Source organism: Pseudomonas sp. AFG_SD02_1510_Pfu_092, assembly GCF_003331055.1.
Lineage (GTDB): Bacteria > Pseudomonadota > Gammaproteobacteria > Pseudomonadales > Pseudomonadaceae > Aquipseudomonas.
Window position 1 is genome coordinate 1 of sequence record NZ_PUQD01000017.1, and the last position, 55,966, is coordinate 55,966.

Annotated in this window: 52 protein-coding genes (1 of these 52 cut by a window edge); 31 read left to right on the top strand and 21 right to left on the bottom strand. The window is 64.9% G+C overall.

Features of this window, described 5'->3' with window-relative positions; genetic code table 11:
* Window positions 1–238: 238 nt before the first annotated feature.
* The 4 genes from C6A77_RS10075 to C6A77_RS10090 all read right to left on the bottom strand — a co-directional run bounded on the left by C6A77_RS10075 (window position 239) and on the right by C6A77_RS10090 (window position 2,828).
* Window positions 239–598 carry a cupin domain-containing protein gene (locus C6A77_RS10075; RefSeq protein WP_114169331.1) on the bottom strand — a complete coding sequence of 120 codons (360 nt, stop codon included), beginning with the start codon at window positions 596–598 and terminating at the stop codon, window positions 239–241.
* A complete protein-coding gene (locus tag C6A77_RS10080) occupies window positions 595–1,188 on the bottom strand; it encodes a GNAT family N-acetyltransferase (RefSeq protein WP_241507405.1) in 594 nt (197 codons plus the stop codon). Before C6A77_RS10080 ends, C6A77_RS10075 begins: the two co-directional genes overlap by 4 nt.
* Window positions 1,189–1,516: 328 nt before the next feature.
* Complete coding sequence (locus C6A77_RS10085) at window positions 1,517–2,287, bottom strand: SDR family NAD(P)-dependent oxidoreductase (protein WP_114169333.1); 771 nt, start codon at window positions 2,285–2,287, stop codon at window positions 1,517–1,519.
* A 49-nt stretch (window positions 2,288–2,336) separates the two neighbouring features.
* Entirely contained in the window at window positions 2,337–2,828 is a 492-nt protein-coding gene (locus C6A77_RS10090; RefSeq protein ID WP_114169334.1) for a DUF1543 domain-containing protein, read from the bottom strand.
* Window positions 2,829–2,921: 93 nt separating this feature from the next.
* Here C6A77_RS10090 and C6A77_RS10095 point away from each other — a divergent pair, with 93 nt between their 5' ends.
* The 3 genes from C6A77_RS10095 to C6A77_RS10105 are packed head-to-tail and all read left to right on the top strand — an operon-like array spanning window position 2,922 to window position 5,283.
* Window positions 2,922–3,446, top strand: coding sequence for a chalcone isomerase family protein (locus C6A77_RS10095; RefSeq protein WP_114169398.1), 525 nt, complete (start codon window positions 2,922–2,924; stop codon window positions 3,444–3,446).
* Window positions 3,443–3,748 carry a DUF6482 family protein gene (locus C6A77_RS10100; RefSeq protein ID WP_114169335.1) on the top strand — a complete coding sequence of 102 codons (306 nt, stop codon included), beginning with the start codon at window positions 3,443–3,445 and terminating at the stop codon, window positions 3,746–3,748. Before C6A77_RS10095 ends, C6A77_RS10100 begins: the two co-directional genes overlap by 4 nt.
* A gap of 8 nt (window positions 3,749–3,756) precedes the next feature.
* Window positions 3,757–5,283, top strand: a complete 1,527-nt coding sequence (locus C6A77_RS10105) for a cryptochrome/photolyase family protein (RefSeq protein WP_114169336.1) — start codon at window positions 3,757–3,759, stop codon at window positions 5,281–5,283.
* A 308-nt stretch (window positions 5,284–5,591) separates the two neighbouring features.
* Here the strand turns inward: C6A77_RS10105 and C6A77_RS10110 are convergent, their stop codons facing one another.
* From C6A77_RS10110 to C6A77_RS10140, 7 genes are all read right to left on the bottom strand, one after another.
* Window positions 5,592–6,080, bottom strand: coding sequence for a DUF2878 domain-containing protein (locus C6A77_RS10110; protein WP_114169337.1), 489 nt, complete (start codon window positions 6,078–6,080; stop codon window positions 5,592–5,594).
* Window positions 6,080–7,342, bottom strand: coding sequence for a cyclopropane-fatty-acyl-phospholipid synthase family protein (locus tag C6A77_RS10115; protein WP_114169338.1), 1,263 nt, complete (start codon window positions 7,340–7,342; stop codon window positions 6,080–6,082). Before C6A77_RS10115 ends, C6A77_RS10110 begins: the two co-directional genes overlap by 1 nt.
* Window positions 7,317–8,126 carry a DUF1365 domain-containing protein gene (locus C6A77_RS10120; RefSeq protein ID WP_114169339.1) on the bottom strand — a complete coding sequence of 270 codons (810 nt, stop codon included), beginning with the start codon at window positions 8,124–8,126 and terminating at the stop codon, window positions 7,317–7,319. Before C6A77_RS10120 ends, C6A77_RS10115 begins: the two co-directional genes overlap by 26 nt.
* Window positions 8,123–9,370 (bottom strand): FAD-dependent oxidoreductase, encoded by a 1,248-nt coding sequence (locus C6A77_RS10125; RefSeq protein ID WP_114169340.1) that lies wholly within the window; start codon window positions 9,368–9,370, stop codon window positions 8,123–8,125. Before C6A77_RS10125 ends, C6A77_RS10120 begins: the two co-directional genes overlap by 4 nt.
* Window positions 9,371–9,376: 6 nt before the next feature.
* Window positions 9,377–10,129: an SDR family NAD(P)-dependent oxidoreductase gene (locus C6A77_RS10130; protein WP_114169341.1), complete on the bottom strand. Its 753-nt coding sequence runs from the start codon at window positions 10,127–10,129 to the stop codon at window positions 9,377–9,379.
* Window positions 10,126–10,548, bottom strand: a complete 423-nt coding sequence (locus C6A77_RS10135; RefSeq protein WP_114169342.1) for a nuclear transport factor 2 family protein — start codon at window positions 10,546–10,548, stop codon at window positions 10,126–10,128. The genes C6A77_RS10130 and C6A77_RS10135 overlap by 4 nt, the downstream gene beginning before the upstream one ends.
* A 101-nt stretch (window positions 10,549–10,649) precedes the next feature.
* On the bottom strand, window positions 10,650–11,096 hold the full coding sequence (locus C6A77_RS10140) for a PAS domain-containing protein (protein WP_114169343.1): 447 nt from the start codon (window positions 11,094–11,096) through the stop codon (window positions 10,650–10,652).
* Window positions 11,097–11,209: 113 nt separating this feature from the next.
* Between C6A77_RS10140 and C6A77_RS10145 the strand changes: the two genes are divergently transcribed.
* The 5 genes from C6A77_RS10145 (at window position 11,210) to C6A77_RS10165 (ending at window position 17,925) form a co-directional block, all read left to right on the top strand.
* The gene (locus tag C6A77_RS10145) at window positions 11,210–12,097 is read left to right on the top strand and encodes a MerR family transcriptional regulator (RefSeq protein WP_114169344.1); all 888 of its coding nucleotides are present in this window, start codon (window positions 11,210–11,212) and stop codon (window positions 12,095–12,097) included.
* 88 nt (window positions 12,098–12,185) lie between these two features.
* Window positions 12,186–12,803, top strand: a complete 618-nt coding sequence (gene lexA, locus C6A77_RS10150; RefSeq protein WP_114169345.1) for a transcriptional repressor LexA — start codon at window positions 12,186–12,188, stop codon at window positions 12,801–12,803.
* Window positions 12,803–13,423 carry a translesion DNA synthesis-associated protein ImuA gene (imuA, locus tag C6A77_RS10155; RefSeq protein ID WP_114169346.1) on the top strand — a complete coding sequence of 207 codons (621 nt, stop codon included), beginning with the start codon at window positions 12,803–12,805 and terminating at the stop codon, window positions 13,421–13,423. Before lexA ends, imuA begins: the two co-directional genes overlap by 1 nt.
* Before the next feature lie 6 nt (window positions 13,424–13,429).
* Window positions 13,430–14,848, top strand: coding sequence for a DNA polymerase Y family protein (locus tag C6A77_RS10160; RefSeq protein WP_114169347.1), 1,419 nt, complete (start codon window positions 13,430–13,432; stop codon window positions 14,846–14,848).
* Window positions 14,845–17,925: an error-prone DNA polymerase gene (locus C6A77_RS10165; protein WP_114169348.1), complete on the top strand. Its 3,081-nt coding sequence runs from the start codon at window positions 14,845–14,847 to the stop codon at window positions 17,923–17,925. Before C6A77_RS10160 ends, C6A77_RS10165 begins: the two co-directional genes overlap by 4 nt.
* A gap of 121 nt (window positions 17,926–18,046) precedes the next feature.
* On the opposite strand, the gene C6A77_RS10175 is transcribed toward C6A77_RS10165, so the two are convergent.
* Both C6A77_RS10175 and C6A77_RS10180 read right to left on the bottom strand, forming a co-directional pair.
* Window positions 18,047–18,868 carry an aldo/keto reductase gene (locus tag C6A77_RS10175; RefSeq protein WP_114169349.1) on the bottom strand — a complete coding sequence of 274 codons (822 nt, stop codon included), beginning with the start codon at window positions 18,866–18,868 and terminating at the stop codon, window positions 18,047–18,049.
* A complete protein-coding gene (locus C6A77_RS10180) occupies window positions 18,856–19,761 on the bottom strand; it encodes a LysR family transcriptional regulator (protein WP_114169350.1) in 906 nt (301 codons plus the stop codon). The genes C6A77_RS10175 and C6A77_RS10180 overlap by 13 nt, the downstream gene beginning before the upstream one ends.
* Before the next feature lie 141 nt (window positions 19,762–19,902).
* Between C6A77_RS10180 and C6A77_RS10185 the strand changes: the two genes are divergently transcribed.
* The 8 genes from C6A77_RS10185 to C6A77_RS10215 all read left to right on the top strand — a co-directional run bounded on the left by C6A77_RS10185 (window position 19,903) and on the right by C6A77_RS10215 (window position 27,667).
* Complete coding sequence (locus C6A77_RS10185; RefSeq protein ID WP_114169351.1) at window positions 19,903–20,601, top strand: CoA transferase subunit A; 699 nt, start codon at window positions 19,903–19,905, stop codon at window positions 20,599–20,601.
* Between the two features lie 35 nt (window positions 20,602–20,636).
* Window positions 20,637–21,293: a CoA transferase subunit B gene (locus tag C6A77_RS10190; RefSeq protein WP_114169352.1), complete on the top strand. Its 657-nt coding sequence runs from the start codon at window positions 20,637–20,639 to the stop codon at window positions 21,291–21,293.
* Window positions 21,294–21,446: 153 nt separating this feature from the next.
* Window positions 21,447–22,865, top strand: a complete 1,419-nt coding sequence (locus C6A77_RS10195) for a TIGR00366 family protein (RefSeq protein WP_114169353.1) — start codon at window positions 21,447–21,449, stop codon at window positions 22,863–22,865.
* Window positions 22,866–23,149: 284 nt separating this feature from the next.
* Complete coding sequence (locus C6A77_RS25705; protein ID WP_164497666.1) at window positions 23,150–23,326, top strand: hypothetical protein; 177 nt, start codon at window positions 23,150–23,152, stop codon at window positions 23,324–23,326.
* Between the two features lie 242 nt (window positions 23,327–23,568).
* On the top strand, window positions 23,569–24,126 hold the full coding sequence (locus C6A77_RS10200) for a polysaccharide biosynthesis/export family protein (RefSeq protein WP_114169354.1): 558 nt from the start codon (window positions 23,569–23,571) through the stop codon (window positions 24,124–24,126).
* A gap of 24 nt (window positions 24,127–24,150) precedes the next feature.
* Window positions 24,151–25,266, top strand: a complete 1,116-nt coding sequence (locus C6A77_RS10205) for a hypothetical protein (RefSeq protein ID WP_114169355.1) — start codon at window positions 24,151–24,153, stop codon at window positions 25,264–25,266.
* A gap of 19 nt (window positions 25,267–25,285) precedes the next feature.
* Window positions 25,286–26,848, top strand: coding sequence for a Wzz/FepE/Etk N-terminal domain-containing protein (locus C6A77_RS10210; RefSeq protein WP_114169356.1), 1,563 nt, complete (start codon window positions 25,286–25,288; stop codon window positions 26,846–26,848).
* A 12-nt stretch (window positions 26,849–26,860) separates the two neighbouring features.
* On the top strand, window positions 26,861–27,667 hold the full coding sequence (locus C6A77_RS10215; protein ID WP_114169357.1) for a CpsD/CapB family tyrosine-protein kinase: 807 nt from the start codon (window positions 26,861–26,863) through the stop codon (window positions 27,665–27,667).
* A gap of 395 nt (window positions 27,668–28,062) precedes the next feature.
* Here C6A77_RS10215 and galE read toward each other — a convergent pair whose 3' ends face one another.
* From galE to C6A77_RS10235, 3 genes are all read right to left on the bottom strand, one after another.
* Window positions 28,063–29,037, bottom strand: coding sequence for a UDP-glucose 4-epimerase GalE (gene galE / locus C6A77_RS10225; RefSeq protein WP_114169358.1), 975 nt, complete (start codon window positions 29,035–29,037; stop codon window positions 28,063–28,065).
* Window positions 29,038–29,116: 79 nt separating this feature from the next.
* Entirely contained in the window at window positions 29,117–31,717 is a 2,601-nt protein-coding gene (locus C6A77_RS10230) for a cellulase family glycosylhydrolase (RefSeq protein ID WP_114169359.1), read from the bottom strand.
* Window positions 31,717–33,243 carry an O-antigen ligase family protein gene (locus tag C6A77_RS10235; protein ID WP_114169360.1) on the bottom strand — a complete coding sequence of 509 codons (1,527 nt, stop codon included), beginning with the start codon at window positions 33,241–33,243 and terminating at the stop codon, window positions 31,717–31,719. The genes C6A77_RS10230 and C6A77_RS10235 overlap by 1 nt, the downstream gene beginning before the upstream one ends.
* A gap of 96 nt (window positions 33,244–33,339) precedes the next feature.
* Between C6A77_RS10235 and C6A77_RS10240 the strand changes: the two genes are divergently transcribed.
* From C6A77_RS10240 to C6A77_RS10290, 10 genes are all read left to right on the top strand, one after another.
* Window positions 33,340–34,716 (top strand): oligosaccharide flippase family protein, encoded by a 1,377-nt coding sequence (locus tag C6A77_RS10240; protein ID WP_114169361.1) that lies wholly within the window; start codon window positions 33,340–33,342, stop codon window positions 34,714–34,716.
* A gap of 236 nt (window positions 34,717–34,952) precedes the next feature.
* Window positions 34,953–36,419, top strand: coding sequence for a GMC family oxidoreductase (locus tag C6A77_RS10250; protein WP_114169363.1), 1,467 nt, complete (start codon window positions 34,953–34,955; stop codon window positions 36,417–36,419).
* Between the two features lie 196 nt (window positions 36,420–36,615).
* Entirely contained in the window at window positions 36,616–37,572 is a 957-nt protein-coding gene (locus C6A77_RS10255) for a glycosyltransferase family 2 protein (RefSeq protein ID WP_114169399.1), read from the top strand.
* Between the two features lie 8 nt (window positions 37,573–37,580).
* Entirely contained in the window at window positions 37,581–38,105 is a 525-nt protein-coding gene (locus C6A77_RS10260) for a serine acetyltransferase (RefSeq protein ID WP_114169364.1), read from the top strand.
* Window positions 38,106–38,110: 5 nt separating this feature from the next.
* The gene (locus tag C6A77_RS10265; protein ID WP_114169400.1) at window positions 38,111–39,088 is read left to right on the top strand and encodes a glycosyltransferase; all 978 of its coding nucleotides are present in this window, start codon (window positions 38,111–38,113) and stop codon (window positions 39,086–39,088) included.
* A gap of 9 nt (window positions 39,089–39,097) precedes the next feature.
* Complete coding sequence (locus C6A77_RS10270; RefSeq protein WP_114169365.1) at window positions 39,098–40,045, top strand: DUF535 family protein; 948 nt, start codon at window positions 39,098–39,100, stop codon at window positions 40,043–40,045.
* 11 nt (window positions 40,046–40,056) lie between these two features.
* Complete coding sequence (locus tag C6A77_RS10275; RefSeq protein ID WP_114169366.1) at window positions 40,057–41,259, top strand: glycosyltransferase family 4 protein; 1,203 nt, start codon at window positions 40,057–40,059, stop codon at window positions 41,257–41,259.
* Complete coding sequence (locus C6A77_RS10280; RefSeq protein WP_114169367.1) at window positions 41,256–42,443, top strand: glycosyltransferase family 2 protein; 1,188 nt, start codon at window positions 41,256–41,258, stop codon at window positions 42,441–42,443. Before C6A77_RS10275 ends, C6A77_RS10280 begins: the two co-directional genes overlap by 4 nt.
* Window positions 42,443–43,192 (top strand): WecB/TagA/CpsF family glycosyltransferase, encoded by a 750-nt coding sequence (locus C6A77_RS10285; protein WP_114169368.1) that lies wholly within the window; start codon window positions 42,443–42,445, stop codon window positions 43,190–43,192. The genes C6A77_RS10280 and C6A77_RS10285 overlap by 1 nt, the downstream gene beginning before the upstream one ends.
* Before the next feature lie 143 nt (window positions 43,193–43,335).
* On the top strand, window positions 43,336–44,757 hold the full coding sequence (locus tag C6A77_RS10290) for an undecaprenyl-phosphate glucose phosphotransferase (protein WP_114169369.1): 1,422 nt from the start codon (window positions 43,336–43,338) through the stop codon (window positions 44,755–44,757).
* 646 nt (window positions 44,758–45,403) lie between these two features.
* Here C6A77_RS10290 and C6A77_RS10300 read toward each other — a convergent pair.
* The gene (locus tag C6A77_RS10300; protein WP_114169371.1) at window positions 45,404–46,345 is read right to left on the bottom strand and encodes a LysR substrate-binding domain-containing protein; all 942 of its coding nucleotides are present in this window, start codon (window positions 46,343–46,345) and stop codon (window positions 45,404–45,406) included.
* Window positions 46,346–46,491: 146 nt separating this feature from the next.
* Between C6A77_RS10300 and C6A77_RS10305 the strand changes: the two genes are divergently transcribed.
* Window positions 46,492–47,868, top strand: coding sequence for an L-serine ammonia-lyase (locus C6A77_RS10305; RefSeq protein WP_114169372.1), 1,377 nt, complete (start codon window positions 46,492–46,494; stop codon window positions 47,866–47,868).
* A 72-nt stretch (window positions 47,869–47,940) separates the two neighbouring features.
* Here C6A77_RS10305 and C6A77_RS10310 read toward each other — a convergent pair whose 3' ends face one another.
* Window positions 47,941–48,621 carry a DUF3313 domain-containing protein gene (locus C6A77_RS10310; protein WP_114169373.1) on the bottom strand — a complete coding sequence of 227 codons (681 nt, stop codon included), beginning with the start codon at window positions 48,619–48,621 and terminating at the stop codon, window positions 47,941–47,943.
* Between the two features lie 257 nt (window positions 48,622–48,878).
* Here C6A77_RS10310 and C6A77_RS10315 point away from each other — a divergent pair, with 257 nt between their 5' ends.
* Entirely contained in the window at window positions 48,879–49,262 is a 384-nt protein-coding gene (locus C6A77_RS10315) for a type II toxin-antitoxin system RelE/ParE family toxin (RefSeq protein WP_114169374.1), read from the top strand.
* Window positions 49,243–49,548 carry a DNA-binding transcriptional regulator gene (locus tag C6A77_RS10320; protein ID WP_114169375.1) on the top strand — a complete coding sequence of 102 codons (306 nt, stop codon included), beginning with the start codon at window positions 49,243–49,245 and terminating at the stop codon, window positions 49,546–49,548. The genes C6A77_RS10315 and C6A77_RS10320 overlap by 20 nt, the downstream gene beginning before the upstream one ends.
* 37 nt (window positions 49,549–49,585) lie before the next feature.
* Here the strand turns inward: C6A77_RS10320 and C6A77_RS10325 are convergent, their stop codons facing one another.
* The 3 genes from C6A77_RS10325 to C6A77_RS10335 form a co-directional block, all read right to left on the bottom strand.
* The gene (locus tag C6A77_RS10325; protein WP_114169376.1) at window positions 49,586–50,881 is read right to left on the bottom strand and encodes an FAD-binding oxidoreductase; all 1,296 of its coding nucleotides are present in this window, start codon (window positions 50,879–50,881) and stop codon (window positions 49,586–49,588) included.
* Window positions 50,882–50,894: 13 nt separating this feature from the next.
* Window positions 50,895–51,983: a polyamine ABC transporter substrate-binding protein gene (locus C6A77_RS10330; protein WP_114169377.1), complete on the bottom strand. Its 1,089-nt coding sequence runs from the start codon at window positions 51,981–51,983 to the stop codon at window positions 50,895–50,897.
* A 66-nt stretch (window positions 51,984–52,049) separates the two neighbouring features.
* Entirely contained in the window at window positions 52,050–53,408 is a 1,359-nt protein-coding gene (locus tag C6A77_RS10335; protein WP_114169378.1) for a glutamine synthetase family protein, read from the bottom strand.
* Between the two features lie 183 nt (window positions 53,409–53,591).
* Here C6A77_RS10335 and C6A77_RS10340 point away from each other — a divergent pair, with 183 nt between their 5' ends.
* Window positions 53,592–54,491, top strand: coding sequence for a helix-turn-helix domain-containing protein (locus C6A77_RS10340; protein WP_114169379.1), 900 nt, complete (start codon window positions 53,592–53,594; stop codon window positions 54,489–54,491).
* A gap of 137 nt (window positions 54,492–54,628) precedes the next feature.
* A protein-coding gene (locus C6A77_RS10345; RefSeq protein WP_241507406.1) for an AAA family ATPase crosses the window boundary here: on the top strand, window positions 54,629–55,966 show its 5' portion. Its footprint extends 624 nt past the window's final position; the window shows 1,338 of its 1,962 coding nt (coding positions 1–1,338); it begins with the start codon at window positions 54,629–54,631; its stop codon lies beyond the right edge, outside the window.

A 55,966-nucleotide genomic window follows, 5' to 3' on the forward strand; every position in this document is an offset into this window, starting at 1 on the left:
GGCTCCGCGTTGAATTCTTCGCGGGCGCGCCCGCTCCCACAAAGATCGCTGTTCGGCTCACCGGCAGCAACGGGTCGGAAGCGGACGATCGCGACTGACCGCTAACGACCCATAGCTGCCCTTCGCGAACACCGGCATAGCAGGTGCCATGTGGCCTGCCAAAGAATATTCGAGCGCCGCCATCAGGCAAACCTGCAAACGGTCGTTGCGCTGCGCTCGATCAAACCCGACCCGGTGCCTAGTTCGCCGGCAAGAGAATCACAAAATTCTTTTTCATGTCTTCCAGCACGGTCCATTTGCCCTTGGCGCCCGGTTCGATAATGAACGTATCGCCAGCGGCCAGTGTGACCGGGGCGCAACCGTCAAGTTCGATGACGCAGCAGCCACTCAGCACATGGCAGAACTCCCAGACTTTGTAGTCGATGCGCCAGGCTCCGGTGCTGGCCTCCCATTCTCCGCAAATGCGACCTTGCTGTTCATCGTGATAGTACTTGGACGTCAGCGTATGCGGGGTGCCTTCCACGACTTCTTCAAAGAAGGGCAGGTCGCGCACCGGTTGAATATCCAGTTCGCGGAACACGGTCAGTGTGTTGTTCATGGTTTTTTCTCGAGCACGTTGTGGTTAGGGCGATACATCAAATAGGCTTCACCGGTTACGTCGAGCATCGGGTGCGGCACGATCTGGCAAGTTTTGACGATTTGAAAACCGTGCCGTTCGTAGAAGCGGCGTGCACCGTGGTTTTCTGCGTAATCGATCAGGCATAGCCCATCCAGGCCAGCGTCCTCGGCGCGTTGCTGGGCATGGCGAAGAAACTGGGCGCCCAGCCCCTGGCTGCGCCAGGCCTCATCCAGGGCCAGGCTGGAGATGTACAAGGTGTCGGGTATTTCCATGTCGGAATAAGGCGCGAGGACCGGGTCTGTCTCGACCTGCCTGTCAGGGGCCTCACGCAACGCATAGCTATGCATCATGCCGATGACGCGCCCTTCGAAAGTGGCCATCAGGCAGTTCTTATAGGAAAAGTCGCCCTGGTCTCTGGCATAGCGAGACGCACCGACACTCAGCAATGCTTCTCCAGGTGCGGCAAGCTTGCTCCAGATGTAATCGGCCATGCCCTCCGATGTCAGTTGAAAGAAGCGCGCAATATCCTGCGCGTCCGAGGCTTGAGCGGGCCTGAAGTCGATAGGCATGTACAGAGCTCCCATGGGATCGGGTAATTGGTTTTCAAGGAATTACGCCTTTGACGGGGAGGTAGAGTAGGCGGGTTGAACGATGCCCATCATGCTCTGGGCGAACACCGTCAGCACGGCGTGCGACGCTGCCCGTGCGCAAAGGCACGTTGCGGTCTTGTGGCCAAGGCCTGGGGAATCGATCGAGAATCAGGGGGGCGCTGCGCGCCCCATCGCCGGCAAGCGCGGCTCCCACAGGGATCGCGCCAATATTTAAAAGTTGAGCAAGATACAAGCCGGCTTGCCGGCGATGGGGCCTGCATTGACGCCCAGGCATTTTGCTCGAATCTCACCACGCGATCGGCGTGCCGTCCCAGGCCCAGAAAGTACCGCTCTGCGCCGGGCCGTGGCGGCTGACCAGGGCGAGCATGCAGCTCGCGGCAAACGCGGGCGAAAACAGCTTGTCCGGCGCCACATTGCCCTGAAAGGGGCGGGAAAGCTGGGTATCGGTGGTGCCCGGATGCAGCGAGAGTAGCGTCGAAGCGGGGTTCAGCCGCTTGAGTTCGATGCTCGCCGTGCGCAGCAGCTGGTTGAGCGCGGCCTTGCTGGCGCGGTAGCTGTACCAGCCACCCAATTGGTTGTCGCCGATCGAGCCGACCCGGGCCGACAAAGCGACAAAGGCCATCGGTTGCTTACGCAACAGCGGCAGCAAATGTTTAAGCAGCAGGATCGGGGCGAAACAGTTGGTGGTGAAACTGCTGAGCAGCCCGGCCATATCCAGCTGTGCCAGGGTTTTTTCGGCCCGTGCGGGCGCTTCTTGCAGTACGCCCAACGTGCTGAATACCAGGTTCAGTTGGTCGCAGCAGGTACTCACCTCGGTTGCCAGTGCTTGCAGTGCGTGTTCCTCACGCGCATCGCAGTCGATGCGAACCAAGCGTTGCGGGTGTTCTCTGTACAGGACTTCCAGCGCAGGGCTGCTGGTCGCGCGTCGCGATACGGCGAACAGCAGCCCGATGTCGTCCCGCGCCAGCAGCTGCGTGCACAGTGCAAGGCCAATGCCCTGGCTGGCGCCGCAGACCAGCACGTTGGCGGGGGTGTGAAGGTCGTTGATCAGGCTCACTGGATAATCCCCCTTGCTGGGCGATGAACGGGACGTCGGCCGCGGTAACTCAGAGCAGGATGTAGTCGCTGTATTGCCGTACGCCATCATGGGCGCCTTCGGTCAGGTGCACGTAACGGCCGCTCACCAGATCGATCGGCAGGCAGTCGTCGACGTCCAGTACGGCATCGGTATGCGCTTTGAGCCAGCCCGCCTGCAGGCGTTGCTTGCCCATTGCCTTGGCTTCGGCCTTGTCCCTGGCCACCACCAAGAGGTAGCGGTGGGCCTCGCCAAATACCCTTTGCTCGTAGCCGCCAAGGTTGATGAAGAACAGCCGGGGCTCATCCGGGCCAGGGGCCAGCTGGCTAAATTCGACACGGTAGCGGTCAATGCCGCTGACTTCCATCCACGAGTCGATGTGCAGGCCCGCGCGGCTGCCGAACCACGCCTGGCGCAGATGCGGGTATGCCTGTTGAAGTGAATCCGCCTGCGCGAACAGCACATCGTGAACCTCGATACTGGCCCGAGGATGGCGTCCGCCGAGCATGACCACGAACAGCATGAGCGATTCCTTCTTTTTAAATCTATACAGTGAATGCATAAAACTGTACATGATGCTAATATTGTACAGTATTTAGCGGCGCTCGAGGTCAGTATGGCGCATTCAGCTCGTTGGTCCGGCCTTTGCCTGCTGCTGATGACGGCCTTGTCCGCAGCGGCGGACTGGCGAGCGGAGCTGCCGGCGGCACAACGGCTGGGCGGCGGCGAGTTCAACTGGTTCGGCCTGCGCCTTTATACCGCACAGTTATGGGCAGCAGAGCCGGTCCAGGGCTGGAACCAGCCTTTTGCCCTGGAGCTGCTCTATCACCGGGTATTGTCCAGGGACAGGCTGGTCCAGGCCAGCCTCGAGGAAATGCAGCGCCTGGATGGCGACAGCATGACGCCGCAGCGGCGCGCAGCCTGGACCCAGGCCATGCAGCAGGCATTTGTCGATGTGCGCCCGGGCATGCGCATCACCGGCCTGTACCTGCCGGGGCAGGGCTGCCGCTTCTACGTCGACGGCAAACTCCGCCACGCCGTCGCCGACCCGGTGTTCGCCCGGGCGTTCTTTGCCATCTGGCTCGATCCGCGGGCCAGGGACCCACAACTGCGTCAGCGTCTGCTAGAGGGCATACCATGAACCTGATCGCGCTTAACCAGCTGGTCTCGACCGGTGCGGCAAAAGAGCTTGAACTGTTGTCGCTGGAGGGCGGTTTCTACCTCCTGCGCGCCTTGACCGACACCGGCCCCATGACCTTGAGCGATGACCATGGGCAACCCGTTCGGGTGCGCTCGACGACCGAGTTGCGGCAACTGCTGGCCGACCTGCCAGCGGTGCCCTGCATGCTGGTACAGCAGGTGGTGCACGATGAAATGTGCGGGCAACGTGACGGCCCCATCGCGCCGCTGCGGGTGCCGGTATCGCTGACCAGCCAGTGGTAGCCTGAACGGTGCGCCTGGGCCTGGTGCTGGGTGACCAGCTGTCGTTCGACCTGGCAAGCCTGGCCGCCCTCGACCCTGGCCGCGATGCCGTGCTGATGGCCGAAGTGCAGGAGGAGGCCCGGTACGTGCCGCATCACCCGCTGAAGATCGTGCTGATCTTCAGCGCCATGCGTCACTTTGCCCAGGCGCTGCGTGAGCGCGGTTGGCAAGTGCACTACGTGGCGCTCGACGCGGATGGCAACAGCGGTAGTATCGTTGGTGAGTTACGGCGCTGGCAGCAAGCCTTGGGCGCCACGCACATTCACCTCACCGAGTGTGGCGAGTGGCGCCTGGAGCAGGCGTTGCGCGAGGCTGCGCTGCCGCTTGTGTGGCATCGCGACACGCGTTTTCTGTGTTCCCGCGAAGCCTTCGCGCGCTGGGCCGAGGGGCGTCGCCAGTTGCGCATGGAGCATTTCTATCGAGGCATGCGCAAGCGCACCGGCCTGCTCATGACGCCTGACGGCAGCCCGGCGGGCGGGGCCTGGAATTTTGATGGCGATAATCGCAAGGCCTTGCCGCGCCAGCTGCGCGGGCCATTTGCCGCGCATTTCGCCCAGGACCAGATCACCGCAGCAGTGGTGGCCCTGGTACGTCAGCGCTTCAGCGACCACTACGGCGAGGTCGATGGCTTCGACTACCCGGTGACGCATGCCGAGGCGCAACAGCTCTGGCAGCACTTTCTGGATTTCGGCCTGGCGGCGTTCGGGGATTACCAGGATGCGATGGCCGAGGGCGAGCCGTACCTGTTTCATGCGCGTATCAGCGCAGCACTCAACATCGGCCTGCTGGATGTGCGTCGTCTATGCAGTGATGTCGACGAGGCCTGGCGCGCGGGGCGGGTGCCGCTGAATGCGGCGGAGGGCTTCATCCGCCAGTTGATCGGCTGGCGCGAGTACGTGCGCGGCATCTACTGGCTGCGCATGCCGGGCTACGCCGGGCTCAATCACCTGAACAACCAGCGGGCGTTGCCCGACTTCTACTGGACCGGGCGCACCCGTATGCGCTGCATGCAGCAAGCCATCGGGCAGACCCTGCGGCTGGGCTACGCGCACCATATCCAGCGGCTGATGGTGACCGGCAACTTCGCCTTGCTCGCCGGCATCGTGCCAACGGCAATCTGCGAGTGGTACCTGGCGGTGTACATGGATGCCTTCGACTGGGTCGAGTTGCCCAACACGCTGGGCATGGTGATGCACGCCGACGGCGGTTACCTGGGGTCCAAACCCTATTGCGCCAGTGGTCGTTACATCCAGCGCATGTCCGATCATTGCAAGGCGTGCAGTTACCGGGTCGATCAGGTGAGCGAGGAGAGTGCCTGCCCGTTCAATGCCTTGTACTGGCACTTCCTCATTCGCCATCGCCCGCTGCTGTCGGCCAACCCGCGCCTGGCGCTGATCTATCGAAGCCTCGATGGCATGCCGGCTGGCCGTCGCGATGCGGTATGGCAGCGTGGCCAGGCGCTTCTGGCACGGCTCGATGCGGCGCAGGAGGTTTGATGTTGGGGCCGCTTCGCGTCCCATCGCCGGCAAGCCAGGCTCCCACAGGTACCGTTTGAACCCGAAACCAGCGCAGTACCTGTGGGAGCGGGCAAGCCCGCGAAGCAGGCGACGCGGTGGATGGCACCGGCTACGCCGGTGTTCGCGGCCGCGGCCGCTCCCACAGGGATCGCGCCAGCTTTTAGAAGTTGGCCAAGACAGTTGCTCCCACCTCGACCGCGTCGTCCTCATGCCTCGCGCGGTACCTGTGGGAGCCTGGCTTGCGGCGATGGGCTGCGCAGCAGCCCCGGTTCGCTATCGGGCAGGCATCAGCCTTTTGCCGCGAGGCGCGCCAGCAGCGGCAGGGCGCAGGCCCATATCGGCATCAGCAGCAGGCCGGTTTCCAGCTCGCCCAAAGGCAGGGCGACATCCGCCAGCCTGGCGCCGCCCAGATAAGCCAGTGGCCCACCCAACGCGCCCAGCAACGCACCGCGCCGCCAATGCCTGCCAGCCCAGGCCAGGCTGTGCCGCATGCCGCTGGCCAGCACCCACCACAACAGCGCAAGCCACAGCGGCAGTGGCCAGCTGTCGAACCCGAACACGCCCAGCGCCCCCAGCACACCATCGAGCACGCAACCAGCCGATGTTACCCATAACAAGGTCCTGACCTCGGCGTTGAGGTCCGGGCACAGGCGCAGGTGCATGGCCAGGCCGGCAAGCACCAGCAGCAACAACCAGGGGCGTTCGGCGCCGAGCACGCAGGCCCACCAGCCAGCCTGTAGCCACAGGGCATTGGCGAGCAGCCAGCGGCCCGGCATCAGGCACTGCCAGGCAAGGGCGCGCGGCGCGCCTGCGGCGCTGCCCAGAGCAAGTGGGCAACGCCGATGGCACGCTCCTCGAAACCGCCTTGGCAATAACACAGGTAGAACTCCCACAAACGCTGGAAGCTGTCGTCGTAGCCAAGCTCCATCAGCTCCGCGCGGGCCTGGCGCAGGTTGTCCCGCCAGTGGCGCAGGGTGTGGGCATAGTCCAGACCGAAGTCGTCCATGTGTACCAGGTTGAGCGCGGTGTGCCGGCTGGCGGTGTCGAGCAACACGCTCAGCGAAGGCAGGGCGCCGCCGGGGAAGATGTAGCGCTGGATGAAATCGACCGAGCGCCGCGCCTGGGCATAGCGCTGGTCGCGGATGGTGATCGCCTGCAGCAGCATCAGGCCTTCGGGCTTGAGTAGCGCGGCGCACTGGCGGAAGTACACCGGCAGGTAACGATGGCCGACAGCTTCGATCATTTCGATCGAAACCAGCTTGTCGAAGCAGCCGCGAAGGTCGCGGTAGTCTTCGCGCAGTACGGTCACGCGCTGCTCCAGCCCCAGGGCCTGAACGCGCGCCAGGGTATGGCTGTACTGCGCTTCGGAGAGCGTGGTGGTGGTGACCTTGCAGCCGTAATGGGTGGCGGCGTGGATCGCCAGGCTGCCCCATCCGCAGCCAATCTCCAGCAGGTGGTCGTCAGGGCCCAGTTCAAGCTGCTGGCAAATGCGCTGCAGCTTGTGCAACTGGGCCTGTTCCAAGCTCTGCCCGGGGTGCTCGAATTGCGCTGCCGAATACATCATGGTCGGGTCCAGCAGCCGTTCGAACAAGGCATTGCCCAAGTCGTAATGCGCCAGGATGTTGCGCCGGGCGCCGCGCCTGCTGTTGCGGTTGAGGCGGTGCAGCAGGCGCAGGGCAGGGCGGCCGAAGCGGGCCAGGCCGCCCTCGAGCGCATCGAGCACGGCCAGGTTGGCGACGAACAGGCGCGTCACCAGCGCCAGCTCGGGGCTTCGCCAATAGCCATGGATGTAGGCTTCGCCAGCGCCGATCGAGCCGTTGCCGGCAATCAGGCCCCAGGCGGCGTCATCAAGGATTTCCACCTCGGCCTGCAACGGGCTGTCGGCATCGCCGAAACTCCATTGCTGCCCGTGGCTGAGCAGGCGCAGGTGGCCGTGGCGCAACTTGCCCAGTTGGGCGAGTACCGCGCTTCGCGCCAGCCCGCCAAACAAGGGCGCCAGGCCTGCGAACTTGCTAACGCTCAGGGTGGTGTTGGACATCATCAGGGTCCTCGCAGGTTTGGCCGAGCGTCAGGTTGCCCTGGCTGGCGCTGTGGTCATGGATGGGCGTGCGTTTGCACAACAGGCGTAGCGCCTGCCAGTAGATGGCCGAGAGGGTGCGCAGGCTCATCCAGGGGAAGGCCAGCACGTATCGGTGCAGCGCCGCTCGGTTCAGTGGCTGGCGGCGCAAGGCCAGGTCGGCCTCGAACAGCTTGCGCGCGCCTTGCCAGTTCTCCATGTGGATGCGTACACGGTCCGCGTCCAGGCAGAAGCGCAGGCGATAATCCATGTCGCGCGGCATGAACGGCGATACATGGAAGGCCTTGGCGACGCTGAAGGGCTTGGCCAGGTTGCCTTGTACCGGCAACACGTAGTGGTAGCGTTCCCGCCACGGCGTGTTGCGCACCTCCAGCAGAATCGCCGCCAGCTCGCCGTCGCGGTCATGGCAGAAATAGAAGCTCACCGGGTTGAACGACAGCCCCCAGCAACGCAGTTGCGTGAGCAGGTGCACCGGGCCTTCCGGCAGCTGTCCGGTGGCCTTGCGCACCAGCAAGCGTGCGGCCTGCGCCAGCGTCTCGCCGTGGCGGGTCTGTGCGGGCAGGTAGTCGCTCTGGCGCCAGCTCAGCGGTGCCAGGCGCCCGCGTTTCAGCCAGCGCGACAGGCCCAGCAGCCAGGCTTGCTCGTCCAGGTCCAGGTAGAACATGCCGATGCGGTAGCGGAACGCGTGGGGCCGCGGCGCCAGGCGCCGGTGGCTGACCCAGCCCAGGCAAAGGCTGCTGTTCACAGGCGCTCTCCGAAATGCGCGGCCACCTGCAGCGCACTGACCACGCCGTCCTCGTGAAAGCCGTTGCCCCAGTAGGCGCCACAGAAGTAACTGTGTTGACGGCCCTGCAGTTGCCCCTGGCGGGCCTGCGCGGCGGACGCGGCAACGCTGTACTGCGGGTGGTCGTAGCGGAAACGGGCGATGATCTGCGCCGGGTCCACCAGCGCGGTCTGGTTGAGGCTCACGCAGAAGGTGGTCGGCGAGTGGATACCTTGCAGGATGTTCATGTTATAGGTCAGCGCGGCAGGGGCCTGCTCGGGGCCGCCAAGGCGGTAGTTCCAGCTGGCCCAGGCGTTCCTGCGACGGGGGAGCAGACGGGTATCGGTGTGCAGCACCACATCGTTGCTGGCATAGCCGATGGCGCCGAGCACGGCCCGCTCTTGCGGGCTTGGCGTTTCCAGCAAGGCCAGGGCCTGGTCGCTGTGGCAGGCGAACACCACGTTGTCGAAGCGCTCGGTGCCGGCCGCACTCACCAGGGTGACGCCCCCTTCGTCGCGGCTGACCCGGTACACCTTGCAGTTGAGGCGGATGCGTTCGGCGAACGGTCGGCACAGCGGCGCGACATAGCTGCGCGAACCGCCTGCGATCACCCGCCATTGCGGGCGCTGGTTGACCGACAACAAGCCGTGGTTGCGACAGAAGCGCACGAAGAACGCGAGGGGGAAGCCGAGCATGTCGGCACGCGACATCGACCAGATCGCCGAGCCCATCGGCACGATGTAATGGTCGATGAAGCGCTGCCCATAGCGCTGTGCCTGCAGGTAGGCGCCGAGGGTGGCGTTGGCATCGATGCGCTGGTTATCCAGGTCGGCGAGCGCCTGGCGGTTGAACCGCAGAATATCCCGCAGCATCCCCCAGAACCCGGGGGACACCAGGTTGCGGCGTTGGGCGAACAGCGTGTTCAGGTCGTGGCCGTTGTATTCCAGGCCCGTGACCGGGTCATGCACGGAGAAACTCATCTCGGTCGGCCGCGAGGCGACGTTCAACTGGTCGAGCAAACGGATGAAGTGCGGGTAGGTCCAGTCGTTGAACACGATGAACCCGGTGTCTATCGCATGGCGTTCGCCCTGCCAGACCACATCGAAGGTATGCGTATGGCCGCCGATCCATTGTTCGGCCTCGAACACCGTGACTTCGTGCTTGCGGGACAGCAGGTGCGCGCAGGTCAGCCCTGCGATGCCGCTGCCGATGATGGCTATGCGCATGGATCATCATTCCTGTTCATGACGGGCAAGACGTTGCCCCAGCGCCAGGCGCAGGCGCGCGGGCAGTGCGCCGAGCAGGCGCAATACCAGGGTGAAAAACCAAGGGAAACTGATTTCCAGCGGGCGCCCAGGCAGGCGCCTGGCGATGTGCCGGGCGGCGCGTTGTGCCGACCACAGTTGCGGCATGGGGAAATCGTTACGGCGGGTCAGCGGCGTGTCGACGAAGCCTGGGTTGACCAGGGTGACAGCGATGCCCTCGCCGGCCAGGTCGATGCGCAATGACTCCACCAGGTAACGCAAGGCGGCCTTGGACGCGCCATAGGCACCGGCGCGCGGCAAGGCCAGCCAGGTCACCGCGCTGCCCATCACCAGCAAATGCGGGCGATGACCGGCACGAAGCAGGGGCAGGGCGGCGGCCAGGCAGTGGCTGACCGCCAGGACATTGGTGCGGATCACGCGCTCGACCAGGGCCGGGTCGAAATGGCCCGGTTCCAGGTACTCGCAGGTGCCGGCATTGAGAATCACCGTGTCCAGTGCGCCCCAGGCCTGCGCGATGCGGTTTGCGATCGCGGTTACCTGCGCAGGGTCGTCCAGGTCGCCCAGGGCCAGCAGTACCTGCCCGGGGAAGCGTTCAGCCAACGGCGCAAGGCGCTCCGCGCAGCGGCCGCCCAAGGCCACCTGGTGGCCCTGCTCCAGCAGCTGTTGCGCAAGTGCGGCACCGATACCGCTGCTTGCGCCAGTCAGCCAGCAGCGGCTCATGCGAGCCGCCCTTTGAGCCAGCGGATGGCGCCGCCCATGAGTGGCACGTGCTCGTAGAGCAGGGCAGCGGCGTCGAAATAGTCCTGGTGAAAATGGACCCGCTCATGCCATTGCAAGAAGCTGCACCCTTGCAGGCTGATCGGCTGACCGCGGCACAGGCGTGGGTGGCGGAACTGCAGGGTCCAGCGCAGGTAACCCTGGCCAGGCGTCACCTCGTCGAGGCTGGAGAAGGCATAGCGGATATCGTGGGCGTTGCCGTACAGCTGCGCGAAGTACCCGCGCAGAGCGGGCAACCCGTGTATCTGATGCAGCGGGTCGCGGAACGTGACGTTCTCGCTGTACAGCTTTTCAAGTGGCTCGAGGTTGCCCCCGTCGAGGCTGGCAAAGCGCTCGGCGAATTGCTGCAGGTACGCTGACATGCTGGGCTCCAGAGAATCCTGTACAAAAAAGATTTGTTGTACAGGTATAACTGAAGCCTAAGCGTAAATCTATACAAGTCAACGCTTTTGTACAGGTTTTTTCAGTGCTCGGCCTGGCCCAGTTGCCGGCGCAGTTCCGCCACTTCGGCCTCCAGTTCGCGGACCTTTTCTTCGGCAAACACCTGCGCTGTGACGTCGCGCTGGATGCCGATGTAGTAGGTCAGCTGGTCGGCCTCGTTGCGCACCGGGGTGATGGACAACTCGTTCCAGAACAGGCTGCCGTCCTTGCGGTAGTTGCGCAGCACCTGGCAGCAGGGGCGGCCTTCGCGGATCGCCTCGCGGATGTTTTCCAGCGCGGTCTGGTCATGGTCTACGCCCTGAAGAAAACGGCAGTCCTGATAAAGGATGTCGTCGACACGGTAGCCGGTCAGGCGCTCGAAGGCCGGATTGGCATAGATGAGGATGCTGTCATTGCCTTCCTGCTCGGCAACGACGATGCCATCGTTGGAATGCTCGACCATCAGTTGCAGGAGTTTCGCGTTGATCATGGGGTTCACCTACAGGCATTTGGTGTGCGATGTGCTGCATGATGAACCAAGGCGCCTCGCCGCAGAAGCGGCATATGGGTTTAGAATGTGCCACCCCCCGGAAAACTTTCGTTATGACTGACCCAACCCCAGCCGATTTGCTCCCCATGCGCGATGTGGTCAGCCTGACCGGCATCAATCCGGTGACCTTGCGTGCCTGGGAGCGCCGCCATGGGTTGATCAGCCCACAGCGCACCGAGGGTGGCCATCGCCTGTACACGGCCCAGGATGTCCAGCGCATACGCGACATCCTGCGCTGGACCGCCAATGGCATATCCATCAGCAAGGTCGGCGATATGCTCGCCAGCCAGCCAGAGCCGTCCGCGCAGCAGCACTCGGCCTTCGACGATTGGCGTGCCGCCGTGGTGCGCGCCACCAGGGCCTTCGATAGCCAGGCGCTGGAAGGTATTCACGGGCAGCTGTTCACCCTCCTGCCCAAGGCCAGCGTACTGCACGACGTGCTGATGCCGGCCTGGCATGAGCTGGCGGCAGGCACGGCGCCAGGCCAGCGCAGCCAATGGCTGTTTCTCGACATGTTCCTGCGCGCCCGCCTGCTGCTGCGCCTGCAGCTGAACCAGGCCGATGCACCACGGGTGCTGCTGGCAGGTACCGAGGGGCAAGCCGAACTGCAGCTGTTGTGCGCCGGGCTGCTGTTGAGCGGCGAGCAACAGCGTATCGAAGTGCTCGGTTGCGGGCAGCCGCTGGAAGAGCTGCCCATCCTGTGTGCGGCGATGCAGCCTGCGGCCCTGGTGATCAAGGTGAAGGCGCCGGTGAACCCGGCCTTGGCCAGGCGCCTGCGGACGTTGCAGATGCAGATCGCTTGCCCGCTGGCCTTGACGGGCGAAGGGCTGGCCGCTTCGCAGCTGGCCTGGCAGGGGGTCCCGCCGTGCCTGCTGGACGAGCAGCGCGCCGATGCCGCCGCCATGCTCGGCGCCTTGCTCAGGGGTCGCCTGGACCTTTGACCCTGGCCCCTGCGGGCGCCTAATCCCGGGCAGCTTGCCCAAACCGACGACGAAGGGGGCTGTTCAGTGTGCTCCGAAAGGAGTACAAATGTGCTCCATGGACAAACTAACCCCAAAACGCCGCGCGATCTTCGAGTTCATCCGTGAGCGTATCGCCGACCATGGCCAGCCGCCGAGCCTGGCCGATATCGCCACGCGCTTCGGTTTTGCCTCGCGCAGCGTGGCGCGCAAGCACATCACCGCCCTGTGCCAGGGCGGTTACATCGATGTCACGCCGAACCAGGCGCGCGGCATTCGCCTGGCCGAACCGCTGCGCCGCCCGGAAATCCTCGAAGTGCCAGTGCTGGGCCAGGTGGCGGCAGGTGCCCCCATCGGCCCGGACCTGGGCATCCACGAGCAGTTGCTGCTCGACCCCAGCCTGTTCCGCCGCACCCCCGACTACCTGCTGAAGGTGCGTGGCGACTCGATGATCGACGACGGCATTTTCGATGGCGACCTGGTCGGCATCCGCCAGCAGGCCGACGCCCGCGACGGCCAGATCGTGGTCGCGCGCCTGGATGGCGAGGTGACCATCAAGCGCCTGCAACGCCAGGGCAGTGGTTACCGGCTGCTGCCACGCAACCCCGCCTACGCGCCGATCGAGGTGCGGCCTGAACAGGCGTTCTTCATCGAAGGCGTGTTCTGCGGCTTGCTGAGGCGTGACTGATGGGCGCCGTGGTCGACCTCGACAGGCTGCTCGACCAGCGCCGGGTATGGCGCGGTCGCCAGGCCCAGGCGCGGCCACTCGGGCTGCAGCCAACGGGCCATGCCGCCCTCGACCAGCGCCTGCCGGAAGGCGGTTGGCCGGCAGCGGCCCTCAGCGAACTGTTGCTGGCCAGCCCCGGCGCTGGCGAATTGCAGTTGTTGTGGCCAACGCTGGCCCGCCTCAGTGCTGAAGGTGGCCGGGTGGTGCTGGTAGCGCCGCCGTTCATCCCTTACGCCCCGGCCTGGCAGGCCGCCGGGGTGGACCTGCGCTGGCTGGTGCAGGTGGCCGCCGACCCTGGCGATGCCCTGTGGGCCGCCGAGCAGTGCCTGCGTTCCGGCAGTTGCGCGGCGGTGCTGTGCTGGCCGGAGCGTGCCGATGATCGCGCCCTGCGGCGCTTGCAGGTGGCCGCCGAAACCGGCCAGGCCCTGGCATTCGCCTGCAGGCCGCAGCAGGCGGCGCACAACCCTTCACCGGCAGCGCTGCGCATCGCCGTCGACACCCGCCCGGCGCAATGGCGCGTGCTGAAAAGCCGTGGCGGCATGCCACCGGCGCTGCCCATCGCCTGCCCGGGGCGGGGCTGATGCAGCATGCTCTGGGCCTGCATCCTGCTACCGCAGCTGGCGCTGGACACGGTCCTGCGCGAGCGCGACGACCCTGATACCCCCCTGGTGCTGCTTGGCGGGCCGAGCCAGCGGCGCGTGCTGCAGGCGGTCAACCCGGCGGCCGCGGCGCTCGGCCTGCGCGCCGGGCAAAGCCTGACCGCTGCGCGCGCCCTGGCCGAAGGTTTCACCTGTGTCGAAGCCGACCCCAAGCGTATCGACCAGGTGCAGCAGCTGTTGGCCGCCTGGGCCTACCGCTTCAGTGCCCAGGTCAGCCTGCACTACCCACGGGCGCTGTTGCTGGAGGTGGGTTCCAGCCTGCAACTGTTCGGGCCCTGGCCGCAATTTCAGGCGCGCCTGCGCCAGGAACTGGCTGAACTGGGCCTGCGCCAACGCATCGTCCTGGCCAGCAACCCGGTGGCGGCACGCATGCTTGCCAACGCTCACGATGGCCTGGCCGTCTGCGATGCCGACGCCACCCGGGCGGCGCTGCTGGGCATGCCCATCGAGCGTGTCGGCTTACCGGCGCAGGCTGCCGAAGCCTTTGCCCGCATGGGGCTGCGCCAGTTGAGCCAGGTGCTGGCCTTGCCCCGTGACAGCCTGGCCAAGCGCTTTCCGGCGCAGGTACAGCTGCACCTCGACCAGTTGCTCGGCCTGCGCAACCTGGGGCTGGGCTTCTACCAGCCACCGGACCGCTTCGAAACCCGGCTGGAGCTGAATTTCGACGTCGAGTCGCACCAGGCCCTGCTGTTCCCGCTGCGGCGCATGCTCAACGACCTTGCCGCGTTTCTCGCCGGGCGTGACTGTGGCGTCCAGCGCTTCTGCCTGCACCTGGAGCACGTCGAAGGGCCGGATACCTTGCTCGAGGTAGGCCTGCTGGCCGCGGAACGCGATGCGGCGATGCTGTTCGAACTGGCGCGCGGGCGCCTGGAGCCACTGCGCATTCCCGCCCCGGTGCGCAACCTGCGCCTGGTTGCCGAGGACCTGCCTGCTTTCGTGCCGCAACACCAGGCCTTGTTCGACCCGCGCGCACAACAGGCGCAACCCTGGGAACAATTGCGCGAACGGTTGCGCGCGCGCCTGGGGGACGAGGCGGTCAAGGGCCTGAGCGCGGCAGCCGATCATCGCCCCGAATGTGCCTGGCACACGGTAGAGCAGGGGGCCCAGGGCAGCCTGCCGGTAGCGCCCGGCAGCCGCCCTGGCTGGCTGCTGCCGGCGCCCATGGCGCTGGACGAGGCCGGCTACCGGGTGCAGGGCCATGCCGAGCGCATCGAGTCGGGCTGGTGGGATGGCGGCGATGTGCGCCGCGATTACTACCGCATCGAAACCCGTGACGGCCTGCGCGGCTGGGCCTACCGTGACCTGAGCCAGGCCGGCCCGTTGTGGCTGCAAGGCTGGTTCGCATGAGCAGCGCGGGGTATGCCGAGCTGCATTGCCTGTCCAACTTCAGCTTCCAGCGCGGTGCGTCGAGCGCCGACGAGCTGTTTCGCCGTGCGCGCGAGCAGGGCTACCAGGCCCTGGCGATCACCGACGAGTGCACCCTGGCCGGCATCGTCCGGGCCTGGCAGGCGGCGAAGACGCACGGGCTCCGGCTGATCGTCGGCAGTGAAGTGCAGTTGCAGGACGGCCCCAAACTGGTGCTGCTGGTGCAGGACCTGCGCGGCTACCAGAGCCTGTGTGGGTTGATCACCTGCGCCCGGCGGCGGGCGCAGAAGGGCGAGTACCAGCTGTTTCGCGACGACCTGCAGCAGCACCATCAGGGCCTGCTGGCCTTGTGGGTGGCCGATGAAAGTGACGATATCGCCCCCGGGCAGTGGTTGCGCAGCGTGTTCGGCGAGCGCCTGTGGCTGGCGGTGCACCTGCACCGCGGCAGTGATGATGCCTTGCGCCTTGAGCGCAGGCGCGACCTGGCGGCCAGGCTCGGCATCCGCGCCGTGGCCTGTGGCGATGTGCACATGCACGTGCGCGGCCGCCGCGCCCTGCAGGACTGCATGACCGCCATCCGCCAGCATTGCCAGGTCGCCGAGGCCGGGCGCTTTCTGTTCGCCAATGGCGAGCGGCACCTGCGCAGCCAGGCGCAACTGGGCGAACTCTATCCCCCCGAGCTACTGGCCGAAACCCTGGCCATCGCCGCCCGCTGCCAGTTCGACCTGAGCGAATTGCAGTATCAGTACCCACGCGAACTGGTGCCGCAGGGCCACACCCCGGCGAGCTGGCTGCGCGAATTGTGCGAGCAGGGTTTGCCGCTGCGCTGGCCAGCTGGGCCGAGCGACAAGGTGCGGGAAGTGCTGGCCAAGGAGCTGGCGCTGATTGAGGAGCTGGGTTACGAAAGCTACTTCCTGACCGTGCACGACATCGTCGCCTTCGCCCGCAGCCAGCGCATTCTGTGCCAGGGGCGGGGTTCGGCGGCCAACTCGGTGGTGTGTTTCGTGCTGGGCATCACCGAACTCGACCCCATGCAGCATCACCTGCTGTTCGAGCGTTTCCTGTCGCGCGAGCGCAACGAGCCGCCGGATATCGATGTCGACTTCGAGCACGACCGGCGCGAAGAGGTTATCCAGTATGTGTTCCGGCGCTATGGCCGGCACCGCGCGGCGCTCACGGCAGTGGTCAATACCTACCATGCCGCCGGTGCGGTGCGCGATGTGGCCCGGGTGCTGGGGTTGCCCGCCGACCAGGTGGATGCCCTGGCCAAATGCTGCGGCCGCTGGAGCGACCGCATACCCGATGACCAGCGCCTGGCCGAGGCCGGTTTCGAAGCCAGCAGCCCTTCGCTGCGGCGGGTGCTGGTGCTGGCCGGTGAACTGATCGGCTTCCCCCGGCACCTGTCGCAGCACCCGGGCGGGTTCGTTATCTCGCAGCAACCGCTGGACGAGCTGGTGCCGGTGGAAAATGCCGCGATGGCCGAGCGCACGGTGATCCAGTGGGACAAGGACGACCTGGACATGGTCGGCCTGCTCAAGGTCGATGTGCTGGCGCTGGGCATGCTCAGTGCCTTGCGTCGTTGCTTCGATCTGCTGCAACGCCACCGTGGCCAGCAGTTGACCCTGGCGACCATCCCGGTTGAAGACCCGGCCACCTACGCGATGATCAGCCGTGCCGAGACCATGGGCGTGTTCCAGATCGAGTCGCGTGCGCAAATGGCCATGCTGCCTCGGCTGCGCCCGAAAACCTTCTACGACCTGGTCATCGAAGTGGCGATCGTGCGCCCCGGGCCGATCCAGGGCGACATGGTTCACCCATACCTGCGCCGGCGCCTGAAGCAGGAGCCGGTGACCTACCCCTCGCCGCAACTGAAGGCAGTGTTCGAACGCACCCTGGGCGTGCCGCTGTTCCAGGAACAAGTGATGGAACTGGCCATGGTCGCGGCCGATTACAGCCCGGGCGAGGCCGACCAGTTACGCCGCAGCATGGCGGCCTGGAAGCGTCACGGCGGCCTGGAACCGCACCGCGAGCGGCTGATACAGGGCATGTTGCGCAACGGTTACGCGCTGGCGTTCGCCGAGCGCATCTTCGAGCAGATCAAGGGTTTTGGCAGCTATGGTTTCCCCGAATCGCACGCGGCCAGCTTTGCCTTGCTGTGCTATGCCAGCAGCTGGCTGAAGTGCCACGAGCCGGCGATTTTCACCTGCGCGCTGGTCAACAGCTGGCCGATGGGCTTCTACAGCCCCGACCAGTTGTTGCAGGAGGCCCGCCGCCAAGGCATCGAGGTACGCCCGGTCGACGTTTGCCACAGCGAGTGGGATTGCACCCTCGAGGCGGATGCCCGCGGCATCTTGGCCATTCGTATGGGCTTGCGCCTGGTACGGGGCCTGGCCGAAGCTAGTGGCAGGCGCCTGGAGCAGGCGAGGGCGCAGCGCCCCTGGCGTGACGTTGATGATCTGTGCCTGCGTGCCGGCCTCGACCCGCGTGCCCGCGCCCGGCTGGCCGATGCCGGCGCGCTGCGTGCCTTGGCCCGCGACCGGCATCAGGCGCGCTGGCAGGTGGCGGCGGTGCAGCCACAACTGCCGTTGTTCGCCGATGTGGCCGCCGTGCCGGAAAGCACTGTCGAACTGCCTGTACCTACTGTGGGCGAAGACCTGAGGGCCGATTACCACACCTTGGGGACCACGCTCGGGCCGCATCCGTTGGCCTTGTTGCGTTCACGCCTGAGGGCGCTGGGTTGCCGCAGTTCGCACGAACTGCAAGACGTCGGGCATGGCGACAGTATTGCCGTGGCCGGGCTGGTGGTAGGCCGCCAGCGGCCACAGACGGCCAGCGGGGTGACCTTCGTCACCCTGGAGGACGAACACGGCATGCTCAACGTGGTGGTGTGGCGCGACCTGGCCGAACGGCAAAGGCGGGCGCTGGTGGGCTCGCAGTTGCTCAAGGTCAGCGGGCGGCTGGAGCAGGAGAATGGTGTCAGGCACCTGATTGCGCGCCGGCTGGAAGATATCAGCCCGCTGTTGCGGGGGCTGGATGTGCGCAGCCGGGACTTCCATTGACCAAGGTGCGGTGAGGTTCTGTGGGAGCGGGTTCACCCGCGAACACGGGCGAAGCCCGTGCCACCCATCGTGTTGCCTTCTTCGCGGGTAAACCCGCTCCCACAGGGTGCCGTGCCAGCAATCAGACCATCGCCAAGCGCTGCTTGCGCGTCGGCGCCGGGAACGCCAGGTCGATCGCGCGCAGGTCTTCGCGGGTCAAGGTCAGCGCCGCCGCCGCTGCATTCAAGCGCACGTGCTCGGGCGACACGGCCTTGGGAATGGCGATCACCCCGTCATGGCGGGTCACCCAGGCCAGGCTGACCTGCGCCGCCGTGGCCCCATGGCGCTCGGCGATCTGCCCCAGCACCGGGTGCTGCAACAGGCGCCCGGCCTGGGCCAGCGGGCAGTAGGCCATGATTGGCAGGGCGCGTTTTTCGCACCAGGGCAACAGGTCGAACTCGATGCCACGCTGGGCCGGGTTGTACAGCACCTGGTTGGTGGCGCAATCGGGGTTGTGCAGTTCGCGCAGGTCGTCAACATCGAAATTGGACACCCCCCAACGCCTGATCTTGCCTTGCTCGCGCAAGCGCTCGAACGTTTCGACGGTTTCCTCCAGCGGGTACTGGCCGCGCCAGTGCAACAGGTACAGGTCGATGCACTCGGTGCCCAGGCGGCTGAGGCTGCGCTCACAGGCATCCGCCATGCTGCGCCGACCGGCATTGTGCGGGTACACCTTGCTGACCAGAAACACCTGGTCGCGGCGCCCGGCAATGGCCTGGCCAACCACTTGCTCGGCACCCCCTTCGGCATACATTTCGGCGGTATCGATCAAGCTCAGGCCAAGCTCGATGCCCTGTTGCAAGGCCGCCACCTCGGCAGCCCTGCGGCCTGGGTCTTCACCCATGTACCAGGTGCCCTGGCCGATGGCCGGAACGTTGCAACCTGCCAGTTTCACGTAACGCATGTCACCTCCGGGATACGGGTATGCGTAAGCAGTACCTCGAGCAGCGCTTGCGCCGCAGTGGAAAGCTTGTGTTCGCTGAGGGCGATCACGCCGATGCGGCGCTCGACCGTGGGCTCGACCAGGGTCACGCAGCGGGCGCCGAGTTCCTGCATCTGGTTGATGCACAGCGCCGGCACGGCACTGACCCCCAGGCCGCTGGCAACCATGCGGCCGATGGTCGACAGCTGGTGGCTCTCGAATGCCACCGCCAGTTTGCCGTGGCGGGCGGCGATGTTCTGCTCCATCAGCAGACGCACCGCCGAAGGGCGTTGCAAGGCCACGAAGTCTTCGGCCAGCAGTTGTGCCCAGCTGACCTCGGGCAACTGCGCCAGGGGCGAGTCGGCGGGCACCACGGCGACGAAGCGGTCCATGTACAACGGGTGGAAGTCCAGGCCATCGATGTTGTCCGGTTCAAAGCCGATGCCCAGTTCGACGCGGCGATGGCGCACCAGTTCCTGCACCTGTTCGTTGATCACGTCGTGCACGGTGACGTTGACCTTGGGGTAGCGCTGGCGAAACACCTTGAGCGAGCGGGGCAGCAGGTTGCCGGCAAAGGCCGGCATGGCCGCCACCGAAACCCGGCCCAGCTGCAGGGTGAAACGCTGGCGCAGCATTTCTTCGGTATCGTCCCAGTCGGCCAACAGGCGCCGCGCCAGGGGCAGCAGCACCTCGCCCTCGGCGGTCAGGCTGACACTGCGCGTGGTGCGGCTGAGCAGGGCGCCGCCCAGGTTTTCTTCCAGCGCCTTGATGGTCAGGCTGAGGGCCGGTTGCGAGACATGCAGGTGTTCACCGGCCTGGGCAAAGCTCTGGTACTTGGCCACGGCGACAAAGGCACGCAGTTGCTTGACGTTCATGACGAGGCCTGTTGGTTGTTTTGCAAAAGTTATCAATCAATGAATAAAACAAAATTAACAAATCAGTCGCTTGCGGTGAAGATGTCCCCACACGCTCACCGACAGCCTCGTCGGTTCAACAACTACAAAAGGCGGATCAGCATGGCCGGACTGGACAAGCGCGTTGCAACCTATGAACAGGCCCTCGAAGGCCTGACCGACAACATGACGGTACTGGCGGGCGGTTTCGGCCTGTGCGGCATCCCGGAAAACCTCATCAATGAAATCAGGCGGCGTGGCGTCAAGGGCCTGACCGTGGTCTCCAACAACTGCGGCGTCGATGGCTTTGGCCTTGGCGTGCTGCTGGAAGACCGGCAGATCCGCAAGATGGTCGCCTCCTACGTGGGCGAGAACGCCGAGTTCGAACGCCAACTGCTGAGCGGCGAACTGGAGGTCGAACTGACCCCGCAGGGCACCCTCGCCGAGAAGATGCGCGCCGGCGGTGCCGGCATCCCTGCCTTCTATACCGCTACCGGCTACGGCACCCCGGTGGCCGAGGGCAAGGAAGTGCGCGAATTCAACGGCCGCAAGTACATCCTCGAAGCGTCCATCACCGGCGACTTCGCCATCGTCAAGGGCTGGAAGGCCGACCACTACGGTAACGTGGTGTACCGCAACACCGCGCAAAACTTCAACCCGCTGGCGGCCACCGCCGGCAAGATCACCGTGGTCGAAGTGGAAGAGATCGTCGAGCCCGGCGTGCTGCTGCCCAGCGAAATCCATACCCCGGGCATCTACGTGGACCGGGTCATCGTCGGCACCTTCGAAAAGCGCATCGAAAAGCGCACCGTCAAGGCCTGAGCGCCATCCACCAGAACAACAAAGAGACCCTGACCATGGCACTGACCCGCGAACAGATGGCGCAACGCGTCGCCCGTGAACTGAAGGACGGCTACTACGTCAACCTGGGCATCGGCATTCCGACCCTGGTGGCCAACTACGTACCCGCCGACATGGATGTGATGCTGCAATCGGAAAACGGCCTGCTCGGCATGGGTGAATTCCCCACCGAAAGCACGATCGACGCCGACATGATCAACGCTGGCAAACAGACCGTCACCGCCCGCCGCGGTGCCTCGATCTTCGATTCGGCGCAGTCGTTCGCGATGATCCGTGGCGGCCATGTCGACCTGACCGTGCTCGGCGCTTTCGAGGTGGATGTGCACGGCAACATCGCCTCGTGGATGATCCCCGGCAAGCTGGTCAAGGGCATGGGCGGCGCCATGGACCTGGTGGCCGGCGCCGACAACATCATCGTCACCATGACCCATGCCTCGAAGGACGGCGAGTCCAAGCTGCTGGCGCAGTGCAGCCTGCCGCTGACCGGTGCCGGCTGCATCCGCAAGGTGCTGACCGACCTGGCCTACCTGGAAATCGAAGACGGCGCCTTCATCCTGCGCGAGACCGCGCCGGGGGTGAGCGTCGAGGAAATCATCGAGAAGACCGCCGGCAAGCTGATCGTGCCGGATGATGTGAAGGAGATGACCTTCTAAGGCACTACACGATCCTGCCCTGTGGGAGCGGGCGTGCCCGCGAATGCGTCGGTCAATTCACCGCAGCATTCGCGGGCGCGCCCGCTCCCACAGGGTTTTGTGTTGTCTGGCAATGCTGTTTCACCCCATAAAACCAATAAAAGGAATTGAACCGTGGCCGCTGAACTCCAAGACAGCCGCTCCGCCCGCTTTGCCTTGCGCTGCTCCAACTGGGCCGAACGCTGGTTCCCCGACTCCTGGGTCTTCGCTGCCCTGGCCGTGTTGCTGGTGTGCATCGGCGCCCTGGCCATGGGCGCCAGGCCGGTCGACACCGCCAAGGCTTTTGGCGATGGTTTCTGGAGCCTGATCCCGTTCACCATGCAGATGGCTTTCGTGGTCATCGGCGGCTATGTGGTGGCCAGTTCGCCACCCGCCGCGCGGCTGATCGACCGCCTGGCGCGCATCCCGGGCAATGGCCGTTCGGCGGTGTGCTGGGTCGCGCTGATCTCGATGCTGGCGTCGCTGCTGAACTGGGGCCTGTCGCTGGTGTTCGGCGGCCTGCTGGTGCGCGCCCTGGCTCGCCGCACCGAGCTGAAAATGGACTACCGCGCCGCCGGTGCCGCCGCCTATCTGGGCCTGGGCGCCGTGTGGGCCCTGGGCCTGTCGTCGTCGGCGGCGCAGCTGCAGGCCAACCCGGCCAGCCTGCCACCGTCGATTTTGTCGATCACCGGGGTGATCCCGTTCACCGAAACCATCTTTCTCTGGCAGTCCGGGGTGATGCTGGCGGCGCTGGTGGTGGTCTCGCTGGTCATCGCCTACGCCACTGCACCAGGCCCGAACAGCGCGCGCAGCGCCCAGGACTGCGGGGTCGACCCCAGCTTCAGCGCGCCACCACCGCCGCAGCGCACGCGCCCGGGTGAGTGGCTGGAGCACAGCCCGATCCTGATCCTGCTGCTGGTGGCCCTGGCCGCCGGCTGGTTGTACCAGGAGTTCGCCACCAAGCCGGCGATTACCGCCATTTCCGGGCTGAACACCTACAACCTGCTGTTCATCATGCTCGGTGCCTTGCTGCACTGGCGCCCGCGCAGTTTCCTCGATGCCGTGGCGCGTGCGGTGCCGACCACCACCGGTGTGCTGATCCAGTTCCCGCTGTATGGCTCGATCGCGGCCATCCTCACCCAGGTCAAAGGTGTCGACGAGCAGACCCTGGCCCACCACATCTCGCTGTTCTTCACCCAGATCGCCACCCATGACACCTATGCGCTGCTTATGGGGGTGTATTCGGCGGTACTGGGCTTCTTCATTCCGTCGGGCGGTGGCAAGTGGATCATCGAGGCGCCGTACGTGATGCTGGTGGCCAACGACCTGCAGTACCACCTGGGCTGGGCGGTGCAGATCTACAACGCTGCCGAAGCCTTGCCGAACCTGATCAACCCGTTCTACATGCTGCCGCTGCTGGGCGTGCTGGGGCTCAAGGCGCGCGACCTGATCGGCTTCTCGTTCGTGCAATTGCTGGTGCACGTGCCGTTGGTGCTGGTGCTGCTATGGGCATTGGGCACGACGTTGCAGTATGTGCCGCCGGTGATGCCGTAACGTCAGGGGGCCGCTGCGCGGCCCATCGCCGGCAAGCCGGCTGCCACACCGACCGCATTGGCTTCAAGCCTTGTGCAGTCGCTGTGGGAACCGGCTTGCTGGCGATGGGCTGCTGCACTATTTGCCCGTCGGTATTTTGACTGAGCCATTCATTGCCGATTGAATTTTATTATTGTGGCGGATCATTGACGCAACGTCATTGTACTCATAAGCTCATTTCAACAGCGAAACAACTTCCGAACAGCGCCAACAACTCGTTGAATTTCCTCTTTAAAGGAGGGCGTATGCGCTCGGCTCTGATTATCAAATCGATATTTTTGCTGGTGCTGTTAAGTGGTGCGGCGCGTGCGGCGGATAGCTATATAAATCAGAACACTATCATCCCTGTTTCAACGGCAGGCTGGCTCTTTGCATTCGCCGTGGTTGGCTTTGTGGCAGTCGCCAACCGAAAGAAGATCTGATTCGCTCAGCCCGTTTTTTTGTGGGTGGCGCATGGTCAGGGGCGTGGCTTGTCAATTTCGCAACCGTTGCTATATTGCCAGTAGCCAGTGAAGGTCCACGGTTGCAGGCTGCACAACGTCAAGGCAAGGCCTTCAGGAAATCGAGGCCAGCGCGGCAGGCAATTGCCGCGAAGCGGAGCGAGAGTTGGTGTGCTGTTCTCATTCGGTGCTCTTAGTCGGGCCTTCGGGCCGGAGGGACCCTCATGGTGCGTTCAATGTTTGCCTCGTTGTGCCTGCTGATGGTGTGCTCCGCTGGCGCCAGCGCCGACCCGCACAGTTCTGCTTACCTGCTCAGCCCCGGGGATGTGGTGATGGTTTCGGTGTGGCAGGAAGATAGCCTGCGCCAGGAAGCCACGGTACTTCCCGATGGCAGTATCACTTTCCCCCTGGCCGGGCGTATCGATGTCGCCGGGCTGGATGTAACGGCAGTTGAAAAACAAGTGGCTGCCAAACTGGAAAAGTTCCTCCCCGACCCGAACGTCAGCGTCGTCGTCAAGAGCATCGCTGGCAACATGGTCTATGTACAAGGCAAAGTGATCAAACCCGGGCCGGTACAAATGGCGGGCCCTACGGCGGTGCTGCAAGCGCTGAGCATGTCGGGCGGCCTGGACAAGTTCGCCGATGAAAGCGAAATCAAAGTGGTCCGCGGTACCGGCGCTTCCCAAAAAATCCTGCCCGTGCGATATAAAGACCTGGTGTCTGGCCGGGACATGTCGACCAACATCCAACTTCAGGCTGGCGATACGCTGGTCGTTCCTTGATCTTGCCTTTAATAAGAACATTTAATGCCTCTTCTTAGAACAACCAGCATTGCAACGGCGGCCATACTGTTGCCGTTTACCGAGCCGTTACTGGCCGCCAATTGGCAGTCTACGGTGGTGGTACCGACAACCGTCGAACATGACAGCAACCCGTTGCTGCTGTCGTCGGGGGAAAAGGGCATAACACGCACGATCATCGCGCCCGATTACACCCTGATCGGCACCTTCGACCGTGATGAACTGAGGTTGGGGCTGGGCATGGATGTATTGCGCTCGTCCGATACGGCGGTAGTCGATGACCGTGAGGACCCGGACGTGAGCCTGGGCTGGCAGCGTCAGACCGAACGCGGGCGGTTCGGCCTGCTGGCGCGCTACAACGAAAGCTCGACCCTGTCGGGGACGGTACTGGATACCGGCGTGGTCACCACCGATGGCACGCAGAAGCTGTATACGCTGACCGGCAACTGGAGCCAGGCGGTGACCGACCGCAGCACCTTGAGCAACGAAACCACGTACAACCGGGCCCGTTACGACATCAGCACGCTGACCGGTTACAACGAGCTGGGCAACGTGTTCACCTGGACCTATGCCTGGAGCGAGCGGGCGGATGTGTATAGCCGCTTTGGCGCCCGGCGCTATGAACCCGAGCAGGACCAGACGGCCACCGCTTCCAACAGCTACAGCCCGGCGGTCGGGGTCAAGTACCAGCTCTCCGAACGCCTCAGTGCCGATGCGCACGTGGGGGTCACCAAGGTTTCCGGTGACGAAGGCGGGCAACGCGGCGAGGGCGGGGTGGCACTGCTGTACACCGGCGTGCGCAGCGACGCCAGCTTTACTGCCGAACGCAGCACGGTGGCCAGCGCCGAAGGCGGCTTCGCCGAGCTGGACCAGGTGCGCGGTGTGTGGAGTTATGCGCTCAGCGAACTGACCCGGGTGGGCGCCGATGCCGCCTGGCAGGACAGCAAAGGGCAGACCCCTAACACCCTGCAGACTTACAGCGTGTGGGCCAGCCGCCAGTTTTCGCCGTACTGGGACCTGCGCCTGTCGTTGATGTACAAGGAGCGGCAGCAGGATCACGAAGCCGATGCGACCGCTACGATCGTGGGTTTGACGTTGACGTACAGGTACCCCGACATCTGAACTTCAGGCAGGTGGCCCCATGAAGTCCGATTATGAGCTCTCCCTCAGAGATTACATCGCCATTATCAAGGACCGGGCCCTGTTACTGGGGGGAAGCATCGTAGTCATCCTCGCCGCGACCGTTGCGGTGGCCGTGATGGTGCCGCCGATCTACCAGTCGACCGGCACCATTCTGGTGGAGTCGCAGCAGATTTCGCCGGAACTGGTATCGACCAATACCACCAGCTTCGCCGATGAGCGCATCGAGGTGATTCGTCAGCGGGTCATGACCCGCGACAACCTGCTGCGCATCATCGACAAGTACAACCTGTTCGCCGACAAGCGTTTCAGCGAAAGCGACCGCATCGAGCACATGCGCAGTGCTGTCGTGGTCGAGACGCTCACCACCTACGTGCGCGGGCGCGGCGAGGCGACCGTGGCGTTCAATGTGTCCTTCGAGCACAAGCAGGCGGAAGTGGCCAAGGAAGTCGCCGACGAACTGGTGACGCTGTTCCTCAACGAGAACCTCAAGCAGCGCACCGAGCGGGCCAACGAAACCACCGAGTTCCTCACCCAGGAGGCGAACAAGCTGGGCGCCGAGCTGGCCAGCCTGGAAAACCAGCTGGCGGATTTCAAGCAGGCCCACGCCAATGCCTTGCCCGAGCACCAGACCCTGCGCATGAACATGCTGTCCCGCTCGGAGCTGGAGTTCCGCGAGGTGGACCGCGATTACAAGGCGGCCCAGGAAGAACTGCGTTACCTGGAGCTGGAACTGTCCGCAGCCAATGCCGGGCTGGCCACCAAGGTCGGCGAAGGCCCCAGGGCAGCGAATGCCGAGCAGCCCCAGGACCTGCCCAGCCTGAAGGCCGAGTACGCCCGGCTGTTGAGCCGATACAAGGAAGCCCACCCTGATGTGGTGGCGGTCAAGCGCAGGATCCAGGCGCTCGAAGCCAGTGGCAATCGCACGGCGGTGGCTTCAACGGCCGGCCTCGACGCTGCCCGCGTGCGCGCCAAGATGAGTGCCGCGCAGGTGCGCATCGCTTCGCTGGCCGAGCAGAAGCGCGAGTTGACCCGCAAGATGGAAGGCTACGAAGCCGAGATCCTCGAGGCGCCGCAGGTCGAGCGCGGCCTGGTGACCTTGATGCGCGATCACGACAATGCGCGCAAGAAGTACGAGGAAATCCGCGCCAAAGAAATGGGCGCGAAGATTACCGAGAGCCTGGAGCAGGAGAACAAGGCCGAGCGCTTCGTGTTGCTTGAGCCGCCGCTGCTGCCGGAAAAGCCGATCAAGCCCAACCGCAAGAAAATCGCTGCCCTGGGCCTGGTGCTGGCACCGGCCGGTGGCGGTGCGCTGGTGATGCTGCTGGAAATGCTCGACCAGCGTATTCGCGGCGTCGGCGCGCTGGAAAACCTGCTGGGCAAACGGGTGCTGGTGGCGCTGCCCTACATCGATACCAAGGCCGATGTAGCCAGGCGCAAGCGTTGGCGCAACGGGCTGTTGCTGGCAGCGCTGGCGCTGGTGGCCATGATGGTGGTGCTGGTGCACCTGTTCTACATGCCACTGGATGTGCTGTTGGTCAAAGTCATGTCTCGGTTTGCATAAAGGAAAGCAGTGATGGACAGGCCAAATCAGGCGGTTGGCAACAATCTTCACCCGGTTACGCCGGGCACGCCCCAGGTATTGTCACCTGCTCCGGGTACGGCGCTGGCGGAGGTGCCTGGCCAGTTCGACTATGTGAACACCAAGGTGGTGCCGCTGCGTGCGGAGCATCTGGAACGCCACCGCATCGTGGCGTACAACAAGAACTCCAGCATGAACGGGCCGATCGACCTGTTGCGCACGCAGGTGCTGCGGATCATGGACGAGAACGGCTGGCGTACCTTGGCCATTACTTCGCCCACCCCTGAAGCGGGCAAGACGGTGCTGTCGATCAATCTGGCGATGAGCATTGCCCACCACACCACCAAGACTGCGTTGCTGGTGGATTTCGACCTGCGTCGGCCGAAGGTCGGCAGCACCTTGGGCCTGCCGATGGAGCAGGCGTTGAACGAGTTCCTGACGGACCAGGCGGAATTGCAGGACTGCCTGGTCAACCCGACCTTGCCACGCTTCGTGGTGCTGCCGACCCGGGTGCCGGTGCCGCTGTCTACCGAGATGCTGTCCTCGCCCAAGGTGAACGACCTGATCAGCGAACTGCGCAACCGCTACGAGTCGCGCATCTGCATCTTCGACCTGCCGCCGCTGCTGAGTTCTGACGATGCAATCACCGTGATACCGAAGTTCGATTGTGTGCTGCTGGTGGTGGCCAACGGTATGAACAACAAGAAAGAGATCGAAGATTGCCTGCATCATCTGGCCAGGGTGAACCTGGTGGGGACCGTGTTGAACAAGGCCGATGAGCAGCCGCGCACCTATTACTAGGGGCTGTCGCAGCGTGAGCCCAAGGCCTGCGCCGTTCCCTGTGGGAGCGGGCAAGCCCGCGAAGCTGGCGACGCGGTAGATGGCACCGGCTGCGCCGGTGTTCGCGGCCACGGCCGCTCCCACAAGTACAGCGTGAGCCTCAGGCCTGCACCGCCCCCCATGTGGGAGCGGGCAAGCCCGCGAAGCTGGCGACGCGGTGGATGGCACCGGCTGCGCCGGTGTTCGCGGCCACGGCCGCTCCCACAAGTACAGCGTGAGCCTCAGGCCTGCGCCGTTCTCTGTGGGAGCGGGTTCACCCGCGAAGCAGGCAACGCGGTGGATGGCACCGGCTGCGCCGGTGTTCGCGGCTAAAGCCGCTCCCACAGGTACACAGCGTGAACCTCGGCCCCAGGCGCTCAGCTGTAGCGCGCCACCCACGGATACTGCAGCTCCCATTGCCAGGCATGCTGCACGATCTGCTCCAGCGCGGCGAACTCCGGTCGCCAACCCAGTACCCGCATGGCCTTGCCGGCATCGGCCACCAACCGCGGCGGGTCGCCGGGGCGGCGGGGGGCGTCGAGGGTGTGGATCGGCCGACCCGTCACCGCCCGGGCCGTATCCACCACCTGCTGCACCGAAAAGCCCAAGCCATTGCCCAGGTTGAACGCAGTTCGCTCACCACCGTCCAGCAGGTACGCCACCGCCAGCGCATGCGCCGCTGCCAGGTCGGCTACATGCACGTAGTCGCGTATGCAGGTGCCATCCGCAGTGTCGTAGTCGCGGCCAAATACCGTCACCGCCTCGCGCCGGCCCGAAGCGGCCTGCAGAATCAGCGGGATCAGGTGGGTTTCCGGGTCATGGCGCTCCCCCAGGCGGCCTGCCGGGTCAGCGCCCGCCGCATTGAAGTAACGCAGGCACACCGACTTCAGGCCATAGGCCCGGTCGAAATCCTCGAGAATCTGCTCGACCATCCACTTGCTCAGCCCATACGGGTTGATCGGCCCCTTGACATGCGCTTCGTCGATCGGCACGTACTGCGGGTTGCCGTAAACCGCCGCGCTGGAAGAAAACACCAAGTACCGGATACCAGCATTGACCATGGCCTGGAGCAGGGTGAGGGTGGCCGCCACGTTGTTCTGGTAGTACTTGCCCGGCACGCTGACCGATTCGCCCACCTGAATGAACGAGGCAAAGTGGAACACGGCATCGAAGCGGCACACCGCGAACAACACATCCAGGGCCGGTTCGTCGGCGATATCCAGCTTGGCCCACTGCACAGCGGGGCCGGGCGATACCAGGTCGGCCACCACCACTTCGTGGCCCGCATCGAGCAGGTGCCTGACCATGTGCGAGCCTATGTAGCCTGCGCCACCGACAACCAGAAACTTCATCCATGCCTCCCGGACTCTGCTGTTGTTCAGCCGCGCGTTTACGCTACAGGGCTGCTGTGAGGGTAGATGGCCATATGCCCTATTTCAAGAACAGCCAGTTGGACATGGCGTTGCCGTCGAAGGTGATGCGGTAGCGCCCGTCTTGGTAAGCCGCTGGCAACGCTTTCAACTGCGCCTGCGCATCGCGGGCGAACAGTTTCAGGCCGGCGGGGGCCTCGATGGTCAAGGTGCCAACAAGCGGTTCGACGTTGAACGGCGTCTTGTCATCAGCCTTGGGCACGGCACGGGTGCCCAGCGACACCAGCAGTTGCCGCGCCTGGCCCAGGGGTTTGCCGTCCAGGCTTTGCACCACCACGCTGGCGTACGGCGTGCGTGCCTGCACCTGAATGGCGCCCAGGCTGATCGCGCGCCCGCCCAGCCAACCGGTGGCGGCCTGGGTCAGCGGCGTGTCGATGGTATAGATGCCTTGTTGCCAGTCGCGCTTGAGCTCACCGGTGTCACTGGTCGCTTGCGTAGCGTCGGCGGGCAGCAGGGATTGCGCCGGGTCCTGCAGTACCTGCGCATCGGCAGGGATGGCGGCGGGCTGCAGCCAGGGCAGTTCCGGCGTCTGCGGCAGGGCGATTTGCAGCTGGCCCTTTTCCATGGCTGTGCGCAGCAGCAGCGAGTTGCGCGGGCTGATCTCCTGGTTGTACAGGGTGGCGGGGGTTGGCGCGAACACGTAACGGGTCGTGGCCGGCTTCACATCGGCACGCCGGTACAGCAGGGCGGCAGCGGGGAGGGTGGCGAGCATCGCCGGGTCGTTGTAAGCGTGCCAGTTATCCGCCGTGCGCCAACCCGGGTTGAATGCTTGCTGGCTGTAGGCGTACTGCAGCATGGCGTCCCAGCCCTGGTGGCTGGCGGTGCCGGCGATATACAGCGGTAGCGAGTGGCGGTCGGGCAGCGGGAAGGGCTCGGCGTTCCACTCGGTGACGGTCAGCGGCTTGCCGACCACCTGGGCGGCGGCGAGCCAGTCGATCATGCCGTCGCTGGTCAGCGGGTTCTTTTCCAGCTGGCCATTGGCGCCATAGCTGTGCGCGTCGATGACATCACCGGCAGTCAGCGCCGGCAGCGCACTCAAGCCATTGCCGCCCCAGGTGCTGGTGGTGGCGACAGGCACCTTCACCCCAAGGCCGCGCAAGTGCGCGATCATGTCGGCATTGAAGCGCTGCTCCAGATCATTCAGGAACAATTTCGACGGGCCATGCTCCCAGGCCCGCCAGGTCAGGTCGCCAGGCAGGCCATGCTGGCGGGCGAACGCTTTCGCTGCGTCCATGTAGCGCTGGCTGTGGCGAGGCACGTTCTTGTCTGGCAGCAGGGCGTTGCCGTAATGCTGGGTGAGGTCGTTCTCATTGGTGATCAGCACTGCAGCGATGGCCGGGTCGTCCTTGTAGGCCAGCCCGGTGTATTCGTTGACATGGCTCAGGTACTGCCCGGCGAAGCGCTGCATGGCCTGCTGGATGCTGCGGTTCACATAGGCGTAACCCTTCAGGTCGACGTGGTTGTCGCCCTTGGCCAGCTCTTCGAAGTCGTCGATCCTGTCGTTGGCCAGCAGCGCCCGCTGCACGTGCACGTCTAGCCAGATATAGATGCCTTCGTCCTTGAGGGCCTTGATCCACAGGTCGAGCTTGCGCAGCGATTCGCCACTCAGCTGCTGGGTGTCGCGCACCAGGGTGCCGTCGCCAAACACGTTCGGGCTGACCCAGGGCGAGTCGTGATGGTGCAGGCGCACGAGGTTGAAGCCCAATGCTGACAAGCGCTTGGCCTGTTGGCGGATTTCTTCGTCGGGGCTTTTGAACAAGGCATAGGCAGACATATTGGTGCCCCAGAAGCGTACCGGGGTGCCGTCCTCGAACATCAGCTGCTCGCCGACTGCCTTGACGAAACCACGCTTGCCGGCGGGCTTTTCCTCGGCGTTGAGGAACGACAGGTCCACCGGCGAGGTGCGCCAGTCCAGTTGGTCATCGGGCCAGCTGGCGGGGTCGGCCAGGCCGAAGCGTTCGCTGGGCGTGGGCCCGAGCTCGATGTCGCCGGTGATGTTCAACAGCGCCTTGATCTGCTGCCGGCCGGCGCTGATCGGGTCGTCGTAGAAAAAGGCACGCAGCTCGGACGGGTTGCCGCGCTCGAAATACACCTTGGCCAGCGGCGGGTCGAAGCGCATTTCGATGCGCCGGCCCTGCGCCGCGCTGCCCCACGACCAGCCGCGCTGGCCGGGCAGCAACTGCGGGGCGCCCATGCCCCCGGCGATTTGCGCCGGGTCGAACTGGAATACCATGCCGCCGCCCATCACCCCGGCCTGGCGGCTATGGGCGCTGAGGTCGAAGGCCCAGCTCAAGGTTTGCGCCTGTGCCTTGCGGATATCCGCCGCCAGGTCGAAATCCAGTGCCTGGTTCTTGCCTTGCAGCGTGTAGTGGTAGGGGCCATTGACCTTGAAGTCGGTGTGGAACGCGGTCCAGCTCCAGTTCGCCGCCCAGAAGTCGAACTTGGCTTGCATCACCGGCCCGCCACCACGGGTCACCGTGGGCAGGCCGTTGCGCTCATCGACACTGACCTGCCACTCGGAGCCCCAGCCGGCCACTGGCAGCCAGGCCAGGCCGGCGATGGCCGCAACGTATACCCGCTGACGCAGCACGTTCATGGACATTACCTGGGTTGGAGGCCGGGTTCGGCCAGTGGCATTTCCTCGCTGGCGTGCAGCCGGCGCACCATCTGCGTGTAGGCCACGCCAAGGCCGGCAATCGACCAGTACACCACCGGGATGAAGGAAATGCTGCTGACCGTGAAGATGATCACCAGAATGCCGGCCAGCGTCGCCAGCAGTACCCGGCCCAGCTGTCGTCGTTCGTCGTCCTTGTCGGCAATGCTGCGCATGGCCTTGCGGATGCCCAGCAGCACCACGGCAAAGAACGCTACGAACAGGCCAAGGCCGACCAGCCCGACCCGCAGCGCCAGGTTGATGTAGGTGTTGACGATGTCGATGATGCCTTCGCCCTGGATCATCGCCTGCATTTCCGGGGTGTTGCGGAAGTCGAACGAGCCGAACAGCGGGTTGCGCTGGATGACGATCCAGGCGTTGTCCATCAGCCGCTCGCGGTAGGTGATGTTCTCTTTCTCGAGGGTGCCGATGAACGGCAGCAGGTCCAGCACCTTGTCGCCGCCAGGTACCACGGTCAGCAGGGGCAGGGCCAGCATGCCGGCTGCGGCCAGCAGGGTCAGGCGCCTGATCGCACCCTTGCCCAGGGCGATGAACACCACCACGATGACCATGGTGCCGATCCACGGGCCGCGCGACAGCGGGGCGAACAGCCCGGCGGCCAGCAGCAGGGCGCCCATGGCGCGATGCACGGGGCGGCGCACATAACCCTGGACGAACAGGAACAGGCCGATGGCCACGCTCATCACGTAGCCCAGCGCAATCGCCTGCCCGGTGGTGACGCTGGCGCGCAGCGAACCGCCACGGCTCAGGTAGCCGGACAGGTTCCACGGTACGCCCATGGCATCGACCAGCGCGCTGTACAGCAGCCAGTGGCGTACCGATTCGGCCACGCCGATCAGCGCCAGCAGGAAGCCGGCGAGGACGAAGGCCAGCAGCGTGTCCTTGAACTCGCTGATCTGGCGCAGGCCGCGGCTGGCCACGTAATACGGCAGGAACACATCGACATACAGGTACAGCGCCTGGCGCAGGGTGTCGGTCAGGGTGGTTTCGCGCAGGTACAGCACGCTCATCAGCAGCAGCCCGGCCGCCAGCAGCCGGTCCGGCCAGGTGCGACCGAAGCGCAGGGTGTCGGGCTGCCGGCGCAGGGCCAGCGCTGCCGGCAGCAGCACGCACAGGGTTAGCAGGCGGATATGGTTGAGGTCGACCAGGTAGTTGACCACGCCGAACCCAGGCACCTGCAGCGAAGCCGGCGGGATCAGGAACAGCAGCATGTAGAACAGCGCCATCGGGTTGTGCTCGCGGCGCCCGGCCAGGTACAGGATGACGGCACCCGCGCCCAGGTACAGCCAGAAGCTGTGCGAGGCGAAGGCCAGCAAAGTCAGCAGGAACCACAGGTTACGCCGGCGCTTGAAGTCGCCCGGCGCAATCAGGTCGGTGGCAGGCCGTCGCGCCAGCAGAAACACCACGCTCGCCAGAAACAGGATGACGATCAACGCACGGAAATGTTCAGGCATCGGCTATGTCCACTTTTCCCTCGGCGGGCAACGGCTAGCATCGTGGCTAATTGAAACTATAGTGACGTTTCAGCCAGTCAGTCAGAGATTGACGCCATGCCGTCGATTGATGTGTCAGCCACCGCAAGCCTGCGCAAGCGGGCCCTGATGGCCGGGTCGTGGAACCTGGTTTCGCAGGTGGCGTCACAGGTGATGCGTCTTGGCGGCAACCTGATCATGGCCCGCTTGCTGCTGCCGGAAATGTTCGGGGTGATGGTCATCGCCACCACCGTTTCGGTACTCCTGCACCTGCTGTCCGATGTCGGCTTGCGCCAGAACATCATCCAGAGCCATCGGGGTGACGACCCGCACTTTCTCAACACCGCCTGGACCGTGCAGATCATCCGCGGCTTCGTGCTGTTTGCCCTGACCTTGCTGCTGGCGGTAGGGGCCTGGTTCGCCCAGCGCGCCGAGCTGTGGCCGGCGGACTCCACCTATGCCGCGCCGGTGTTGCCGTGGGTGCTGGCGGCGACCGGCCTGTCGGCGGTGATCTGGGGGTTCCAGTCCACCAAGATAGATGTGGCCGTACGAACTTTCCAACAGAAGCGCGTGGTACTGGTCGACCTGGCCTCGCAAGTGGTCGGCCTGGTGGTGATGCTGGTGCTGGGCTACCTGACCCACTCGGTCTGGGCGCTGGTGATCGCCGGCCTGGTCTCGGCGCTGGCCTGGACCGTGCTGGGCCACACTGCCCTGGAGGGGCCCGGCAACCGCCTGCAGTGGGACCGCAGCGCGCTCACCGAGCTGATCGTGTTCGGCCGCTGGATCCTGCTGTCGTCGATGGTCGGTGTGCTGGCCATGTACGGTGACCGCATCTGGTTCGGCGCCAGCATGAGCGCGGCGCAACTGGGGGTGTATTCGATAGCCGTGCTGATTCTTGGTGCCGTGCAGACCGCGCTGATGAAAATTATCGGCGCAGTGGCGCTGCCGGCGTTCAGCGAAGCGGCCCGGGCCGATGACAAGGCGCGGCTGAAGGCGCTGTACTACCGCTTTCGCCTGCTGGTAGACCTGCTGGTGCTGTTCATCTGTGGCGGTTTCCTGACCGCCAGCCCGCTGCTGATCGGCTGGATGTATGACGACCGCTACCGGGCAGCCGGGCCGATGCTGGCGATTCTTTCGCTGTCGTTCCTCACATTGCGCTATACCTTGGCTCATCAGGTATGGATTGCCCTGGGCCTGACCAAGTACCAGGCCATGGATAACATCATCCGCCTGGTCTCGCTGTGGGGCGGGTTGCCGCTGCTGTTGGCGATCGGCGGTGTCGACTGGGCGATCTGGGGGGTTGCCCTGCATACCGTGCCAACCCTGGTGCTGATCGTGTACGTGAATTGCAAGCTGGATATGTTCAGCCTCAAACGAGAGCTGATGGTGCTTCCGATGCTGCTGGTCGGGGCACTTTGCGGGGCGCTGCTGACAGCCTTGTGTAACTGGCTGTGAGGCGGCTTGCCGGTTGAGACCTACCCGAGTAAAGGTCACGGAATCATGGGGAAGCTTACGTTTTGCACTGCGCAATTGGGGCGTAGGGGGTTTGTTCAGAGCTGTGTCTTGCTGGGGGTCGGGAGGGCATTGTTCGGTGCTGCGACGGGCAACGCCAGCGACCGGGGCGAGCGACCCGGGTTCGTGGTGATCAACGGCTGGGTGTTGCCGTCGCGTTACTTCCGGAACCCGCAAGCATGATCCTCGATTACCAGCAGCAGAATACCCTGCGTCAGCACTATGACGTGTGCATCATTGGCGCCGGCCCGGCAGGCATCACGCTGGGGCTGCGGCTGGCTGCCGCCGGCTGGAGCGTACTCGTCGCAGAGGGCGGCGGGCGCGAGTATTCGGCGCTTTCGCAAGCGCTGTACGCTTGCCAGTCCAGCGGCCTGGAGCTGTACCCGCAGGAAGCCCGCCTGCGTTACCTGGGCGGCACCTCCAACCACTGGGCCGGCCGTTGCCGGCCGTTCAGCGCCTCGGACTTCGCCATTGCGCCGCCTGGCAACTTGCCGGGCTGGCCGATTCCCTATGCCGAAATCGCCCGCTACCTGCCGGCAGCGATGGCGATCGTCGACCTGCCGCCCGGGGCGGACTTCCAGGCGCTCAACAGCGGCCTGGACGGCGGCGAATTCGAGCCCGACCGCTTTCTGCTCAGCCCGCCAACCCGCTTCGCGCAAAAGTACGCCACCGCCCTCGAGCAAACCCCAGGCCTTGACCTGTTCATCCACTGCAACTGCGTGGACCTGGAGTTCGACCCGGCCTCCGGCCGGCTCGCCGCCGTGGTCCTCAGCGACTACCAGCGCAACCGCCAGCGCCTACTGGCGAGCAACTTCGTCCTGGCCACCGGCGCCATAGAGAATGCCCGGCAACTGCTCAATAGCCAATCGCTGCTGAGCGCGGGCATCGTCAGCCGGGACGGGTTGGTCGGCGGCTGCTTGATGGAGCACCTGAACATCGACCTTGGCACGTTCATCCTCAAATCGGGGCTGGCCCCGGAACCGCGCGAGTACTACACCAGCGATGCTTTCGTCGACGAATACAAGGCCGGCAAAGGCAATGTCCGCGCCGCCTTGCTGGCCGATGTGCAGACCTACGGCCGTACCGCCGAGGTCAAGCATTTTCTGGAGAACCTGGCCTGCGACATGGGGGTCGCCAGCAAGATCGCCTTCGTCGCCAAGTTCAGCTGCCCCGGTGACGGTGTCATCAGCACCATGATCGAGCAGTTCCCCAACCTGCACAGCCGCATTTCGCTGCTGGACGAGCAGGACGCACTGGGCGTGGCCAAGGTCAATGTCAACTGGGCGCTGAGCGCTGATGACCGGCACACCATCAAGTGCATCGGCAGCGAACTGGCCAGGCAATGGGCCGACATGAACCTGGGTTTCGTCAAGCTCAACGACTTCGTCTACGACACCTCGATACCGCTGAAGCTGTCGCCACATGCCCACCACATGGGCACCACGCGCATGGCTTCCTCGGCACAATTCGGCGTTGTCGACAGCGACTGCAAAGTGTTCGGTACCGAAAACCTCTACATCGCCGGCAGCAGCATCTTTGCCACCGGCGGTGCGTCGAACCCGACCATGCCGCTGTTGCAGTTTGCGCTACGCCTGGCTGACCACCTCGATGCCAGGATGAACGCGGCCAGGGGTGCGCTTGGTTGATACAGGCTCCACACGGGTGCGCGCGCGACGGTCAGCAACCACGACAACGAGACCGGATGCGCCGCGGGGACAGTTCACAGGCGTGATCGGGAGGCGGGCAGCATGAGCGGATGGCTACGCAAGGCAGTGGCACGGTATGGCCATGCAACCGGGCGGATGGCGCAACGGCGCCAGTGCATCGTCGGGGACGGCAACCATGGCTAGCAGACCGGTGGACGTCATGGTGGTCAACTTCAACACCGCCGGGCTGTTGCAGCCGATGTTCGATGCGCTGCGCCGGGCCGACAGCGAGCGGCTGGCCAGCTACTTGGTGGTGGACAACGCCTCGGTCGATGATTCGCTGCAGCGCCTGGCCGAGGTGTGCCCGCAAGCGTTGCTGCTGAGCAACCTGCAGAATGTGGGGTTCGGCCGGGCCAACAACCAGTTGCTGGCGCACCTGCAAGGCAGGTACGCCTTGCTGTTGAACACCGATGCCTTCGTCGCCAGCGATTCCCTGCAGAAAACCCTCGACTACATGGACGCCCACCCCGAGTGCGGCGTGCTGGGCGTGCGCCTGGAGGGCCGCGACGGCGCCCTGCAGCCCAGTTGCCGCTATTTCCCCACACCGCTCAACGTGTTCGTCGCACGCACCGGGCTGGGGCGCTTGTTCCCGGGCTTGAAGATGGTCGACGAGATGAACTGGGACCACGCATCGGTTCGTGAGTGCGACTGGCTGCCTGGCTGCTTCTACCTGGTGCGCCGCGAAGTGCTCGACCAGGTGGGCCTGTTCGACCCGCGCTACTTCCTTTATTACGAAGAAGTCGACCACTGCAAGCGGGTCAAGGCGGCGGGCTGGAAAGTGGTGTTCTACCCGCACACCACCGTGGTGCACATCGGCGGCGAGAGCTCGAAGTCGGTAGCCGAACTGGACGCCGCCAGCCGGCAAATCTCGTCGTACCAGATCGAAAGCGAGTTGCTGTACTTTCGCAAGCACCATGGGCTGGCGGGGCTTGCCTTGCACATGCTGCTGGTCACCCTGGGCGACCTGCTGCTGGCCGTCAAGGCGCTGTTGAAACGACGCGGCCGGGGCGCGCTACAGGCCTGCTGGCGGCACTGCCGGGTGACCTGGTCGCTGTTGTTCCAGACCCGGTACGCCAGCCAACCGACAAGGTAGGTGGAGCCATGTTCGAGAATATCCGTGCCGACCTGCGCGCCCATGGTGGCGACTGGGGCGCCCAAGGCTTCTGGGTACTGCTGGTGTACCGCTTCGGCCGCTGGCGCTATGGCGTGCGCCCGGCATTGCTGCGCAAGCTGTGTTCGCTTCTGTACAAGGTGCTGTTCAAGCTGGTGCAGATCATCACCGGGGTGGAGCTGCCGTGCGAAGCGCAGATTGGCCGCAATTTCGTCATCGACCATTTTGGCGGCATCGTCATCAGTGGCTACGCCCGCTTTGGCGATGACTGCCGCATCCGCAACGGCGTGGTGGTGGGCCTGAAGAACGTCAACGAGCCGATTGCCCCGGTGTTCGGCAACAACGTCGATATCGGCACCGGGGCCAAGGTGCTGGGCAGCATCCGCATTGGCAACGATGTGATCATCGGCGCCAACGCCGTGGTGCTGGTGGATGTGCCAGACAACTCGCTGGCAGTGGGGGTGCCGGCCACCGTCAAGCCACGGCCACCGGCCGCCACGGTGCCGGTCGAGTGAGCCGCATGGCGAGCGGGGTCGGGGTGGTGGTGATCGGCCGCAATGAAGGCGCGCGTCTGCAGCGCTGCCTGCACTCGCTGCTGCACACGGCGGACAGGGTCGTCTACGTCGATTCGGGCTCCACCGACGGCTCGCAACAGTTCGCGCGCAGCCTGGGGGTGGACGTGCTGGCGCTGGACATCAATACCCCGTTCACCGCCGCGCGCGCCCGCAATGAAGGCTTTGCCGCCTTGCAGCGGCTGTTGCCGTCGATGCGCCTGGTGCAGTTCGTCGATGGTGACTGCGAGGTGGCGGGCGGCTGGCTGGCCACGGCGCAGGCCTTTCTCGACGCGCATCCCGATGTTGCGGTGGTCTGTGGCCGCCGCCGCGAGCGCTTCCCCCAGCGCTCGGTGTACAACCTGCTGTGCGACCTGGAATGGGACACCCCCATCGGCGAGGCCAAGGCGTGCGGCGGCGATGCGCTGATGCGGGTGCAGGCCTTCGCAGCCGTCGGCGGCTTCCGCCCGGGGCTGATTGCCGGTGAAGAGCCTGAACTGTGCGTGCGCCTGCGCGCGCAAGGCTGGAAGGTCTGGCGCCTGGCGGCCGAAATGACCCTGCACGACGCCGCCATGACCCGTTTCAGCCAGTGGTGGCGGCGTAGCCTGCGGGCCGGCCATGCCTACGCCGAGGGCGCCTACCTGCACGGCCAGGCACCGGAACGGCACTGGCGCCGCGAGTCGCGCCGGGCCTGGCTGTGGGGCCTGGGCATCCCCTTGGCAACCGTGCTGGCGTGCCTGGCGGCGGGCGGCTGGGGCCTGTTGCTATTGCTGCTTTACCCGCTGCAGGCCGTGCGCCTGGCGCGCCGTGGCGGCAAGTCGGCGCGGGAGAACTGGCTTCAGGCGGTATTCCTGGTATTGGCCAAGTTCCCCGAGATGCTCGGCCAGTTGAAGTTCCTGCGCCAGCGCCTGACGGCCGGCAAATCGGCGTTGATCGAGTACAAATGAGCGAGGCGCGTGATGCTCGGCACGATCGTGAAAAGCGTGTTCACCTTGCAACCGGGCTATTCGTTGCGGGCGCTGAACAACAAACTCAGGTTGGCGCGGCAGATGGCCCGGCAATGGCCTGAACTGCAGGCCTGCATGCAGCGCCTGACGGCAGCGTTGGGTGAGGAACGGTTGCGCCGGCTGGGCGTGGACTGCATCGGTGTGGTGCACTGGCCCTATATCAGCAGCTGCTGGGAGGCACCGCAGCGCCTGGAGGTGCTGGCTTCGCACTTCGAGGTGGTCGCCGGGCAGTTTCCGGGGTTGCTGCTGCTGGGCCGCAACGACAGCCTGGCCTTGTGCGAGTTGCCCCAGTCCCCGGGCTGCCGGCTGGTGCTCGACCGGCCGATGTGGTTCAAGCGTGAAGGCGAACTGGTGCTGAACCTGTTCCAGGGCGACCTGCGCGTGGCGTCCCTGGCCTTCACCCTGTGCCGCAGCCAGGGCCAGCTGTGCCTGTTCATCGGCGCCGTGCAAGGCATTCACAAAGGTGTCGACAGCGAAACCTCGCTGGCCATCTACCGCGACCTGACCAAGCACTTCGAGGGCTTGCGCCCCCGCAGCCTGCTGCTCGAAGCGTTGAAGTGCCTGGCCAGGACGCTGGGCGTGGCGCAGCTGTATGCCGTGCGCGATGCCTGCCGCCACCACCGGCACCCGTACTTCGGCAGCGACAAAGGCCAGGACCTGGCGGCCGATTACGATCTGATCTGGCAGGAACACGGCGCCACCGCCTCTGGCCATGCGGACTTTTTTGCCCTGCCGCTGGCCCCGGCGCAACGGGCGCCACAGGACGTTGCGGCGAAGAAACGGGCGATGTACCGCCGCCGTCAGGTGTTGCTCGACGATGTTTTCCGGCGTTTGCAGGGTGCGTTGCCAGGCGGCGGTCATCGCGGCCAGTCTGAAACTTCACTACGCGGGTGTTGATCGGGGTGCTTATGCGCATTGCTTATCTGATAAACCAGTACCCGAAGGTCAGCCACAGTTTCATCCGCCGCGAAATCCTGGCGCTGGAGCGCCAGGGGCTCGAGGTGCAGCGTATCGCCCTGCGCGGCTGGGACGCCGAAGTGCACGACAGCGAGGACGCGAGCGAGCGGGACAAGACCCGCTATGTGCTGCGGCGCGGCATCAAGGGCTTGCTGGCACCGGCCTGGCAAGTATTGCGCGCGCACCCCGGGCGGTTCTGCCAGGCGTTGTGGCTGGCCCTGCGCCTGGGGTGGCGGGCCGACCGCGCCTGGCCCTACCACCTGGCCTACCTGGCCGAGGCCTGCCAGGTGCTGCAGTGGTTACGGGCGGGCGCGGCGCAGCACGTGCATGCCCATTTCGGTACCAATTCCACCGAGGTGGTGATGCTGGCCAACCTGCTGGGCGGGCCTGCCTACAGTTTTACCGTGCATGGCCCGGAGGAGTTCGACAAGCCGCAGTTCCTGCACCTGGGCGAGAAGGTCCGGCGTGCGGCTTTTGTCGCGGCGGTCAGCTCGTACGGGCGCAGCCAGTTGTTTCGCTGGGTCGCGCATGCGCACTGGGCCAAGGTCAAGGTGGTGCACTGCGGCCTGGAGCGTAGCTTCCATGACGTGCCGGCGGTCGCGGTGCCCGTGGCGCCGCGCCTGCTGTGTGTAGGCCGCTTGTGCGAACAGAAAGGCCAGTTGCTGTTGCTCGAGGCCGCACGGCTACTGGCCGGCCGCTCGATCGCCTTCGAGCTGGTGCTGGCCGGCGACGGAGAAATGCGCGAACAGATCGAGGCCCTGGTGGCCCGGTATGGCCTGCACCGGCAGGTGCGCATTACCGGCTGGGTCGGCAGCGCACAGGTGCGGGAGGAAATTCTCGCTGCCCGTGCGCTGGTGCTGCCCAGCTTTGCCGAGGGCCTGCCGGTGGTGATCATGGAGGCCATGGCCCTGCGCCGGCCAGTGCTCACCACCTACGTGGCAGGCATCCCCGAGCTGGTGCAGGCGGGCGAGAACGGCTGGTTATTCCCCGCCGGCGCCGTCGACGAGCTGGCGGCAGCGATGGCCGATTGCCTGGCGCAACCTGCACACGTGCTGCAGCGCATGGGCGAGGCGGCCCGGCAGCGGGTGCTGCAACGGCACGACATCGACAGCGAGGCAGCGCGGTTGGCCGGCTACTTCGAGGCATCCGCATGAACGGGGTGTTGGCGGGGTTGCTCGGCCTGCTGGCGCTCATCGTCCTGCCGCCGGTGTTGCTGCTGCTGGTGCAGGTACTGCTGGCGTGCCTGCCGACCCGGGCGCAGCCAATAGGCAAGGGCGCGCGTCCGCAGCTGGCGGTGCTGGTTCCGGCGCATGACGAGGCTTCGATGATTACTGCCACGCTGGCGAGTATCACCCCCCAGTTGCAGCCTGGCGACCGCTTGCTGGTGGTGGCGGACAATTGCACTGACCACACGGCGCAGCTGGCCCGCGAGGCCGGCGCCGAAGTGTTGGAGCGCGTCGATGCGCGGTTGCGCGGCAAGGGTTACGCCCTGGACTTCGGCGTGCGCCAGCTGGCCCTGCAGCCGCCGCAGGTGGTGATCGTGGTGGATGCCGATTGCCGGGTCGAAGCGGGGGCAATCGAGCGCCTGGCGCGTCGTTACGCTGAAGTGGCGCGCCCGGTGCAGGCGCTGTACCTGATGCATGCCCCGGCAGGTGCCGGGCTGAAAGTGCAGGTTGCCGCGTTCGCCTGGCAGGTCAAGAACCTGGTGCGCCCGCGTGGCTGGGCGCGCCTTGGCTTGCCTTGCCAATTGATGGGCTCGGGCATGGCGTTCGGCTGGCCTGACCTGGCCGCAGTGGACCTGGCCAATGGGCACCTGGTGGAAGATGTGAAGCTGGGCCTGGACCTGTGCCAGCAGGGCAAGCCGCCGGTGTTCTGCCCCGAGGCGGTGGTCAGCAGCCAGTTCCCTGCCAGCCAGCAAGGTCTGGCCAGCCAGCGCACCCGCTGGGAGCACGGCCACCTTGGGCTGATACTTAGCGATGCGCCCCGGCGTGCACTGGTCGCGATCACCCAGCGCAACGGCCGCTTGCTGGCCATGGCCCTGGACCTGCTGGTGCCGCCCCTGGCGTTACTGGTGCTGGCCCTGCTCGGGCTGAACCTGGTGGCCTGGCTTGCCTACCTGCTGTTCGATGTGGCGGCACCGGCGTGGCTCGCCCTGTTCGCGCTGGCAGTGCTGGGCCTTGCGGTGGTGCTGGCCTGGGCGCGCTTCTGTCGCGCGCTGATCCCGTTTTCGGTGCTGCTGTATGCGCCGTTCTACGCTGCAAGAAAAGTCCCCTTGTATCTGGGGTTTCTGCTCAGGCGCCAAGTGGAATGGGTGCGTTCGAAACGGGATGAAGACTGATGGCTGAATGGCAGAAACGTTGGCATACCCTGATCGACAAGCTCGAGCGGGTGGCCGATGACGCGGCGGCGCAGCGCCTGCTGGAGCGCCTGAGCGCCCCGCAAGGCGCAACCGTGCTGGGCTTCGTCAATGCCCATGCAATGAACCTGGTGGTGCGCGATGGCGCGTATTGCCAGGCATTGTCGGCGGCCGATGTGCTGCTGCGCGACGGCTCCGGCATGGCCATGCTGTATCGTCGCCTGGGCCTGCCGCCCGGGCTGAACATGAATGGCACCGACTTCATTCCCAGGCTCATGGCGGCCTACCGCGGGCGGCGAGTGGCATTCTGGGGTACTCGGCAACCGTATCTGGACCAGGCCGTGCAGCGCAGCGCAGCCTTGTACGGCCTGCTGCCGGTGTCGGTCCATGATGGCTTTGCCAGCGTCGAAACCTATCTGCAATTGGCCAGGCAACAGCAACCGGAGCTGATCGTGCTGGGCATGGGCATGCCGCGACAGGAAGCAGTGGCCGCCAGGCTGGCCGCCACTGGCGGGCCGTGCCTGATCGTGTGCGGCGGGGCGATCCTCGACTTTCTCGGCGGCAAGGTCAGCCGGGCGCCGCAGTGGCTGCGGCGTTTGGGCGGTGAATGGGTCTACCGCTTGTTGCGCGAGCCGAAGCGGTTGTTCATGCGTTATGTGCTGGGTAACCCGTTGTTCCTGCTGCGCACCCTGCTGTACCGGCGGGGCCAGGCGGCCAGGCGAACAGTATGAAGCGGTCAGAAAGGGCACCGGGGTGATTCGGGCGCGCTGATGGCGAGTGGCTGCTACAGTGAGATCAACGGCTCGGAAGCTGCTCGATCCTGTTTTACTGGTTTTGCCCCAGGTCTGTCCCGCGCGAACTGATGAGGTCTGAAATGGTTTTCGAGCCCAGAACCAGTCGTTCCTTGCTGCAGAGAAGAAGCAGCGTAAGCAACGCCATTCAGGCCGGGCTCGATGGCATCGCAGTCACCAGTATCGCCTGGTACCTGATCTACGATCAGTTCGGCTACATCACCTCCGATTACGTGATCATGCTGCTGTTGCTGGTCGGCGCCTTGGCCGTCATTTACGACCATTACGCGATCTACCGCACTAACGTCGGGCTCTCGATCAAGGCATTCCGCCTGTTCAAGGCCTGGTCGGCAACCTTCTGTTTCCTGGTGGTCATGGCTTTTCTGACCAAGCAGAGCGAAACCTATTCACGGCTGTTGGTCGTGCAGTTGTTCATCATTGGCTACATCGCCCAGCTGTTCCTGCACTTTGCCGTGCGTGAACTGCAAAAGCGCTTCACGGCCCATGCGCGCCTGGACAATGCGCTGATCATCGGTGCCGGTGACCTGGCCAACTTCCTGTATCAGAAAATCAGTAACAACCCCTGGTTTGGTGAGCGGGTGCTCGGCTGCGTGCTGATCGACAGGCTCGACGAGACCGGTTGCGAAAGTGGCGAAGGCAAGCAGCGCCTGCCGGTGCTCGGGCATGTCGCCGAGCTGGACGACATCGTCGCCCGGCACGGTATTCGCACGGTGTACCTGGTGACCCCGCTGGGCGGCTCCGAGGTCATCAACGATGTGTATTTCAAGCTGCTGGACAAGTGCATTGCGGTGAATTGGGTGCCGGACATCTTCTCGTTGCGCCTGATCAACCACAGCGTGCGGGAAATCGCCGGGATTCCCGTGCTGACCTTGTCGGAAACCCCGCTGACCGGCATGAGCCTGTTCCTCAAGAACCTCGAAGACCGGGTGCTGGCCGCGCTGATCCTGCTGTTTGCCTCGCCGGTATTGCTGGCCATTGCCCTGGCGATCAAGCTCGATAGCCGCGGCCCGGTGTTCTTTCGCCAGGAGCGCACCGGCTGGACCGGTGAGGCGTTCCGTATCTGGAAGTTCAGGAGCATGCATGTCCACCAGCCTGAGCAGGGTGTGCTCAGGCAGGCGCAGAAGAACGACCCGCGGCTGACCCGGGTGGGTGCCTTTATCCGCCGCACCAGCCTGGATGAACTGCCGCAGCTGTTCAATGTGCTGACCGGGGAAATGTCGCTGGTCGGGCCACGGCCGCATGCCTTGCAGCATGACACGCTGTATTCGCAGGACATCGTCGATTACTTTGCCCGGCACAACATCAAACCGGGCATGACCGGCCTTGCCCAAGTGCGCGGGTTCAGGGGCGAGACCCGGGATATCGAGCAGATGATCCAGCGGGTGGATTCGGATATCGAATACATCAACAACTGGTCGCTGTGGCTGGACTTCGTGATTCTGCTGCGCACGCTGAATGCGTTTACCGGCAAGCAGGCTTATTGAGCCACATGGTCAACGCCAAGGGCGCAGCCACTGCCATGCACCGCGCCGCCTGCTTCGCGGGTGAACCCGCTCCCACAGGGGCTCGCGCAGGCCTTGGGCTCACACTGACCTGTGGGAGCGGCTTTAGCCGCGAACACCGGCGCAGCCGGTGCCATCCACCGCGTGCCTGCTTCGCGGGCTTGCCCGCTCCCACAGGGGCCCGCGCAGGCCTCGGGCTCACGCTGTACCTGTGGGAGCGGCTTTAGCCGCGAACACCGGCGCAGCCGGTGCCATGCACCGCGTCGTCTGCTTCGCGGGCTTGCCCGCTCCCACAGATACCGCGCAGGCCTTGGATTCACGCTGTACCTGTGGGAGCGGCTTTAGCCGCGAACACCGGCGCAGCCGGTGCCATGCACCGCGTCGTCCGCTTCGCGGGTGAACCCGCTCCCACAGGGATCCACGCAGACCTCGGGCTGACGCTGTGCCTGTGGGAGCGGCTTTAGCCGCGAACACCGGCGCAGCCGGTGCCATCCACCGCGTCGTCTGCTTCGCGGGCTTGCCCGCTCCCACAGGGACCCGCGCAAACCTCGGGCTGACGCTGTGCCTGTGGGAGCGGCTTTAGCCGCGAACACCGGCGCAGCCGGTGCCATCCACCGCAGCGGCTGGCTCAGTCCTTGTTCAGCGGGTGCAGCTCCCTGAACCCGCGCGCTTCCTCCACCAGCCAGTCATGCACCGCCCGCGCCCCCGGCTGGTTCAAGCCGCCCGGCGGATAATGCACTACGTAGCGCTTGTGATTGGCGATCGGCACCCCGAACGGCACGATCAGCGCACCGCGCTCCAGTTCGTCGTTGAGCAGCGTGCGCCGGGCAATCGCCACGCCAATGCCGGCAATCGCCGCCTCGATGGTCAGGTGGTTGCGGTTGAAGGTGTGCCCGCGTCGTACATCCAGCCCGGCGGCGCCAATGCCTTCCAGGTAGAACTCCCATTCGGCATATTCCGAGCTGCCGCGCCAGGCGGTGATGTCATGCAGCAGCGGGTAGTGCGCCAGGTCCGCCGGCCCGTGCAGCGGCGGGCGCCCGCGCAGCAGCGCAGGGGAACACACCGGGAAGATCTGCTCGTCCAGCAGCGGCGTCGACAGCATACCGGGGTAGCTGCCGTCGTTGAGGTCGATGGCCAGGTCGAAATCGCCCGGCGTCAACGCCTGGGCGCTGTCTTCGGCGACCAGGCGCAACTCGATGTCCGGGTAGCGCTGTTGAAAACGCGGCAGGCGCGGAGTGAGCCATTTGGCCAGGAACGAGGGGATCGAACGCAGGCGCAAGGTGCCGCGAATTTCGCCAGCGTCCAGGCGCAGCAGCTCGGCTTCGATGCTGCCGTAGGCGTCGGCCACGGTCTGCGCCAGGCGTTGCCCTTCGGCGCTCAGCTCCACACCACGGGCCCGGCGCAGGAACAGCCGGTAGCCCAGGCGCTCTTCCAGCTGGCGCATCTGCTGGCTGACCGCGCCCGGGGTGATGTGCAGTTCATCGGCACAGCGGGTGAAGGACAGGTGCCGCGCCGCACAGGCGAACACATGGAGCCAGACGAACACCTGACCACTGAGTTGACGTCGCATCGTTTAGTACCACTAAAGGCTTGCTTAGGAAGTTTCGTTGGTCATCCATGAGCCAGCGCGGCAGTATCGCGCAAAATCGCAATACCGCTCAATTTCTTCAGATAACCGTGCCGCAGCGTCACTCGGCAGCACGGTCAGGCATTAGCATGGCTATCAGTGTTTTCGACCTTTTCAAAATCGGCATCGGGCCGTCCAGTTCCCACACCGTCGGCCCTATGCGGGCGGCGGCGACCTTTGCCCAGGCCCTGCGCGAACAGGGCCTGTTGGCCAGCACCCGCCGGGTCGAGGTGCGGCTCTATGGCTCGCTGTCGGCCACCGGCGTCGGCCATGCCACCGACCGCGCCTGCCTGCTCGGGCTGATGGGCCAGTGGCCGGACCGCATCGACCCGGCCACCATCGACTCGCGCATTGGCCAGGTGCTGCAGGAACATTGCCTGCTGCTCGACGGCAGCCAGCCGCTGGCATTCGAATACAGCCGCGACATGCTGCTGCTCGACGAGAGCCTGCCGTACCACCCCAATGCCATGCGCCTGGAAGCCCTGGACGGGCACACCAGCCTGTTGCGCCAGACCTACTATTCGGTGGGCGGTGGCTTCATTGTCGAGCAGGCCGAGGTCGATGCGCCCCAAGCCGCAGGGGATGCAGTGACGTTACCGTACGCGTTCGACAGTGCGGCGCAGTTGCTGAGCTTGTGCAAGGCCCACGGCCTGAGCGTGGCGCAACTGATGATGGCCAACGAATGCGCCTGGCGCCCGGAAGCCGAAGTGCGCGAGGGGCTGCTGCAAATCTGGGCAGCAATGCGTGAATGCGTCGACAACGGCTTGCGCAACGAAGGCATCCTGCCTGGCGGCTTGCAGGTCAAGCGCCGCGCCGCGCGGCTGCACCGCAGCCTGCAGGAGCTGGGCAAGCCCAACGTGATTGGCTCCACCCTCAGTGCCATGGAGTGGGTCAACCTGTTCGCCCTGGCGGTGAACGAAGAGAACGCCGCCGGCGGGCGTATGGTCACCGCGCCCACCAACGGCGCGGCCGGCATCATCCCGGCGGTGCTGCATTACTACATGAAGTTCAACCCGGGCGCCTGCGACGCCGATGTGGTGGACTTCCTGCTGGCGGCCGCCGCGGTCGGCATCCTGTGCAAGAAGAACGCGTCGATTTCCGGCGCCGAGGTCGGCTGCCAGGGCGAGGTGGGTTCGGCCTGTGCGATGGCCGCTGCCGGCCTGGCCCAGTTGCTGGGCGCTACGCCGCCGCAGCTGGAAAATGCCGCTGAAATTGCCCTGGAGCACAATCTCGGCCTGACCTGCGACCCGGTCGGCGGCCTGGTGCAGGTGCCGTGCATCGAGCGCAACGCGATTGCCGCAGTGAAAGCGATCAACGCCGTGCAGATGGCGTTGCGCGGGGATGGCGAGCATTTCATCTCGCTCGATCGGGCAATCCGCACCATGCGTGATACCGGGGCGGACATGCATGCCAATTACAAGGAAACGTCACGCGGCGGCCTGGCTGTGGCATTCGTCGAGTGCTGAGTAAAGCACTGACTGCTGTGGGAGCGGGCGTGCCCGCGAAGGCCCCCGCTCCCACACGTCATGTTCAGGCGGTTATTTGCGGGCTTTCTGCTTCGCCTCGAGGAAGCTCGCACGCATGTCCTTGGCCCAGCCATCCAGCACCGGCTTGACGTCGTTCAGCGTCAGCTGCGTGGTTTTGTTCTCCAGTTCCTGCCCCGCGCCTTTGCGTACCACCTGGGCCAGTACCTTCTGGTTCGCACCATCGAGGAAGGCTGCCTCCACGCCAACCTCCACATCCTGATCACGGCCGCCCATGGCGGTGTTGACGCCGGCTGAAATCAGTGCGATCGGGATGACTTCATAGGGCTTGAGGCCCTCGTTGCTGGTGGATACCGCGGTGATCGCCGGGCGTACCACGATCACCCCGGGGCCAGGGCCCTTGGCCAGCGGCACGACGCTGCCCATTTCGCGGCGCAGCGCTTCGTTGAAGTAGCGGGTGATGTCCTGCAGCGTCTGCGTCGAGATGACCGCCGTCGGCTGCGGCCTGGGGTAGAACTGGCTGGGCTCGATGAACACCTGGCTGTACTGGTTGACGTTGACCTTGGGGTCGATCCAGCGCATCACCGGGTCGCCCGAAGGGCTCTTGGTTTCTTGCAGCCGGCTGTAGTCCTTGAGGAAGCCGGAGTAGTCCTTGGGGTCCACGCGATTGCTGGAGCAGGCGGCCACGGCGAGCAATGCGGCGCACAGCAGGGTGATGCGAGGCAATGATTTCATGATGAAAAAGCATCCATGATAGGTCGGCCAGAACAACGCTAGCAGGTGCGCGACAGATGGCCAGTGGGCGAGTTCAATCTGTTGTGGGAAATGCCTTATGTGACTTCTTCAGGCAGTCAACCATGAACCGAGCCCTGCCAGAGCAACGTGTGTTCAAGCGGCGACGCTTCCTACACGGCCTTGGGACCTCGCTGGCTTTTCATCAGCTCTCGCTGTTGGAAAAATATGCCCGTTACGGGTATGGTTGAGAGCAGGTAATGAAGATTTTCAAACGCAGGGATTTTGCGCGTTGGCAAGCTGCTCACAGGCTCAGTGATGAAACACTGTGTAAAGCAGTGGATGAGATGTGCAGAGGCCTGGTGGATGCAAGCCTGGGTGGAGAGTTGTTCAAAAAGCGTGTTGCCGCTCAGGGTGTGGGCAAGCGCGGCGGTTATCGAACCCTTCTCTCTGCTCGCGTTGGCAATCGGTGTGTTTTTCTGCATGGCTTTGCCAAAAGCGGCAAGACAAATATCACCTTGGAAGAACAGAGAGCATTGCGATTCGCGGGCAAAGTTTTTCTGGATTTATCACCGCTAGCGCTCTATCGGGCGTTGCAAGCGGGTGTGCTAATGGAGGTCTGTTGTGAGCAGCAAGTTGATTGAATCGTTACGTGAGGACCTTGTCGCGCTCCACGAGGCCGGAGCGATCGGCAAGGTCACCCTTCGTGATTATGAAGCGCTGTGTCCTGCACCGGTGCGGGATTTCAGCGCGTTGGATATACGCCGTTTGCGTGAAACACTTAATTTCAGCCAACCGGTGTTCGCGCGGTACCTGCACACAAGTGCATCCACCGTGCGCAAATGGGAGCAAGGGGAGACGCGTCCATCAGGGCCAGCGTTGAAGCTGCTGAATGTTATTGAAAGCAAAGGGTTACAGGTTCTTATCTGAGCTGCCTTTGACTGTATTCAGCAAGAACACCGCAGCCTTAACCCAACACCTCACGCAAGCGATACCACAGCATCCCCAGCGCCAGCAGCGGCGAGCGCAATGCCTTGCCGCCGGGGAAGGTCAGGTGGGGTACCGCGCTGAACACATCCAGCCCCTGGCTGTGGCCGAGGGCGATGCTTTCGGCCAGCAGTTTCGCGGTCCAGTGCGTTACGTTCAGCCCATGCCCGGAATAGCCCTGGGCGTAGTACACATTGGGCTGCTGGCTGAGGCGGCCGACCTGGGGGAAGCGGTTGGCGGTGATGCCGATCATGCCACCCCATTGGTAGTCGATACGCACGCTGGCCAGTTGCGGGAATACCTTCAGCACCTTGGGCCGCATGTAGGCCGCGATGTCCTTGGGGTCGCGGCCGGAATAGTGGCAGGCACCGCCGAACAGCAGGCGCCGGTCGGCCGTGAGGCGATAGTAGTCCAGGCCGACCTTCTGATCGCACAGCGCCATGTTCTGCGGGATCAGGCTGCTGGCCAGCGCTTCGGGCAATGGCTCGGTGGCCACCACGTAGCTGCCGGCCGGCAGTACCTTGCCGCTCAGGCGCGGTTCCAGGTCATCGAGGTGGGCGTTGCAGCCGAGCACCAGGCTGCTTGCCCGCACCTTGCCGCGGGCGGTGTGCAGGGTCACGCGCGGGCCGTGCTCGATGCGCAGCACCGGGCTCTGCTCGAAGATGCGCACCCCCAGGCCGTGGGCGGCACGCGCTTCGCCCTGCACCAGGTCGAGCGGGTGCAGGTGGCCCGAGCCCATGTCCACCAGGCCGCCGGCATAGCGGTCGCTGGCGACGATCTGGTGCAGCTGGTCGGCGCCAACCAGGCGGGTTTCGGGGCGATAGCCGAGTGCGGCCAGGTCGTCCAGTTCGTCGCTGAAGGCGGCGTATTGCGCAGCGGTATTGGCCAGCTCGCAGAAGCCCCAGCGCAGGTCGCAGGCAATGCCGTAGCGGGCGATACGGCTGGCCACCAGCGCCACCGAATCGATACCGGCCTGCTGCAGGTAACGCACGCCGTCCTGGCCGACATGCGGGGCGAAACCGCTGACGTCATGGCCAATGCCGCGAATCAGCTGGCCGCCGTTGCGCCCGCTGGCGCCCCAGCCGATGCGCCGGCCTTCCAGCAGTACCACCGAGAGGCCGCGCTCGGCCAGCTCCAGGGCGGTGTTGACCCCGGTCAGGCCGCCGCCGACTACGCACACATCGGCGGTCAGTTCAGCGTCCAGGCTGGGGTAGGGCGCCGCATCGCGTGCCGTGGCGGCGTAGTACGAAGCGGTGTGTTGGGTAGTGAAGGACATGAGCGTTCTCGACTCAGCGGTTGGATTTGATCTTGCTCCACGAGCGGGTCATGACGCGCATGATCTTCGGGCTTGGCGTGCTGGAGACGTACAGCTTGTCCAGCACCTGCTGAGGCGGGTAAACCTCGGGGTTGTCGGCCAGCGAGGCGTCCATGTAGGCCTTGGCATCAGGGTTGGCGTTGGCGTAGCCGACCGTGGCACTGACCTTGGCGATCACCTTGGGGTCGAGCAGGTAGTTGATGAACGCCAGGGCCTGCTCGGGGTTGTTGGCGTCCTTGGGGATGGCCAGCAGGTCGAACCACAGGTTGCTGCCTTCCTTGGGAATGCTGTAGGCGATCTTTACGCCGTTGTTTGCCTCGACGGCGCGGTTGGCGGCCTGGAACACATCGCCGGAGTAGCCGAAGGCCACGCAGACATTACCGTTGGCCAGGTCGGAGACGTATTTCGAGGAGTGGAAGTAAGTGATGTAGGGGCGCAGTTCGAGCAGGCGGGCTTCTGCCTTGGCGTAATCGGCCGGTGTTTCGCTGCGCGGGTCCAGGCCCAGGTAGTTGAGCATGGCCGGGAACAGTTCGTCGGGCGAGTCCAGGAACGCCACGCCGCACTGCTTGAGCTTTTTCAGGTTCTCCGGCTCGAACAGCACCGTCCATGAGTCGATACGGTCGATGCCCAGCGCCGCCTTCACCTTGTCGACGTTGTAGCCGATGCCGTTGGTGCCCCACAGGTAGGGCACGGCGTACTGGTTGCCGGGGTCGTTCTGTTCCAGCAGCTTGAGCAGCTTGGGGTCCAGGTGCTGCCAGTTCGGCAGCTTGCTGCGGTCCAGCGGCCGGAAGGCGCCGGCCTGGGCCTGGCGGGCGAGGAAATGGTTGGACGGCACCACCACATCATAACCGGTGCGCCCGGCCAGCAGCTTGCCTTCAAGGGTTTCGTTGGAATCGAACACGTCATACACCACCTTGATCCCGCTGCTGGCCTGGAAGTCGGCGAGGGTGGTGTCGCCTATGTAGTCGGTCCAGTTGTACACGCTGACCGACGGGGTGGCCTGGGTGGTGGTGGCGAACAGCAGGGTGAATGCAGCGGGGATCAAGGCTTGCAGATGACGCATGGGGACACCTCGTTGGTCTTGTTCTGGGTATCAGGGGCAGGGGCTGCGAAGCAGCCCCAAGATCGGTCAGACGCTCAGCATCAGGAACTCACGCTCCCATGAGCTGATCACGCGCTTGTAGTTCTCGTGCTCGGCACGCTTGACCGCCACATAGCCCTGGACGAACTGCTTGCCCAGGTACTGCTGCACGGTTTCGCAGTCTTCCATGTGCTGCAGGGCGTCCTCGATGGTGATCGGCAGGCGCAGGTTGCGCCGTTCGTAGGCACGTCCCTGCACCGGGGCGCTGGGCTCGATGCGCTCAAGCATGCCCAGGTAGCCGCACAGCAGGCTGGCGGCGATGGCGAGGTAGGGGTTGGCATCGGCGCCCGGCAGGCGGTTTTCCACGCGCATCGCCTCGGGGCTGGAGGTCGGCACGCGCAGGCCGGCGGTGCGGTTCTCTTCACCCCACTCGACATTGACCGGTGCCGAGGTGTCCGGCAGAAACCGGCGGAACGAGTTGACGTTGGGCGCGAACATTGGCAACAGCTTGGGGATGTACTTCTGCAGGCCGCCGATGTGGTACAGGAACAGCTGGCTCATGCTGCCGTCGTCATTGGCGAAGATCGGCTTGCCGGTGGCGATGTCGACCACGCTCTGGTGCAGGTGCATGGCACTGCCGGGTTCGTCGGTGATCGGCTTGGCCATGAAGGTGGCGGCCACGTTGTGCTTGAGCGCTGCCTCGCGCATGGTGCGCTTGAACACGGTGATCTGGTCGGCCAGGTCCAGCGCGTCGCCATGGCGGAAGTTGATCTCCATCTGTGCCGGGCCGTCTTCATGGATCAGCGTGTCAAGGTCCAGGCCCTGAATCTCGCACCAGTCGTAGACGTCTTCGAACAGCGGGTCGAATTCGTTGGCAGCATCGATCGAGAACGACTGGCGGCCGCTTTCGGCACGGCCCGAACGCCCCAGTGGCACCTGCAGCGGCAAGTCCGGGTCTTCGCAGCGCTGGGTCAGGTAGAACTCCATCTCCGGCGCGACAATCGGCTGCCAGCCTTGGTCGGCATACAGCTTGAGTACCTTCTTCAGCACGTTGCGTGGCGACAGTTCGATCGGCTTGCCTTGCTTGTCGAAGGTGTCGTGAATGACGATGGCAGTCGGCTCGATCGCCCAAGGGATCTGGTACACCGCAGCCGGGTCGGGGCGGCAGACCATGTCGATGTCGGCGGCATCGAGCAGGTTGTAGTAGATGTCATCATCGACGTAGTCGCCGGTGACCGTCTGCAACAGCACGCTCTCTGGCAGGCGCATGCCGCGTTCGTGGAGAAACTTGGCGGTGGGTGCGATCTTGCCGCGGGCGATGCCGGTCAGGTCGCTGATCACGCATTCGACTTCGGTGATGCGGTGTTCTTTCAGCCAGGTGGACAGCTGATCGAAGGGGGCGTTCATACAGACCTCTTGGTTGGGTTTTAGTGTGGGAGCGGCCCGGCCTGCGGCACACATTGCACGCTTGTGCAGGCGTTGCGCTTCCCAGGTGACGCGCTGGGTACTATCTTGGTCGCAGCCCCTGGGGGCGATCTATCCACTTTCTTCGCCATCGAATGCACCAGAAGAGTGCATACAGGACAACCCGTGACAACCGCCAATGCCTTGCAGTTCCAGGCCTTCCATACCACCGACGTTACCGAGCAGGTGCGCGCCACGCCGGGCTGGCAGCAACAGTACCGGCAGATGTCGCCCGGCCATTTCAGCGGTGAGCTGCGTTGCCTGGGGCTGGATGGCGTGGAGGTGTACGAGGAGCGCCTGAACACCCGTGTGGAGCAGTTTTTCCGCGCGCCGAGCGGTTCGCTGGCGTTCTGTTTCGACCGCAGCGAGAACAGCCTGTACCTGCTCAATGAGCAGAGCCGCAACATCTGGATCACGCCGGAGAACTACCAGGAAGTGGCCGTGGTGTTCGACCAGGCTTTCCTCGCCCGCCACGGGCTCGACCCGCAGCGCCTGGAGGGCTTGTTCATGGTGCCTCTGGGCAGCGGGCAGAACGCGCTGTTCGGCAGCTGGCTGAGCGCGACCCTGACCCGCCTGGGCGAGGCCGATTGCCCGTTGCAGGGGCAGGCCCTGGCGGAGCAGTTGCTGGAGGACTGCCTGTTCATCCTCGACAACGCCTGCCAGCGCCTGCAGGGCGGGGCGCTGGGCCGACGCGACGAGGAGCGGGCGATCATGCGCCGGGTGAGCGAGTGGGCCGCCGACTGCCCTGAGGAAACGCTGAACCTGATGGAGCTGGCAGCGGTAGCCGGGGTTTCCCTGCGCCAGTTGCAGCAAGCGTTCAAGGCGTACACCGGCATGCCGCCGGCGCACTGGTTGCGCTTGCGCCGGTTGAACGGCGCGCGGCGTGACCTGTTGCGCGGGGGCGGGGTGACGGTGGCCGAAGTGGCGATGCGCTGGTCGTTCTGGCATTTGGGAAGGTTTTCAGAGAGTTACCGGCAGTTGTTCAAGGAGTTTCCGAGCGAGACCTTGAAGCGCGGCAGGGGCTGAGGTTGGTGGTGGGGCTGCTGGCCTCTTCGCGGGCTTGCCCGCTCCCACAGGATCACCTCAGGTTCGAACAATGTGCGGTCCCTGTGGGAGCGGGCAAGCCCGCGAAGAGGTCGGCCCAGGCACTACACAACCCAGCATTGCGCCGCAAAAATTGCTATCGTGCCGCCCTGATTCCACCCGAGGTGCCGATGTTCTACCTGCCTTTGCCCAGCGACCAGGCCGAGCGCCTCGCCAGTGCGCCCACCACCGACTTCTTCAGCGCCGCCAGCATCCTCGACGCCGCTGCGGTGCTGTTCGTGCAGAACCTGCCCCGTCAACCCGCCAGCGCCTCGGCAGACGCCCAGGAACGCCGCTTTGCCGAAATCGTGCGCATCGCCAGCGAAGTCGAACAAGCCGCCCCCGGGCGCTTCCAGGGCCAGGTAGCGCAACACTTCGATCGCGAAGCCTTTGCCATGGGCCTGGGCCTGCTCGGCGAAAACGCTATCGCGCTGCTGTCCGCCGAGGTGCCGTACAGCGCCGACGAGCTACTGGACGCCGAAGGCCACTGGAACTTTCAGTTCGCCGACCGCTATCGCCAGCGCGCAACACCGCTGCACCCGGTGCACCTGCCGGCGCTGGCCAGCGACCTGATGCTCAGCGACCAGCAGAACCGCCTGCTGCGGGAATTTCTCGGCGGTAGCGACGAATCGGTGGCGGTGCAGGGCTTCGCCGGTACCGGCAAGACCTTCCTGATCCACCAGTTCGCCCGCCTGCTCGAGCCGCAGCGCACCTTGCTGCTGGCGTTGACCGAAGGCCAGCTGCGCGCCCTGCAGGCGCGGGTCAAGGACGCCGCCGCGTACACCGCGCTGACTTTTGGCCAGCTGGCCGATGAACTGCTCAACCGCGACATGACCAGCAACGGCTGGCGCCTGCGTGACCCGTACCGCACCAAGCTGTCGTGGCGCCCGCAGGAGGCGCAGGTGGTGCGTTGGCTGGCGATACCCGACATCGGCCCGCTGGCCGCCCGCGAGGTGGTCGCCTTGTGCATTCGCGCCGTGCGCAGCTTCTGCCACAGCGCCGACACCCAGCTGCAGTTGCACCACCTGCCCTGGGCCGGCCCGGGCACCACGCCGCTGGACCAGGAGGTGTTGCTGGAGAAGGCACGCTTGTACTGGCAGGAACTGATTCGCCCGTCAGCCCGGGACATTCAGTTGCCGGTGCGCGACTACCACCGGGTCAAGTTGCTGTCGCTGACCGGTTATGTGATCGACAGTCGCTACAGCCATGTCATCGTCGACGAAGCCCACGAGCTGTCGGCACCGATGCTCGCCGTGCTCGACCGCAGCCCGCAGTCGATCATCGCCCTGGGTGACGAGTTGCAGAACCTCAACGGCCTCAGCGCGCACCACGGCAGCTTCATCCGCCAGCGTTACATCGACCACTCGCTGCGCGCCGGGCCGGCGATGGACAGCGTGCTCAACCCGCTGATCCAGGCT

Excerpts from the sequence above, each read along its gene's own strand:
- C6A77_RS10325 (WP_114169376.1), bottom strand. The coding sequence starts at position 50,881 with ATGTCCTTCACTACCCAACACACCGCTTCGTACTACGCCGCCACGGCA.
- C6A77_RS10260 (WP_114169364.1), top strand. The coding sequence starts at position 37,581 with ATGTTCGAGAATATCCGTGCCGACCTGCGCGCCCATGGTGGCGACTGG.
- C6A77_RS10290 (WP_114169369.1), top strand. The coding sequence starts at position 43,336 with ATGGTTTTCGAGCCCAGAACCAGTCGTTCCTTGCTGCAGAGAAGAAGC.
- C6A77_RS10115 (WP_114169338.1), bottom strand. The coding sequence starts at position 7,342 with ATGTCCAACACCACCCTGAGCGTTAGCAAGTTCGCAGGCCTGGCGCCC.
- galE (WP_114169358.1), bottom strand. The coding sequence starts at position 29,037 with ATGAAGTTTCTGGTTGTCGGTGGCGCAGGCTACATAGGCTCGCACATG.
- C6A77_RS10075 (WP_114169331.1), bottom strand. The coding sequence starts at position 598 with ATGAACAACACACTGACCGTGTTCCGCGAACTGGATATTCAACCGGTG.
- C6A77_RS10110 (WP_114169337.1), bottom strand. The coding sequence starts at position 6,080 with ATGCCGGGCCGCTGGCTGCTCGCCAATGCCCTGTGGCTACAGGCTGGC.
- C6A77_RS10285 (WP_114169368.1), top strand. The coding sequence starts at position 42,443 with ATGGCTGAATGGCAGAAACGTTGGCATACCCTGATCGACAAGCTCGAG.
- C6A77_RS10255 (WP_114169399.1), top strand. The coding sequence starts at position 36,616 with ATGGCTAGCAGACCGGTGGACGTCATGGTGGTCAACTTCAACACCGCC.
- C6A77_RS10330 (WP_114169377.1), bottom strand. The coding sequence starts at position 51,983 with ATGCGTCATCTGCAAGCCTTGATCCCCGCTGCATTCACCCTGCTGTTC.
- C6A77_RS10140 (WP_114169343.1), bottom strand. The coding sequence starts at position 11,096 with ATGATCAACGCGAAACTCCTGCAACTGATGGTCGAGCATTCCAACGAT.
- C6A77_RS25705 (WP_164497666.1), top strand. The coding sequence starts at position 23,150 with ATGCGCTCGGCTCTGATTATCAAATCGATATTTTTGCTGGTGCTGTTA.
- C6A77_RS10250 (WP_114169363.1), top strand. The coding sequence starts at position 34,953 with ATGATCCTCGATTACCAGCAGCAGAATACCCTGCGTCAGCACTATGAC.
- C6A77_RS10240 (WP_114169361.1), top strand. The coding sequence starts at position 33,340 with ATGCCGTCGATTGATGTGTCAGCCACCGCAAGCCTGCGCAAGCGGGCC.
- C6A77_RS10235 (WP_114169360.1), bottom strand. The coding sequence starts at position 33,243 with ATGCCTGAACATTTCCGTGCGTTGATCGTCATCCTGTTTCTGGCGAGC.
- C6A77_RS10185 (WP_114169351.1), top strand. The coding sequence starts at position 19,903 with ATGGCCGGACTGGACAAGCGCGTTGCAACCTATGAACAGGCCCTCGAA.
- C6A77_RS10125 (WP_114169340.1), bottom strand. The coding sequence starts at position 9,370 with ATGCGCATAGCCATCATCGGCAGCGGCATCGCAGGGCTGACCTGCGCG.
- C6A77_RS10090 (WP_114169334.1), bottom strand. The coding sequence starts at position 2,828 with ATGCTGTTCGTGGTCATGCTCGGCGGACGCCATCCTCGGGCCAGTATC.
- C6A77_RS10280 (WP_114169367.1), top strand. The coding sequence starts at position 41,256 with ATGAACGGGGTGTTGGCGGGGTTGCTCGGCCTGCTGGCGCTCATCGTC.
- C6A77_RS10190 (WP_114169352.1), top strand. The coding sequence starts at position 20,637 with ATGGCACTGACCCGCGAACAGATGGCGCAACGCGTCGCCCGTGAACTG.
- C6A77_RS10175 (WP_114169349.1), bottom strand. The coding sequence starts at position 18,868 with ATGCGTTACGTGAAACTGGCAGGTTGCAACGTTCCGGCCATCGGCCAG.
- C6A77_RS10135 (WP_114169342.1), bottom strand. The coding sequence starts at position 10,548 with ATGTCAGCGTACCTGCAGCAATTCGCCGAGCGCTTTGCCAGCCTCGAC.
- C6A77_RS10130 (WP_114169341.1), bottom strand. The coding sequence starts at position 10,129 with ATGAGCCGCTGCTGGCTGACTGGCGCAAGCAGCGGTATCGGTGCCGCA.
- C6A77_RS10215 (WP_114169357.1), top strand. The coding sequence starts at position 26,861 with ATGGACAGGCCAAATCAGGCGGTTGGCAACAATCTTCACCCGGTTACG.
- lexA (WP_114169345.1), top strand. The coding sequence starts at position 12,186 with ATGTGCTCCATGGACAAACTAACCCCAAAACGCCGCGCGATCTTCGAG.
- C6A77_RS10305 (WP_114169372.1), top strand. The coding sequence starts at position 46,492 with ATGGCTATCAGTGTTTTCGACCTTTTCAAAATCGGCATCGGGCCGTCC.
- imuA (WP_114169346.1), top strand. The coding sequence starts at position 12,803 with ATGGGCGCCGTGGTCGACCTCGACAGGCTGCTCGACCAGCGCCGGGTA.
- C6A77_RS10265 (WP_114169400.1), top strand. The coding sequence starts at position 38,111 with ATGGCGAGCGGGGTCGGGGTGGTGGTGATCGGCCGCAATGAAGGCGCG.
- C6A77_RS10300 (WP_114169371.1), bottom strand. The coding sequence starts at position 46,345 with ATGCGACGTCAACTCAGTGGTCAGGTGTTCGTCTGGCTCCATGTGTTC.
- C6A77_RS10230 (WP_114169359.1), bottom strand. The coding sequence starts at position 31,717 with ATGTCCATGAACGTGCTGCGTCAGCGGGTATACGTTGCGGCCATCGCC.
- C6A77_RS10315 (WP_114169374.1), top strand. The coding sequence starts at position 48,879 with ATGAAGATTTTCAAACGCAGGGATTTTGCGCGTTGGCAAGCTGCTCAC.
- C6A77_RS10145 (WP_114169344.1), top strand. The coding sequence starts at position 11,210 with ATGACTGACCCAACCCCAGCCGATTTGCTCCCCATGCGCGATGTGGTC.
- C6A77_RS10180 (WP_114169350.1), bottom strand. The coding sequence starts at position 19,761 with ATGAACGTCAAGCAACTGCGTGCCTTTGTCGCCGTGGCCAAGTACCAG.
- C6A77_RS10205 (WP_114169355.1), top strand. The coding sequence starts at position 24,151 with ATGCCTCTTCTTAGAACAACCAGCATTGCAACGGCGGCCATACTGTTG.
- C6A77_RS10275 (WP_114169366.1), top strand. The coding sequence starts at position 40,057 with ATGCGCATTGCTTATCTGATAAACCAGTACCCGAAGGTCAGCCACAGT.
- C6A77_RS10165 (WP_114169348.1), top strand. The coding sequence starts at position 14,845 with ATGAGCAGCGCGGGGTATGCCGAGCTGCATTGCCTGTCCAACTTCAGC.
- C6A77_RS10335 (WP_114169378.1), bottom strand. The coding sequence starts at position 53,408 with ATGAACGCCCCCTTCGATCAGCTGTCCACCTGGCTGAAAGAACACCGC.
- C6A77_RS10095 (WP_114169398.1), top strand. The coding sequence starts at position 2,922 with ATGGCGCATTCAGCTCGTTGGTCCGGCCTTTGCCTGCTGCTGATGACG.
- C6A77_RS10200 (WP_114169354.1), top strand. The coding sequence starts at position 23,569 with ATGGTGCGTTCAATGTTTGCCTCGTTGTGCCTGCTGATGGTGTGCTCC.
- C6A77_RS10210 (WP_114169356.1), top strand. The coding sequence starts at position 25,286 with ATGAAGTCCGATTATGAGCTCTCCCTCAGAGATTACATCGCCATTATC.
- C6A77_RS10080 (WP_241507405.1), bottom strand. The coding sequence starts at position 1,188 with ATGCCTATCGACTTCAGGCCCGCTCAAGCCTCGGACGCGCAGGATATT.
- C6A77_RS10100 (WP_114169335.1), top strand. The coding sequence starts at position 3,443 with ATGAACCTGATCGCGCTTAACCAGCTGGTCTCGACCGGTGCGGCAAAA.
- C6A77_RS10160 (WP_114169347.1), top strand. The coding sequence starts at position 13,430 with ATGCTCTGGGCCTGCATCCTGCTACCGCAGCTGGCGCTGGACACGGTC.
- C6A77_RS10310 (WP_114169373.1), bottom strand. The coding sequence starts at position 48,621 with ATGAAATCATTGCCTCGCATCACCCTGCTGTGCGCCGCATTGCTCGCC.